Annotated in this window: 53 protein-coding genes and 1 pseudogene (2 of these 54 cut by a window edge); 36 read left to right on the forward strand and 18 right to left on the reverse strand. The window is 69.4% G+C overall.

The features are described 5' to 3' along the window. A protein-coding gene (locus tag RTL41_RS12615) for an SDR family NAD(P)-dependent oxidoreductase (RefSeq protein WP_312164900.1) crosses the window boundary here: on the forward strand, positions 1 to 73 show its final stretch. 755 nt of this gene lie to the left of the window's left edge; 73 of the gene's 828 nt are visible here — the last part of the coding sequence; its start codon lies beyond the left edge, outside the window; its stop codon occupies positions 71 to 73. A gap of 47 nt (positions 74 to 120) precedes the next feature. Here the strand turns inward: RTL41_RS12615 and RTL41_RS12620 are convergent, their stop codons facing one another. Together RTL41_RS12620 and RTL41_RS12625 are read right to left on the reverse strand one after the other, a co-directional pair. Further along, positions 121 to 1,182, reverse strand: coding sequence for a 1,9-bis(guanidino)-5-aza-nonane synthase (locus RTL41_RS12620; RefSeq protein ID WP_267233734.1), 1,062 nt, complete (start codon positions 1,180 to 1,182; stop codon positions 121 to 123). Between the two features lie 96 nt (positions 1,183 to 1,278). Beyond that, positions 1,279 to 2,532, reverse strand: coding sequence for a type III PLP-dependent enzyme (locus RTL41_RS12625; RefSeq protein WP_312164902.1), 1,254 nt, complete (start codon positions 2,530 to 2,532; stop codon positions 1,279 to 1,281). A gap of 447 nt (positions 2,533 to 2,979) precedes the next feature. Between RTL41_RS12625 and RTL41_RS12630 the strand changes: the two genes are divergently transcribed. From RTL41_RS12630 to arsB, 9 genes are all read left to right on the forward strand, one after another. Then, positions 2,980 to 3,144 (forward strand): hypothetical protein, encoded by a 165-nt coding sequence (locus RTL41_RS12630; RefSeq protein ID WP_312164905.1) that lies wholly within the window; start codon positions 2,980 to 2,982, stop codon positions 3,142 to 3,144. Between the two features lie 165 nt (positions 3,145 to 3,309). Further along, entirely contained in the window at positions 3,310 to 4,104 is a 795-nt protein-coding gene (gene phnC / locus RTL41_RS12635) for a phosphonate ABC transporter ATP-binding protein (protein WP_312164907.1), read from the forward strand. Next, complete coding sequence (phnD, locus tag RTL41_RS12640) at positions 4,101 to 5,123, forward strand: phosphate/phosphite/phosphonate ABC transporter substrate-binding protein (protein ID WP_312164908.1); 1,023 nt, start codon at positions 4,101 to 4,103, stop codon at positions 5,121 to 5,123. The genes phnC and phnD overlap by 4 nt, the downstream gene beginning before the upstream one ends. 9 nt (positions 5,124 to 5,132) lie before the next feature. After that, entirely contained in the window at positions 5,133 to 5,942 is an 810-nt protein-coding gene (phnE, locus tag RTL41_RS12645) for a phosphonate ABC transporter, permease protein PhnE (RefSeq protein ID WP_409418334.1), read from the forward strand. Positions 5,943 to 6,212: 270 nt separating this feature from the next. Beyond that, positions 6,213 to 7,430, forward strand: coding sequence for a porin (locus tag RTL41_RS12650; protein ID WP_312164910.1), 1,218 nt, complete (start codon positions 6,213 to 6,215; stop codon positions 7,428 to 7,430). 67 nt (positions 7,431 to 7,497) lie between these two features. Further along, positions 7,498 to 8,538, forward strand: a complete 1,041-nt coding sequence (locus RTL41_RS12655) for a substrate-binding domain-containing protein (protein ID WP_312164912.1) — start codon at positions 7,498 to 7,500, stop codon at positions 8,536 to 8,538. 106 nt (positions 8,539 to 8,644) lie between these two features. Next, positions 8,645 to 8,983, forward strand: coding sequence for a helix-turn-helix transcriptional regulator (locus tag RTL41_RS12660; RefSeq protein WP_312164914.1), 339 nt, complete (start codon positions 8,645 to 8,647; stop codon positions 8,981 to 8,983). A gap of 19 nt (positions 8,984 to 9,002) precedes the next feature. Beyond that, a complete protein-coding gene (locus RTL41_RS12665; protein WP_312164915.1) occupies positions 9,003 to 9,506 on the forward strand; it encodes an arsenate reductase ArsC in 504 nt (167 codons plus the stop codon). Between the two features lie 2 nt (positions 9,507 to 9,508). Further along, positions 9,509 to 10,546 (forward strand): ACR3 family arsenite efflux transporter, encoded by a 1,038-nt coding sequence (gene arsB / locus RTL41_RS12670; protein WP_312164917.1) that lies wholly within the window; start codon positions 9,509 to 9,511, stop codon positions 10,544 to 10,546. On the opposite strand, the gene RTL41_RS12675 is transcribed toward arsB, so the two are convergent. The 4 genes and pseudogenes from RTL41_RS12675 to RTL41_RS12690 form a co-directional block, all read right to left on the reverse strand. Then, a complete protein-coding gene (locus tag RTL41_RS12675) occupies positions 10,543 to 11,772 on the reverse strand; it encodes a bifunctional alpha/beta hydrolase/OsmC family protein (RefSeq protein ID WP_312164918.1) in 1,230 nt (409 codons plus the stop codon). The two genes, arsB and RTL41_RS12675, sit on opposite strands and share 4 nt — an antisense overlap. A gap of 10 nt (positions 11,773 to 11,782) precedes the next feature. Beyond that, positions 11,783 to 12,880, reverse strand: a complete 1,098-nt coding sequence (locus RTL41_RS12680; RefSeq protein ID WP_312165139.1) for a glycosyltransferase family 1 protein — start codon at positions 12,878 to 12,880, stop codon at positions 11,783 to 11,785. Between the two features lie 111 nt (positions 12,881 to 12,991). After that, a pseudogene (locus RTL41_RS12685) lies at positions 12,992 to 13,183 on the reverse strand (TetR/AcrR family transcriptional regulator); the annotation flags it as partial. A 56-nt stretch (positions 13,184 to 13,239) separates the two neighbouring features. Further along, the gene (locus tag RTL41_RS12690) at positions 13,240 to 14,073 is read right to left on the reverse strand and encodes a UDP-2,3-diacylglucosamine diphosphatase (protein WP_312164919.1); all 834 of its coding nucleotides are present in this window, start codon (positions 14,071 to 14,073) and stop codon (positions 13,240 to 13,242) included. 152 nt (positions 14,074 to 14,225) lie between these two features. Here RTL41_RS12690 and RTL41_RS12695 point away from each other — a divergent pair, with 152 nt between their 5' ends. Continuing rightward, a complete protein-coding gene (locus RTL41_RS12695) occupies positions 14,226 to 14,861 on the forward strand; it encodes a helix-turn-helix domain-containing protein (RefSeq protein ID WP_312164920.1) in 636 nt (211 codons plus the stop codon). A 130-nt stretch (positions 14,862 to 14,991) separates the two neighbouring features. On the opposite strand, the gene RTL41_RS12700 is transcribed toward RTL41_RS12695, so the two are convergent. Beyond that, the gene (locus tag RTL41_RS12700; protein WP_312164921.1) at positions 14,992 to 16,737 is read right to left on the reverse strand and encodes a DUF885 family protein; all 1,746 of its coding nucleotides are present in this window, start codon (positions 16,735 to 16,737) and stop codon (positions 14,992 to 14,994) included. Between the two features lie 170 nt (positions 16,738 to 16,907). On the opposite strand from RTL41_RS12700, the gene RTL41_RS12705 reads away from it, so the two are divergent. The 6 genes from RTL41_RS12705 to ribB all read left to right on the forward strand — a co-directional run bounded on the left by RTL41_RS12705 (position 16,908) and on the right by ribB (position 25,134). Further along, entirely contained in the window at positions 16,908 to 18,314 is a 1,407-nt protein-coding gene (locus RTL41_RS12705; RefSeq protein ID WP_312164922.1) for an amino acid permease, read from the forward strand. Positions 18,315 to 18,547: 233 nt separating this feature from the next. Then, positions 18,548 to 20,020 carry an MATE family efflux transporter gene (locus RTL41_RS12710; RefSeq protein WP_312164923.1) on the forward strand — a complete coding sequence of 491 codons (1,473 nt, stop codon included), beginning with the start codon at positions 18,548 to 18,550 and terminating at the stop codon, positions 20,018 to 20,020. Between the two features lie 189 nt (positions 20,021 to 20,209). Continuing rightward, on the forward strand, positions 20,210 to 21,538 hold the full coding sequence (locus RTL41_RS12715) for an acyl-CoA dehydrogenase family protein (protein WP_312164924.1): 1,329 nt from the start codon (positions 20,210 to 20,212) through the stop codon (positions 21,536 to 21,538). Positions 21,539 to 21,689: 151 nt separating this feature from the next. Then, the gene (locus tag RTL41_RS12720; RefSeq protein WP_312165141.1) at positions 21,690 to 23,408 is read left to right on the forward strand and encodes a class I adenylate-forming enzyme family protein; all 1,719 of its coding nucleotides are present in this window, start codon (positions 21,690 to 21,692) and stop codon (positions 23,406 to 23,408) included. Further along, complete coding sequence (locus RTL41_RS12725) at positions 23,405 to 23,980, forward strand: NADPH-dependent FMN reductase (protein WP_312164927.1); 576 nt, start codon at positions 23,405 to 23,407, stop codon at positions 23,978 to 23,980. The genes RTL41_RS12720 and RTL41_RS12725 overlap by 4 nt, the downstream gene beginning before the upstream one ends. Continuing rightward, positions 23,977 to 25,134: a 3,4-dihydroxy-2-butanone-4-phosphate synthase gene (gene ribB / locus RTL41_RS12730; RefSeq protein WP_312164929.1), complete on the forward strand. Its 1,158-nt coding sequence runs from the start codon at positions 23,977 to 23,979 to the stop codon at positions 25,132 to 25,134. Before RTL41_RS12725 ends, ribB begins: the two co-directional genes overlap by 4 nt. On the opposite strand, the gene RTL41_RS12735 is transcribed toward ribB, so the two are convergent. The 3 genes from RTL41_RS12735 to RTL41_RS12745 are packed head-to-tail and all read right to left on the reverse strand — an operon-like array spanning position 25,131 to position 27,618. Next, entirely contained in the window at positions 25,131 to 26,426 is a 1,296-nt protein-coding gene (locus RTL41_RS12735) for a lanthionine synthetase LanC family protein (protein WP_312164931.1), read from the reverse strand. The genes ribB and RTL41_RS12735 overlap by 4 nt on opposite strands. A gap of 44 nt (positions 26,427 to 26,470) precedes the next feature. Beyond that, entirely contained in the window at positions 26,471 to 27,211 is a 741-nt protein-coding gene (locus tag RTL41_RS12740; protein ID WP_312164932.1) for a TylF/MycF/NovP-related O-methyltransferase, read from the reverse strand. A 50-nt stretch (positions 27,212 to 27,261) separates the two neighbouring features. Further along, positions 27,262 to 27,618, reverse strand: coding sequence for a hypothetical protein (locus RTL41_RS12745; RefSeq protein WP_312164934.1), 357 nt, complete (start codon positions 27,616 to 27,618; stop codon positions 27,262 to 27,264). Between the two features lie 229 nt (positions 27,619 to 27,847). Between RTL41_RS12745 and RTL41_RS12750 the strand changes: the two genes are divergently transcribed. Further along, positions 27,848 to 28,519: a DUF1013 domain-containing protein gene (locus RTL41_RS12750; RefSeq protein ID WP_409418335.1), complete on the forward strand. Its 672-nt coding sequence runs from the start codon at positions 27,848 to 27,850 to the stop codon at positions 28,517 to 28,519. Between the two features lie 132 nt (positions 28,520 to 28,651). Here RTL41_RS12750 and RTL41_RS12755 read toward each other — a convergent pair whose 3' ends face one another. After that, entirely contained in the window at positions 28,652 to 28,825 is a 174-nt protein-coding gene (locus RTL41_RS12755) for a DUF465 domain-containing protein (protein ID WP_312164936.1), read from the reverse strand. A 132-nt stretch (positions 28,826 to 28,957) separates the two neighbouring features. On the opposite strand from RTL41_RS12755, the gene RTL41_RS12760 reads away from it, so the two are divergent. Genes RTL41_RS12760 through RTL41_RS12770 form a run of 3 tightly spaced genes read left to right on the forward strand, consistent with a single transcriptional unit; the run spans position 28,958 to position 30,275 of the window. Continuing rightward, positions 28,958 to 29,551 carry a UbiX family flavin prenyltransferase gene (locus RTL41_RS12760; RefSeq protein WP_312164938.1) on the forward strand — a complete coding sequence of 198 codons (594 nt, stop codon included), beginning with the start codon at positions 28,958 to 28,960 and terminating at the stop codon, positions 29,549 to 29,551. A gap of 2 nt (positions 29,552 to 29,553) precedes the next feature. Further along, complete coding sequence (locus RTL41_RS12765; protein ID WP_312164941.1) at positions 29,554 to 30,000, forward strand: TIGR02444 family protein; 447 nt, start codon at positions 29,554 to 29,556, stop codon at positions 29,998 to 30,000. A gap of 56 nt (positions 30,001 to 30,056) precedes the next feature. Continuing rightward, positions 30,057 to 30,275 (forward strand): DUF465 domain-containing protein, encoded by a 219-nt coding sequence (locus RTL41_RS12770; protein WP_312164943.1) that lies wholly within the window; start codon positions 30,057 to 30,059, stop codon positions 30,273 to 30,275. 30 nt (positions 30,276 to 30,305) lie between these two features. Here RTL41_RS12770 and RTL41_RS12775 read toward each other — a convergent pair whose 3' ends face one another. Then, positions 30,306 to 31,034 (reverse strand): GGDEF domain-containing protein, encoded by a 729-nt coding sequence (locus RTL41_RS12775; RefSeq protein ID WP_312164945.1) that lies wholly within the window; start codon positions 31,032 to 31,034, stop codon positions 30,306 to 30,308. 127 nt (positions 31,035 to 31,161) lie between these two features. On the opposite strand from RTL41_RS12775, the gene purE reads away from it, so the two are divergent. Then, a complete protein-coding gene (gene purE, locus RTL41_RS12780) occupies positions 31,162 to 31,653 on the forward strand; it encodes a 5-(carboxyamino)imidazole ribonucleotide mutase (protein WP_312164948.1) in 492 nt (163 codons plus the stop codon). Between the two features lie 10 nt (positions 31,654 to 31,663). Further along, positions 31,664 to 32,743 (forward strand): 5-(carboxyamino)imidazole ribonucleotide synthase, encoded by a 1,080-nt coding sequence (locus tag RTL41_RS12785; RefSeq protein ID WP_312164951.1) that lies wholly within the window; start codon positions 31,664 to 31,666, stop codon positions 32,741 to 32,743. Positions 32,744 to 33,015: 272 nt separating this feature from the next. On the opposite strand, the gene motA is transcribed toward RTL41_RS12785, so the two are convergent. Further along, the gene (gene motA / locus RTL41_RS12790) at positions 33,016 to 33,885 is read right to left on the reverse strand and encodes a flagellar motor stator protein MotA (protein WP_312164953.1); all 870 of its coding nucleotides are present in this window, start codon (positions 33,883 to 33,885) and stop codon (positions 33,016 to 33,018) included. A gap of 122 nt (positions 33,886 to 34,007) precedes the next feature. On the opposite strand from motA, the gene RTL41_RS12795 reads away from it, so the two are divergent. Further along, the gene (locus tag RTL41_RS12795) at positions 34,008 to 35,342 is read left to right on the forward strand and encodes an MFS transporter (RefSeq protein WP_312164956.1); all 1,335 of its coding nucleotides are present in this window, start codon (positions 34,008 to 34,010) and stop codon (positions 35,340 to 35,342) included. A gap of 247 nt (positions 35,343 to 35,589) precedes the next feature. On the opposite strand, the gene RTL41_RS12800 is transcribed toward RTL41_RS12795, so the two are convergent. Next, positions 35,590 to 36,879 carry a lytic murein transglycosylase gene (locus RTL41_RS12800; protein WP_312164958.1) on the reverse strand — a complete coding sequence of 430 codons (1,290 nt, stop codon included), beginning with the start codon at positions 36,877 to 36,879 and terminating at the stop codon, positions 35,590 to 35,592. A 166-nt stretch (positions 36,880 to 37,045) separates the two neighbouring features. On the opposite strand from RTL41_RS12800, the gene ykgO reads away from it, so the two are divergent. The 4 genes from ykgO (at position 37,046) to RTL41_RS12820 (ending at position 39,783) form a co-directional block, all read left to right on the forward strand. Next, the gene (gene ykgO / locus RTL41_RS12805; protein ID WP_056023006.1) at positions 37,046 to 37,171 is read left to right on the forward strand and encodes a type B 50S ribosomal protein L36; all 126 of its coding nucleotides are present in this window, start codon (positions 37,046 to 37,048) and stop codon (positions 37,169 to 37,171) included. Positions 37,172 to 37,181: 10 nt separating this feature from the next. Next, the gene (locus tag RTL41_RS12810; RefSeq protein WP_312164969.1) at positions 37,182 to 37,787 is read left to right on the forward strand and encodes an HAD family phosphatase; all 606 of its coding nucleotides are present in this window, start codon (positions 37,182 to 37,184) and stop codon (positions 37,785 to 37,787) included. A gap of 102 nt (positions 37,788 to 37,889) precedes the next feature. Continuing rightward, the gene (locus tag RTL41_RS12815; protein WP_312164971.1) at positions 37,890 to 39,092 is read left to right on the forward strand and encodes a serine hydrolase; all 1,203 of its coding nucleotides are present in this window, start codon (positions 37,890 to 37,892) and stop codon (positions 39,090 to 39,092) included. A gap of 31 nt (positions 39,093 to 39,123) precedes the next feature. Continuing rightward, on the forward strand, positions 39,124 to 39,783 hold the full coding sequence (locus RTL41_RS12820) for a TetR/AcrR family transcriptional regulator (RefSeq protein WP_312164974.1): 660 nt from the start codon (positions 39,124 to 39,126) through the stop codon (positions 39,781 to 39,783). Here the strand turns inward: RTL41_RS12820 and folE are convergent. Beyond that, positions 39,770 to 40,354: a GTP cyclohydrolase I FolE gene (gene folE / locus RTL41_RS12825; RefSeq protein WP_312164977.1), complete on the reverse strand. Its 585-nt coding sequence runs from the start codon at positions 40,352 to 40,354 to the stop codon at positions 39,770 to 39,772. The two genes, RTL41_RS12820 and folE, sit on opposite strands and share 14 nt — an antisense overlap. 134 nt (positions 40,355 to 40,488) lie before the next feature. On the opposite strand from folE, the gene RTL41_RS12830 reads away from it, so the two are divergent. Further along, complete coding sequence (locus tag RTL41_RS12830; protein WP_312164980.1) at positions 40,489 to 40,755, forward strand: DUF2312 domain-containing protein; 267 nt, start codon at positions 40,489 to 40,491, stop codon at positions 40,753 to 40,755. Next, positions 40,752 to 41,054, forward strand: coding sequence for a hypothetical protein (locus RTL41_RS12835; RefSeq protein WP_312164982.1), 303 nt, complete (start codon positions 40,752 to 40,754; stop codon positions 41,052 to 41,054). The genes RTL41_RS12830 and RTL41_RS12835 overlap by 4 nt, the downstream gene beginning before the upstream one ends. A gap of 493 nt (positions 41,055 to 41,547) precedes the next feature. Here RTL41_RS12835 and RTL41_RS12840 read toward each other — a convergent pair whose 3' ends face one another. Continuing rightward, positions 41,548 to 43,041, reverse strand: coding sequence for a sigma-54 dependent transcriptional regulator (locus tag RTL41_RS12840; RefSeq protein WP_312164984.1), 1,494 nt, complete (start codon positions 43,039 to 43,041; stop codon positions 41,548 to 41,550). Between the two features lie 240 nt (positions 43,042 to 43,281). Here RTL41_RS12840 and RTL41_RS12845 point away from each other — a divergent pair, with 240 nt between their 5' ends. The 5 genes from RTL41_RS12845 to RTL41_RS12865 all read left to right on the forward strand — a co-directional run bounded on the left by RTL41_RS12845 (position 43,282) and on the right by RTL41_RS12865 (position 51,293). Next, positions 43,282 to 45,477 (forward strand): tetratricopeptide repeat protein, encoded by a 2,196-nt coding sequence (locus RTL41_RS12845; protein ID WP_312164987.1) that lies wholly within the window; start codon positions 43,282 to 43,284, stop codon positions 45,475 to 45,477. Between the two features lie 121 nt (positions 45,478 to 45,598). After that, positions 45,599 to 46,243, forward strand: a complete 645-nt coding sequence (locus RTL41_RS12850; protein WP_312164990.1) for a metal-dependent hydrolase — start codon at positions 45,599 to 45,601, stop codon at positions 46,241 to 46,243. A gap of 79 nt (positions 46,244 to 46,322) precedes the next feature. Further along, on the forward strand, positions 46,323 to 48,473 hold the full coding sequence (locus RTL41_RS12855; RefSeq protein ID WP_312164993.1) for a PQQ-dependent dehydrogenase, methanol/ethanol family: 2,151 nt from the start codon (positions 46,323 to 46,325) through the stop codon (positions 48,471 to 48,473). A gap of 70 nt (positions 48,474 to 48,543) precedes the next feature. After that, positions 48,544 to 50,334 (forward strand): M3 family oligoendopeptidase, encoded by a 1,791-nt coding sequence (locus tag RTL41_RS12860; protein ID WP_312164996.1) that lies wholly within the window; start codon positions 48,544 to 48,546, stop codon positions 50,332 to 50,334. Positions 50,335 to 50,345: 11 nt separating this feature from the next. After that, a complete protein-coding gene (locus RTL41_RS12865) occupies positions 50,346 to 51,293 on the forward strand; it encodes a DUF5996 family protein (RefSeq protein WP_312164999.1) in 948 nt (315 codons plus the stop codon). Here RTL41_RS12865 and RTL41_RS12870 read toward each other — a convergent pair. Both RTL41_RS12870 and RTL41_RS12875 read right to left on the reverse strand, forming a co-directional pair. Beyond that, positions 51,290 to 51,874, reverse strand: a complete 585-nt coding sequence (locus RTL41_RS12870) for an NADPH-dependent FMN reductase (protein WP_312165001.1) — start codon at positions 51,872 to 51,874, stop codon at positions 51,290 to 51,292. The genes RTL41_RS12865 and RTL41_RS12870 overlap by 4 nt on opposite strands. Positions 51,875 to 52,048: 174 nt before the next feature. Beyond that, positions 52,049 to 53,284: an acyl-CoA dehydrogenase family protein gene (locus RTL41_RS12875; RefSeq protein ID WP_312165003.1), complete on the reverse strand. Its 1,236-nt coding sequence runs from the start codon at positions 53,282 to 53,284 to the stop codon at positions 52,049 to 52,051. 115 nt (positions 53,285 to 53,399) lie between these two features. Here RTL41_RS12875 and RTL41_RS12880 point away from each other — a divergent pair, with 115 nt between their 5' ends. Next, positions 53,400 to 54,989 carry the 5' portion of a class I adenylate-forming enzyme family protein gene (locus RTL41_RS12880; RefSeq protein WP_312165005.1) on the forward strand. Its footprint extends 105 nt past the window's final position, so the window shows 1,590 of its 1,695 coding nt (coding positions 1-1,590); the start codon lies at positions 53,400 to 53,402; its stop codon lies beyond the right edge, outside the window.

The raw sequence follows: 54,989 nt of genomic DNA on the forward strand, positions 1-54,989 counted from the left end.
GAACCGGCCGGCGCTGTCGCGCTGGCATCCCGACTGGAAGGACCGGTTCGACCGGTTCATGGCCGGCCAATAGTCCCCAAGGAAAAACGGCGCCCCGAAGGACGCCGTCTTGTCTAAGCCTCAGGCCTTCTTTTCGAAGAGCTTGTTCCAGCGCGGCTTCGTGCGGGTCTTCCACGACCCGCGGTGCCAGGCGTCGGAGGCGATCAGCGGGACGACGGTCGTGGCTTCGGCGAAGACCATCTGTTCCCAGGTCACGTCGACCTTGCCCCAGGAGCAGGCTTCCTTGAGCGTCGAGGACGAGCAGGCGCCGTCGCGCACGTCGGCCACGGTGATCTGGACCGCGTACTTGTGCATCTCGGCCTCGTGGCCGAGGATCTCGGCGCAGACCACGGTGTCCTGGGCGAAGTTCTTCGGCACGCCGCCGCCGACCATGAACAGGCCCGTCGTGCCCGCCGCCAGCTTGATGTCGGTCAGTTCGCGGAAGTCGGCGACCGCGTCGATGGTCAGGTAGGGCTTGCCCTCCTTCATCTTCTCGACCTGGTGCTTGACGAGGCCGAAGCCCGCCGACGAGTCGACGAAGGCCGGGCAGAAGATCGGCACGCCTTCGCGATAGGCGGTCTCGATCAGCGAGTCCGGCTTCTTGGCGTTGCCGGCCGCCAGCCACTTGCCCATCTCCCAGATGAACTCGCGCGACGAATAGGGGCGCGGCTCCAGCAGGTTGCAGATCTCGTAGATCGTGCCGTCGCAGTTCTGGAGCTCTTCCTCGTCGATATAGGTGTCGTAGATGCGGTCGATATAGAGGTCGCGCAGGTCGCGGTCGTCGACGTTCGACTGGGCCTGGTAGTGCTTGAAGCCGAGGGCTTCGAAGAAATCCATGTCGACGATCGAGGCGCCGGTGGCGACGATCGTGTCGATCATCCCGTACTTCACCATGTCGCGGTAGATGTGCATGCAGCCGCCGGCGCTGGTCGAACCGGCCAGGGTCAGCCAGGTCGAGCAGTCCTTGTCCTCCAGCGACATCGACCAGATGTCGGCGGCGCGCGCGGTGTCGCGGCTGGTGAAGCTCATCTTGCGCATGGCGTCGATGACCGGGCGGGCGTCGTACTGGTCGATCGCCACGTGCTCGACGGTGTTGGCCAGCAGTTCGGCCTTGCGGTTCGACTTCTGAACGTCAGCGTTCATTCTCTGAAACCTCTAGAGTTTGAGCGCCCGTCCGAAATGGAAAAGCGCGGCCGGGACGGAGCGACCGGCCGCGCCTATAACGATGCAGCCGCCGGCTTATTTCCGCCGACGCTTCTTTCCCCGCGCACGCGACAGCTTCACGACATTCTGGTTCTCCTGGCGGGGAACCGGAATGGAGCGGCGGGCCAGGCCGAACATCGAGGCCATGGGCGCGTCGGCCGCCTCGACGGTCTCGGCGTCGCCGTAGCCGTTGAAGCGGGTGTTCATCGCCACGCCATAGGCGCCGAGCATGCCGATCTCGACATAGTCGCCCTCGCGCACGTCCTCCGGCAGCCAGAACGGGCCGGGCATGTGGTCGAGGGAGTCGCAGGTCGGACCCCAGAAGCGATAGGGCTTCAGCGGCCCCTTCACCTCGTAGGCCTCGCCGTTCTCGCTGCGGAGCAGCTTGACCGGAAAGGGCCATTTGGTGTGCGCGGCGTCGAACAGCGAGCCATAGGACCCGTCGTTCAGATAGAGCGCGTCGGCCTTCTTGAGTTCGACCTTGGTGAGGATCGAGGAGCCTTCGGCCACCAGCGCCCGGCCCGGTTCGCACCACAGCTCGGTCGTCTCGTGCACCATCATCTCGGCGAAGCCGCGGTCGATGGAGTCCATGTAGTCGGCCAGGTCCGGCGGAACCATGCCGGGATAGACCGACGGGAAGCCGCCGCCCACGTCCACCACGTCGGCGAACACCCCGGCGCGGACCAGGGCGCGCGAGGCCTGGGTCATGGCGGCCTGGTAGGCCGTCGGCCGCATGCACTGGCTGCCGACGTGGAACGAGACGCCCATCAGGTCCTGGGTCGCGCGGCGGGCCGCCAGCAGCAGGCCGGGGGCCTGGTGCGGATCGACGCCGAACTTGCCGGCCAGCGAATAGGCCGCGCCCTCGGCGGAGACGCCGAGACGGACGATCAGGTTGAGGTCCTTGGCCCCCTGGGTCGCGGCGAGGATCTTCTCGAGTTCCTCGTGCGTATCCAGCGAGAAGGTCTTCACGCCATGGTCGAAATAGGCGGCGGCGATCGCCGCGCGGCTCTTGACCGGGTGCATGAAGGCCATGCGGGAGCCCGGCGCGTGCTGCGCGACCAGCTCGATCTCGGGGACCGAGGCCACATCGAAGGACGTCACGCCGCTCTCAGCGAGGGTCTTGATGACCCATGGCGAAGGATTGGCCTTCACCGCATAGAAGACGTCGCCCTTGAAATTTTCCTGGAACCAGCGCGCCGCTACCGCCACCGCGTCCGGTCGCGCAATGGCGACAGGGCGTTCCGGTGACCGCTCACGGACCAGGTCCAGGGGCGTATGGTACGTGCGCAATTCACGTAGCCCCCATTGGCAGTTGAACCCAGCCGGCGTTAGCAGCGCTTTTCAGGACATCGGGTCCGCCGGAGCGCTGCGAAATAGGGACGATGACCCCCGATGTAAAGGGGTTTGTTCCTTCGCCTAGAAATTGTCATCAAACCCTGGCCGCGCCAGGGCTTGCGAGGGGGCGGCCACGACGTGGTTTCCATCTGGTTTCCAGGGGGCCGCAACCCCTTGAGGGGCGGGCCCTGACGCTCCCTGCGCCGGGCCCCTTTTCCTCCCCTGCGTCAGCGGGGGAGGGGGACCACGCGTCAGCGTGGTGGAGGGGGCGGGCCGCAAGCTCATGGCCGGCCGCCGCCGCCTCCACCGGCTGCGCCGGTCCCCCTCCCCCATGAATGGGGGAGGAAAAATAAGGCGACCTCCGTATGCCATCGTCCTGCCTTTCCACCCCGGGGGACGGGAATGTCTGAGATCCGGTTGCGGCCGGCCTCGCCGGCGGATGCCGCGGCCATCGCCTTCTACGAGGCGCTCGGTGGGCGTCGCGCAGGCCGCTTCACCGATCCGGGGCCGCTGTGGCGATCCGACAACATCGTCTTCGTGTGGGATGAACTGGCCGATCTGATGTAGAAGAAGGCTGCATGACTGCGCTGGCGTCTCCCGGAACTTGCCGTAACGGCTGGCGTGGCATCGCAGGCTGGACCGAAAGCGTGGCGCTATGTCATGAAGCCGTCGCAGGGGTCGGCGATCACAGTCAGTCCGTGCGCGCGCCGATCCGGGGAAGCCTCGCCATCCATGTCTGAAGCCGCCGTACTGTCCGTGCGGAACGCCTCCAAGAGCTTCGGCTCGCGTCGGGCCCTCGATTCCGTGTCGCTCAATGTCCGCAAGGGCGAGATGATCGCCCTGATCGGGCCGTCGGGTTCGGGCAAGTCGACGCTGCTGCGCTCGATCAGCGGCCTGCAGACCATCGACGCCGGGGCCGGCAAGATCGAGGCCTTCGGCGGCGTGGTGCAGTCGGACGGCAGGATCAGCAGCAAGGTGCGCGACGCGCGCATCCGCATCGGCTTCATCTTCCAGCAGTTCAACCTGGTCGGGCGCCTGACCCTGTTCTCGAACGTGGCGCTGGGGTCGCTGGGCCGCATCCCGTTCCTGCGCGGGGTGTTCGGCTTCTGGCCGGCCGAGACCAAGCAGGCGACCATGGCGGCCCTGGCCCGGGTCGGGGTGGCCGAGTACGCCGGCCAGCGCGCCAACACCCTGTCCGGCGGCCAGCAGCAGCGCGGGGCCATCGCCCGCGCCCTGGTCCAGAAGGCCAAGATCATCCTGGCCGACGAACCCGTCGCCTCGCTTGACCCGGTGTCGGCGCGACGGGTGATGGAAATTTTGCGCGACCTGAACCAGCAGGACGGCCTGACCGTCGTCGTGACCCTGCACCAGGTGGACTACGCCCTGCGCTATTGCGACCGCGTGGTCGCCCTGAAAGCAGGCAAGATCGTCTACGACGGCGCGGCCTCCGGGCTCGACCGCAAACAGCTCATCGACATCTACGGCCCGGAATTCGAAGACGTGTTCTGGGAAGGAGCCCCGCAATGATCGACCGTCGCCTGCTCATCGGCAGCAGCCTGGCCGCCCTCGGTCTAACGGCCTGCGGCAAGTCCGAGACCACCACGCCGGCCGGCGGCCCGCCCAAGGTGATCAACTTCTCGATCCTGGCGACCGAGAACTCCAGCAGCATGGAGACCTTCTGGAAGCCGATCCTGGCCGACATGGAGAAGTCGATCGGCATTCCGGTGAAGCCGTTCTTCGCGTCCAACTACACCGCCCTGATCGAGGCCCTGCGCTTCAAGCAGACCGACGCCGGCTGGTTCTCCAACCAGTCGGGCCTGGAGGCCGTGCGCCGCTCCAACGGCGAGGTCTTCGCCCGCACCTTCGATCCCAGCGGCACGGACGGCTACAAGTCGCTGCTGATCGTCCCGGCCAGCTCGAAGACGACGCTGGAAGACGTGCTGAAGTGCGACAAGAGCCTGACCTTCGGGATCGGCGACGCCAAGTCGACCTCGGGCACCCTGGCGCCGATGACCTATCTGTTCGCGCCCAGGGGCATCCGGCCGGAGGCCTGCTTCAAGCAGGTGCGCACCGCCAACCACCAGGCCAACCTGTTCTCGGTGGCCAAGGGCGTGCTCGACGTGGCCACCAACAACTCCACCGCCCTGCGCCTGCAGCGCGAGCGTGGCTCGCCGGTCGCCGACCAGGTGCGGGTGATCTGGGAAAGCCCCAAGCTGCCCGAGGACCCGATCATCTGGCGCAGCGACCTGGACCCCTCGGCGAAGGAGAAGCTGCGCCAGTTCTTCCTGACCTACGCCCAGGGCGAAGGCGCCGAGGCCGAGCGCCAGCGCAAGCTGCTGGCGGCGCTGTCGATCGGCGGCTTCCGCCCGGCCGACAACTCGCACCTGCTGCCGGTGCGCGAGATGGAGGCGACCGAGCAACTGCTGTCGGCGCGCAACGCCGGCGACAAGGTCAAGGAAGGCCAGGCCCAGAAGGCGCTCGACACCATCGCCGCCGAGCGCGCGGCGCTGGAAGCCAAGACCGGCCAGCCCGTCGCGACCCAGTAGGATAGTCCCGTGACCGCCAGCGTGACCGACGCCGACCTCCTGAAACCGCCATCGCGGCCGCTGGGGCAGCAGGTGTTCGATATCGCCCTGTGGGGCGGCATCGCCATCCTGCTGGTCATCAGCTTCGGCCCGGCCGAGATGCGCAAGCTGCCGATGCTGTTCCAGAATTCCGAGAACATGCGGCAGTTCGGGCAGGAGTTCCTGCATCCGGACTTCAGCGACTGGACGTTCCTGGTCGGCCAGATGTGGCTGACGGTCCAGATCGCGCTGTGGGGCACGGCCATCGCCGTGCTGATCGCGGTGCCGCTGGGCCTGCTGGGCGCGCGCAACGTGACGCCGTCCTACATCCAGTTGCCGATCCGCCGGCTGATGGACATGCTGCGCTCGGTGCCCGACCTGGTCATCGGCACCATCTTCGTCGTGGCGGTGGGCCTGGGGCCCTTCGCCGGGGTCATGGCCCTGGCGCTGAACACCGGCGGGGTGCTGGGCAAGCTGTTCTCCGAAGCGGTCGAGTCCATCGACAAGGGCCCGGTCGAGGGCGTGCGCGCCACCGGCGCGGCCCCGTTGCAGGAGGTGGTCTGGGGGGTGATCCCGCAGGTCGCGCCGCTGTGGACCTCGTATGCGCTCTATCGGTTCGAATCGAACAGCCGCGCGGCCACGGTGCTCGGCCTGATCGGCGCGGGCGGCATCGGCCAGATCCTGTTCGACAGCCTGAACTCGTTCGCCTACTCGCGGGTCGCGGCCATCGCGATCGTCATCGTGGTCGCCGTCACACTGATCGACCTGCTGTCACAAACCATCCGTGGGCGTCTGCTTTAGGCGTGTCAAAAAGGTCGCAGGCGGGGCGCCTCGTGAGTCCCGTCCCTGAACGCCCGGCGAATGGGCGATTCCGGGGAATCCCTGGCGCATAAGGGTTTCTGAGCGCTCGGGCGCCGTTCCTGCCGGGCCCGGCGAGAGCCATCGCAAATCCGTCATCAAACTGACGACCGGCCGTCGCGGAAGCTTGGCTGAAGCGTCACGGGACCTCGTTAAGCCGCCTCCCAAGCCTCTGAAAGGGCTCACGGGGATAGCTCTACAAGGATCCGGACAATGAAGATCAACACCTCGCTTTGCGCCGGGGCGGCGCTCGGCGTGCTCGCGCTGGCGATCGCCGGCGGAGCTCAGGCTCAAGACACCACGACCTCCTGGAAGGGCGCGCCGCAGTTCCAGAACGACTCGCTGACCTTCAAGGTCCGCGGCCGGGTCTACGAAGACTTCGTGCACCAGGAAGTCGACCGCCAGACGGGCGCCGACTTCGAAGCCAACGTCACCCGCCTGCGGACGGCCCGCCTGGGCGTCGAAGGCACCTGGAACTCCAACTGGGCCTACAAGGCCGAAGTCACCCTGTCGTCGACCGGCGGGACGACCCAGTGGGAAGACCTGATCCTGGAATACAAGCCGACCGACAACATCTCGATCATGGCCGGCAACTTCAAGACCGTGTCGTTCGAGAACATCTCGTCGTCGCGCTACACGACCTTCATGGAACGCGGGCCGTTCAACGACGTGCTGGACATCGGCCGCGTCATGAACGTGCAGGTCAAGGCCAACGGCGAGAACTGGACCGTCGCCGCGGCGATCTCGGGCGACTCGCTGAACAGCGCCGATCCGACCGCCACCGCCAACGGCGGCAGCGAGGCCCTGGGCGTCAACGGCCGGGTGACCTGGGCGCCGATCAACGGCGACGCCACCAAGCTGCACGTCGGCGCCTGGGCGCGCTATCGCGATCGCCAGGACCAGGCCAACTTCACCTACCAGGCCCGGAACAACACCAACTACGGCGCGCGCTACATCACCACCGGCGCGGTCGGCGTCTCCGACAAGATGGTCGGCCTGGAAGGCGTCTTCATCCAGGGCCCGTTCTCGGTGCAGGGCGAGTGGGCGACCGCCGACGTGGATCGTCTGGCCAACGTCTCCAGCAACCTGAAGACCTACTACGTCGCGGGCTCGTGGTTCGTGACCGGCGAGATGAAGAACCTCGACGTCAAGAAGGGCGAATGGGGCCGGACCAAGATCCTGAACCCGGTGACCAGCGGCGGCTTCGGCGCGCTGGAGCTGGCGGTCCGCTACGACAACACCGACCTGACCGACTTCAACGTCCCGGCCACGGCCGGCGAGTACTCGGCCTGGACACTCGGCGCCAACTGGTACCCGCACCCCTATGTGCGGTTCATGGCGAACTACACGAAGTCCGAGAACGACAACCGCGCCGTCGGCGCCGACGTCGATGTCGAGACGCTGCAGTTCCGCGCCCAGTTCGACTTCTAAGACCTCCCCAGCGGGGCGGCCCGTCGGGCCGTCCCGCACCCCGCAATCCCTCGAGGAGAAGCCTCCCGTGAAGAAGATCCTGGCCTTCAGCGCCGCCGCCGCCTCCGTCATGGCGATTTCGGCTCCCGCCCACGCCGCCCGCGACTACGTCTGGGCCGCCGGCTCGTCGACCGTGTTCCCGTTCGCCACCCGCGTGGCCGAAAACTACGCCAAGAAGACCGGCAAGAAGGCTCCGAAAGTCGAGAGCCTGGGCACCGGCGGCGGCATCAAGCTGTTCTGCGGCGGCGTCGGCGACGCCTATCCGGACATCGCCAACGCCTCGCGCCCGATGAAGAAGTCGGAATTCGACGCCTGCGCCGCCAAGGGCGTGAAGGACATCGTCGCGATCAAGATCGGCTTCGACGGCATCGTCGTGGCCACCGACAAGGACGGCGCCGACTACAACTTCAAGACCGAGCACCTGTACCTGGGCCTGGCGGCCAACGTGCTGCGCCAGGGCAAGTTCGTGCCCAACCCCTACCAGACCTGGGACGAGATCGGCTCGGGCCTGCCGGGCAACCGCATCAACGTCTACGGCCCGCCGCCGACCTCGGGCACCCGTGACGCCTTCGTCGAACTGGCCATCGAGGCCGGCGCCCGCAAGTTCCCGACCGCCGAGGAGCTTCGCTCGAACAACGAGAAGAAGTTCAAGGAAGTGGTCGATCCGCTGCGCAAGGACGGCTGGGTCGACGCCGGCGAGAACGACAACGCCATCGTCGGCACCCTGACCAAGACCCCCGGCTCGCTGGGCGTCTTCGGCTGGTCCTACCTCGAAGAGAACATGGACAAGATCAAGGGCGCGGCGGTCAACGGCGTGAAGCCCTCGTCCAGCACCATCGCCGACGGTTCCTACCCGCTGTCGCGTTCGCTCTACATCTACGTGAAGAAGGCCCACATCGGGGTGACCCAGGGCCTGCAGGAATACCTCAACGAGTTCGTCTCCGACGCGGCGACGGGCCGGGGCGGCTACCTGCAGAGCCGCGGCCTGATCCCGCTGCCGGCCGGCCAGCACGCCGGCCAGCAGGGCGTCGCCGAGAAGCTGACCCCGATGGCGCGCCCGGCCGCCTAAGCCGAGCACCAGGAGAGCTGGCGAGCGCCGCGGACCCCAAGGTCCGCGGCGTTTTTCGTTTCAACGGCGTCTTCCATCCGTCATATATTTCGATTATTCTGGAATTATGGAAACGAAAAGCGCCGTCGCCAGCCTCGCCGCCCTTGCTCACGAGGGCCGCCTGGCCGCCTTCCGACTGCTGGTCCAGGCCGGCGGCGCCGGACTGGCGGCCGGCGAACTGGCCCGCCGCCTGGAGGTGCTGCCCAACACCCTGTCGACCAATCTCGCCATCCTGGCCCATGCCGGCCTGGTGACCTCGCAGCGGGACGGCCGCTCGATCGTCTACCGCGCCCAGTACGACGCCATGGGCGAACTGCTCGCCTACCTGGTGGAGGACTGCTGCGCCGGGTCGCCCGAGATCTGCGCGCCGCTGGCGAAGGTCGCCGGCGGCTGCTGCGCCGCCTGACGTCCAACGGAGCCTGCGCATGACCTACAACATCCTGTTCCTCTGCACGGGCAACTCGGCGCGCTCGATCATCGCCGAGGCGGTGCTCACCAAGGAGGCGGGGGGCCGGTTCAAGGCCTATTCCGCCGGCTCCACGCCCAGGGGCGAGGTCAACCTCCACGCCCTGGCCCTGGTCGAGGCGCTGGGCTTTACGGCCTCGGATTTCCGCTCGAAGTCCTGGGACGAGTTCGCCCGTCCCGGCGCGCCGGCGCTCGATTTCGTCATCACCGTCTGCGACAACGCCGCCGGCGAGGTCTGCCCGGTCTGGCCGGGCCAGCCGATGACCGCCCATTGGGGCATCCCCGATCCGGCCGCCGCCCGGGGGACCCCGGCCGAGATCGCCGCGGCCTTCGCCGAGGCGGCCCGCCAGTTGGGAACGCGCATCCGCCTGTTCCTCAGCCTGCCGCTGGAGACCATCGACCAGTTGTCGCTGCAGACCAGGCTGCGCGAGATCCACGAAAACGCCGACACGCAGGCGTCGTGACCATGTCGGTCTTCGAACGCTACCTGACCCTGTGGGTGGCGCTCTGCATCGTCGCGGGCCTGGGGTTGGGACATCTGTTTCCGGGCGTCTTCCAGGCCATCGGCTCGGCCCAGGTCGCCCAGGTCAACCTGCCGCTGGCCGGGCTGATCTGGCTGATGATCATCCCGATGCTGATCAAGGTCGACTTCGCCGCCCTGCGCGGCGTCGGCCGGCACTGGCGCGGCATCGGCGTGACCCTGTTCGTCAACTGGGCGGTGAAGCCGTTCTCGATGGCGGCGCTGGGCGCGGTCTTCATCGGCTGGCTGTTCCGGCCCTGGCTGCCGGCCGGCGAGATCGACAGCTACATCGCCGGCCTGATCATCCTGGCGGCGGCCCCCTGCACGGCGATGGTCTTCGTCTGGAGCAACCTGACCCGGGGCGAGCCGAACTTCACCCTCAGCCAGGTGGCGCTCAACGACCTGATCATGGTGGCGGCCTTCGCCCCGATCGTCGGGCTGCTGCTGGGGCTGTCGGCGATCACCGTGCCCTGGGAGACGCTGCTGCTGTCGGTGGGGCTCTACATCGTCGCGCCGGTGATCATGGCCCAGAGCCTGCGTGCGGCGCTGATCAGGCGCGGCGGCCCACCCTTGGTCGACGCCGTGCTCGCAAGGCTCTCGCCCGCGGCCCTGGCGGCGCTGCTCGCCACGCTGGTGCTGCTGTTCGCCTTCCAGGGCGAGCAGATCATCGCTCAGCCGGCCGTCATCGCCATGCTGGCGGTCCCGATCCTGATCCAGGTCTATTTCAACTCGGGCCTGGCCTATCTGCTCAACCGCGCGAGCGGCGAGGCGCACAGCGTGGCCGGGCCCTCGGCGCTGATCGGGGCCAGCAACTTCTTCGAGCTGGCGGTGGCCGCGGCGATCAGCCTGTTCGGCTTCCAGTCCGGCGCAGCGCTGGCGACCGTGGTCGGGGTGCTGATCGAGGTCCCGGTCATGCTGTCGGTGGTGGCGATCGTGAACGCCAGCAAGGGCTGGTACGAGCGCGGCGCGCGGGTGCGGTCCTAGCCCTCGGCGCGGCGCACTTCGGTGCGGACCTGGGAGCCGTTCTCCAGGGTGCGATGGACCGGGCACTTGCCCGCGATCTCGACGATCTTGGCGGCCAGGTCGTCGCTGAGCTCGCCGTCGACCGAGATGACCCGGGTGAAGCAGTCGATCTTGGCGGCGACGCCGTCGGCGCCGCCCACCCCGTCGCGGACGTGGATCTTCTGGTGGCTGACGTCGACCTGGATGCGGCCGAGGCCCAGCCCCTTGCGCGCGGCGTAGAGGCGCAGCGTCATCGAGGTGCAGGCGCCCAGGGCCACCGACAGGAAGTCGTAGGGCGAGGGGCCGGTGTCGAGCCCGCCGACGCTCTGCGGCTCGTCGGCGAACAGGCGGTGGCGGCCGGCCTGGACGGCGTTCTGGAACTGGCCGTCGCCCGTCTCCATGACCCGGACGTGCTCGATCGGGTCCTCGCCCTGCGGCGCGTCGGCGGCGATGTAGCGGCCGAGCCAGCCGGAGATCACCTCGGCGGCGAAGGCGGCGTCGGCCGGATCGCTCAGGAAGTGGTCGGCCTTGTCGAGCGAGACGAAGCTCTTGGGGTGCCTGGCGGCCAGGAAGATACGGGTGGCGTTGTCGATGCCGACCGTCTGGTCGAGCGGCGAATGCAGGATCAGCAGCGGCTTCTTCATCGCGCCGACCGCCTCACGGATGCTGCGCCGGCGCACGTCCTCGACGAACTGGCGCCTGATGGTGAAGCGGCGGCCGCCGAGCTCGACCTGCGCCTGGCCCTGGGCCTCGACCTGCTCGAGGCTGGAGCCGAGGTTCTTCAGCACGTGGGCCGGATCGGCGGGGGCGGCGATGGTGACCACCGCGCGGACCTCCGGGATGTCCTTGGCCACCGCCAGGGCGGCCGCCCCGCCCAGCGAATGGCCGATCAGCACCGACGGCGCGCGGTGATCGCGGCGCAGGTAGTCGGCGGCGGCCAGCAGGTCCTCGATGTTGGACGAGAAGTTGGTCGAGGCGAACTCGCCCTGGCTGGAGCCGAGCCCGGTGAAGTCGAAGCGCAGGACCGCCACCCCGATGCGGGCGAGGTCGGCGGCGATGCGGCGCGCGCCCAGCAGGTCCTTCGAGCAGGTGAAGCAGTGCGCGAACAGGGCGTAGGCGCGGATCGGCCCGTTGGGCCGGTCGAGGCGGGCGGCGAGCGTCGCCCCCGAATGGCCGGGGAACTCGACGCGTTCGACGCTGGCGGACATGGGATGGTCCTTATGCGGCCTCCGGACGGCGCCGGCGCACGCGGGCGAGCCGGCGCAGCTTGCGCCAGAAGCGGGTCTTCTCCGGCTCGGGATAGGGCTGGAGATTCTTCACGAAGTCCTCGGCGCAGGCCTTCCACGAGAAGCCTTCGGCGAAGGCGCGCACGGTCTTGCTGTCGAGCTTGAGCGCTTCCAGGCAGGCTTCGCGCAGGCCCTCGGTGGCGCTGTGGGCCAGGACGCCGGCGCCCGAGCCGGGGATGATGTCGATCGGGCCGGGCGCGGGATAGGCGGCCACGGGGACGCCGGCGGCCATGGCTTCGAGGATCACCAGCCCGAAGGTGTCGGTCAGCGAGGGGAAGACGAAGACGTCGGCGCAGGAGAAGTACGAGGCCAGCTCGTCGCCGAACTTGGCGCCGGTGAAGACCGCGTTCGGATAGCGCTCCTTCAGCTCTTCGCGCTGCGGCCCGTCGCCGACCACCACCTTGGTCCCGGGCAGGTCGAGGCCGAGGAAGGCTTCGATGTTCTTCTCGACCGCGACGCGGCCGACGGAGAGGAAGACCGGCCGCGGCAGGCCCGCATAGACGTCCGGCTCGTCCTCGCGCCGAGGATGGAACATCACCGTGTCGACGCCGCGCGACCAGACCGAGATGTTGCCGAAGCCGTGCCGCTCCAGCTCGTCCTTCATGGTCGGGGTGGTGACCATCATCCGGCCGGACGGCTTGTGGAACCACTTCATGTAGGCGTAGCCGGCGGCCAGCGGCAAAGGCAGGCGGGCCGAGACGTACTCCGGGAAGCGCGTGTGGTAGCTGGTCGTGAACGGCAGCTTCCATTCGACGCAGATGCGGCGCGCGGCCAGGCCCAGGGGGCCTTCGGTGGCGATGTGGATGGCCTCGGGCTCGAACGCCTTGAAGCGCTCCTGCACCGGCTCGTGGGCGGCCAGGGCGACCTTGATCTCGGGATAGGTCGGCAGCGGGAAGGTCTTGAACTGGTCGGGGCTGATCACCTCGACGGAGTGGCCCAGGTCCTTCAGCTCGCCGACCACGCGCGAGAGCGTGCGGACCACGCCGTTGACCTGCGGCTCCCAGGCGTCGGTGACCAGCAGGATGCGCATCGGCTTGTGGCCGTTCTCGCGCGGGGCGGTGATGGCGTCGCGGATGCGGGCGGCCGGCCGCGCCGGCGTCAGCGCCTGGGCCTGCAGCCAGGCCCAGAAGGCGCCCAGCAGCGCTTCCTTGGTGGGGAAATGACGATAGACGGTGCGCTCGCCGACCTCGGCCTCGGCGGCGATCTCCGCGAAGCTGAGGTCCTCCAGCGGCCCCGATTCCAGCTTGCGCGCCACGGCGTGCATGATCTGGTCGCGGGTCGCCTGTTTCTGGCGGTCGCGCAGGCTCGAAGCGTAGCGTGTCGGCGGTAACATGACAGCGGGACTGTCACCAAATCAGTGGGGCTGTCAATCAGGGCTGACCTGGGGGGTCAGGCCGCGGCTGGGGTGGGCAGGGCCTCGGGCTCCGGCGCCGGCTCGACCAGGCGGATGGTCCGGTCGATGGCCGACCACGAGCGCAGCTTGGCCCAGTGGAGGATTTCCAGGCTGCCGTCGTGATGTTCGACCAGCGCCGAGCAGCTCTCCACCCAGTCGCCGTCGTTGATATAGGCGATGCCGTCGATGTCGCGCATCTCGGCTTTGTGAATGTGGCCGCAGATGACGCCGTCGACGCCGCGGCGGCGCGCCTCGTCGGCGACGGCGGCCTCGAAGTTCTCGACGAACTGCAGGGCGTTCTTGACCTTGGTCTTCAGGAAGGCCGAGAGGCTCCAGTAGCCGAAGCCCATGCGCCGGCGGACGCGGTTGAACAGGGTGTTGGTCGCGATCAGCGCCCGGTAGGCGTAGTCGCCGACGAAGGCCAGCCACCTGGCGTGCTGCACCACCCCGTCGAACTCGTCGCCGTGCAGGACCAGGAAGCGCTTGCCGTCGGCGGTCTCGTGGATGGCGTCGCGCGCCACCACCACGCCGCCGAAGTGGACGCCGACGAACTCGCGCACGCGGTCGTCGTGGTTGCCGGGGACGTAGATCACGTTCACGCCCTTGCGGGCCATGCGCAGGATCTTCTGGACGACGTCGTTGTGGGCCTGGGGCCAGTGCCAGCCCGAGCGCAGCTTCCAGCCGTCGATGATGTCGCCGACCAGATAGAGCGTCTCGCACTCCATGTGCCGGATGAAGTCGAGCAGAAGTTCGGCCTGGCAGCCTTTCGTGCCCAGATGAATGTCCGAGATGAACACCGCGCGGTAGTTGCGGATCGCCAGATCTGTCACTCCGCGCCCCCTTGGCCGGCCAGAACTGCTCATCGGTTAGGCTGATTGCATGTCAGTCTCATGAAACCGCCTCTAGCCCTTTTGTCGCGGCGCCTTTTGAATTAAGGGTTTGGGAAGGCCGACCCTCCCCAGGTCTCCCGAAACAAGGTCCAATGGACGCCCGAACCTATCCTGCGAAGGAGACGCCGAAGTCTCGGCGTACCCGCGCGCGTATCCTTGACGCGGCCATGAGGCTGTTTGCCGAAAACGGCTATCACGCGGCGACGAACGCGATGATCGCCGACGCCGCGAACCTGACGCGCGGCGCGATGCTCTATCATTTCGCCAGCCGCGAGGAGTTGGTCGAGGCGGCGATCACCCACATCGAGGTGGAACGGGCGCGGCTGTTTGAACAAGCGGCATCCGGGCCGATGGCGCCGGGCGTGGACGCGGCCGAGCACGCCATCGACGCCTATTGGGCGCTGCTGCACGAAATTCCGTTCATCGCCTTCGCCGAGCTGGAGGCCGCGGCCCGCACCGACGCCATGCTGCGCGTGCGCCTGGCCGACGCCCAGAGCGCCTTCGACCGCAACCAGGTGGGCGACCGGTTCCTGGCCCTGGCCCAGGCCGGGGTGGACCCGCGCTTCCAGACCAGCCGCGACCTCGGCCGCTTCCTGCTGGAGGGCCTGGCCCGCGGCGCGATGACCTATGATGAGCAGGCCCGCAAGGAGCGGCTGCTGGCGGTGGTCAAGCGGGCGGTGCGGGTGCTGAACCGCAAGGGCGACGTCCAGGAACTCTGGCCCGACTGATCACCCTTCGCCGAGGTCCGCCGGCGATCCCTGGCGCGTATGGATCCCCGGCACGCCGACGCGGCCGGGGATGACGATCGGAGGCGATGGGCGACCGCGCCATCTGCGACCGCCCTCCCGACGAAGGGCCCTACCTCGCCTTTTCCGCCGCGATCCAGGCGTCCATCCGGCGTTCCAGCATGTCGAGCGGCATCGGGCCGGCCAGCAGCATGGCGTCGTGGAAACGGCGGATGTCGAACTTCTCGCCCAGCTCCGCCCTGGCCCGCTCGCGGATGGCGAGGATCTTCATCTCACCGGTCTTGTAGGCCAGGGCCTGGCCCGGCCAGGAGACGTAGCGCGCCAGCTCGATCTCGATATTGAGCGGCGAGAGGGCCGAGTTCCTGGCGAAGCACTCGCGGGCCTGGTCCAGGCTCCAGCCCTTCCAGTGCAGGCCGGTGTCGGCGACCAGCCGGCAGGCGCGCCACATCTCGTAGGACAGGCGGCCGAATCGCTCGTAGGCGTTACGGTAGACGCCCATCTCGCCGCCCAGCTTCTCGGCATAGAGGCCCCAGCCCTCGGTGAAGGCGGTGACGTTCGCCTCGCGGCGGAAGTAGGGGACGCCCTGCGCCTCCTGGCCGAGCGCGATCTGCAGGTGATGGCCGGGCACGGCCTCGTGCAGGGTCAGGGCCGGCAGCTCGTAGAGCGGCCGCTGGGGTAGGTCGTAGGTGTTGACCATGTAGCCGCCGGCGACGCCCAGGGCGGGATTGCCGGGGAAATAGCGGCCGGTGGTGTAGCTCTTCTCGATGTCGGCCGGGACCGGACGCACGCCGTAGGTCAGGCGCGGCAAGGTGGCGAACCAGGCGGGAAGCTGGTCGTCGATCCGCTTGGCGATCTCCGAGGCCTTTTCCAGCAGGGCCTCGCGGCTGGTCGCGTAGAACCGCGGGTCGCTGCGCAGGTGGGCCTGGAAGGCCGCGAAGTCGCCCGCAAAGCCGGTCTCGGCGATGACGCCGTCCATCTCCTTGCGGATGCGGGCGACTTCGGCGAGGCCGTTCTGGTGGATCTGGTCGGGGGTGAGGTCGGTGGTCGTGTGGTCCTGCACCAGCCAGGCGTAGTAGCGCTCGCCGCCCGGCAGGCTGCGGGCCGCCAGGGCCTTGCGGGCCCGGGGCAGGTACTCGGTTTCCAGGAAGGTCACGAACTGCGCCTGGGCCGGGCGCAGCCTGCCGCCGATCGCGGCGATGGCCTGCGCGCGCAGGGCCGCCCTTTCGGCCGCGGGAACCTCGGCCGGCAGGCGGTCGAGCGGCGCCAGCAGCGGGTCGTCTTCCACCGGGATCGCGATCTGCTCCCTGGCGCGGGCGATCACCTGTTCGACCGTGCCGCGCGGCTGGGTGAAGCCGGTCCTGGCGCCGCGCCGGGCGTTGGCGATCTCGGTGGCGTAGTAGGCCGGGGCGGCGTTCAGGCGGTCGATCCAGGCCCGGGCGTCGGCGGCGCTGCGCATCGGGGTCGAGGCGGCGAGATAGCCCAGCGTCCAATGGAAGCCGCCGTCCGAGGAGAACGGCATCCGCGCCTCGTCGAAGGCCAGGCTGCGGAGCTGGCGCTCGAGCGTCCAGGCCAGGAACTCCCGATTGATCCGGCCCTCGTCGGACAGGCCGGCCGGATCGAGCGCGGCGACCTGGGCGGCGAAGCCCTTCAGCGCCTTCGCCCGGGCGGCGTCGGCGGCGGGCGAGTTGTCGGGCAGGCGCGAGAGCGCGGCGCGCTCGCCCTGCTGGCCGGCCTCGATCGGGTTCTGCGACAGGCTGTAGGCCCCGTAGTCGGCGATCAGTTTCCCGATGGCGGCGTCGTCGGCCAAGGCGGGCGCGGCCCCGAGGGCGAGGATGAGGGCCAGGGCCGCCAGACGCATGATCAGTCCACCTTCACAACGAGTTCAGGAAAGCTGGCGCCTGCGGCGGCCCTGGCCAAGGTATTTTCGGCCAACCCGCCTCGCCGGACGGCGAAGAATCATCCCACTTCAAGTCTCGCCCGCGCCGCGCCATGGTCGCGGCGACAAGAAAAGCCCTCGGGGGGACCTCGATGAGTTTCGTGACGCGTCGCAAGTCGATGGGGCCGCCGCCGTCCCACGACGGGCATGGCCTGATACCGACCCTGGGCTGGCCGCACCTGGTCGCCCTGGGCGTGGGCGCGATCATCGGCACCGGCATCTACACCCTGACCGGCGTGGCCGCTGGCCTGGCGGGCCCGGCGGTGATCCTGTCCTTCGCCCTGGCCGGCGCGGTCTGCGCCTTCGCCGCGCTCTGCTATGCGGAGATGTCGACGATGATGCCGCAGGCGGGCAGCGCCTATACCTATTCCTATGTCGGCATGGGCGAGCTGGCGGCCTGGGTGGTCGGCTGGAGCCTGATCCTCGAATACACCGTCGTCTGCTCGACCGTGGCCGTGGGCTGGTCGGGCTATGCCGGCGGGCTGATGCAGCAGGCCGGCTGGGCCGTGCCCCAGGCCCTGCTGGCCGGGCCGCACGCGGGCGGGATCATCAACCTCCCGGCCATCCTGATCACCCTGGTCGTCACCGGCCTGCTGCTGGTCGGCACGCGCGAGAGCGCCACGGTCAACTTCATCCTGGTGCTGGTGAAGATCGTCGCCCTGGCGGCGTTCGTGGCCCTGACCATCCCGGCGTTCAACGCGGCCCACTTCGAGCCCTTCGCCCCGTTCGGCTTCGGCGCGACCATGGACGCCGACGGGGTCAAGCGCGGGGTGGCCGCCGCGGCGGGCATCATCTTCTTCGCCTTCTACGGCTTCGACGCCATCTCGACGGCGGCGGAAGAGACCAAGAATCCGGGCCGCGACCTGACCATCGGCATCATCGGGTCGATGTTCGCCTGCACCGCCATCTACATGATCGTCGCGGCCGCGGCCCTGGGCGCCTCGCCGTTCGACGTGTTCTCCAGGAGCCCCGAGCCCCTAGCCTTCATCCTGCGCGGCCTGGGTCATCCGCAGGTCGCCGCCGTGGTCGCCGGCGCGGCGGTGGTCGCCCTGCCGACCGTGATCATGGTCTTCATGTTCGGCCAGAGCCGCATCTTCTTCGCCATGACCCGCGACGGCCTGCTGCCGCGCGGGCTTTCGCGGGTCGGGCGGCGGGGCGTCCCGGCCCCGGTGATCATCCTGACCGGGGTGGTGGCGGCCTCCATCGCCGGCTTCCTGCCGCTGAACGAGATCGCCGCCCTGGCCAACGCCGGGACCCTGCTGGCCTTCATCGCCACGGCGATCGCGATGATGCTGATGCGCCGCCGCGCGCCCGAGCTGCCGCGGCCGTTCCGCACGCCGCTGTGGTGGTTCGTGGGGCCGGCGGCCGTGGCCGGCTGCCTCTACCTGTTCACGACCCTGCCGGTGTCGACCCTGGTCAACTTCCTGATCTGGAACGCGATCGGCGTCGTTGTCTACCTGGCCTATGGCCGGGTGCGGAGCCGCCTGGCGAGCGTATAGCGCGCCCGCCGCAGGATCTCTTCCCGCGAAAGCGCGTTTCGCGCGCTTGAGGCGGCGCAGACCCGCGCCTACAGTCCGTTCGTCTGCCGCCCGGGGCGTCAAGCAAAGCAGCGCCCTCATTTCAAGGGCGAGGTCGAGCGGCAGGCCGGCGCCTATTCTTCAGCGCCTTGGGGAGCGATGTGAATTCAGCGGTGAACAGGGGCCATGCGGCCCAAGCCGGTCGTCCGAGCGGAATGCAGGACCTGACCACGGGTCCGATCGGCAAGACCCTGATCATATTCGCCCTGCCGGTGCTGGGCTCGAACATCCTGCAGTCGCTGAACGGATCGGCCAACGCCATCTGGGTCAGCCACGTGCTGGGCGAGGCGGCCCTGACCGCCACGGTCAACGCCAACAACATCTTCTTCCTGATGCTGGGCGCGGTGTTCGGCATGACCATGGCCGCCAACCTGCTGATCTCGCAGTCGGTCGGCGGCAAGGACATCGCCATGGTCAAGCGGGTGGTGGGGTCGGCCTCGACCTTCTTCCTGCTGCTGTCGCTGTCGGTCGGGGTGGCCGGCTACATGCTGACCCCGGCGATCCTCAAGCTCATGCAGACGCCGCCGGACGCCACGCGCGATGCGATCACCTATCTGCGGGTGATCTTCGCGGCCATGCCGTTCATGTACTTCTTCTCGTTCGTGATGATGGCGCAGCGGGGGGCGGGCGACTCCAAGACCCCGTTCTGGTTCTCGGTCGCGGCGGTGGGGCTGGACGTGATCCTGAACCCGCTGCTGATCACCGGCTTCGGGCCGTTCCCGCGCCTGGGGATCGCCGGCTCGGCGACGGCCACCCTGATCAGCCAGAACATCACCCTGGTGGCGATGATCATCTATCTCTACCGCACCGATAGCGTGCTGATCCTCAAGCGCGCCGACTGGCGGCTGTTCAAGCCCGAGCTGGCGATCATCCGCACGCTGGTGGTCAAGGGCTTCCCGATGGCCCTGCAGATGCTGGTGATCTCGGGGGCGGCGGTGATGATGATCCGCTTCGTCAACGCCTACGGCTCGGCCACGGCGGCCGGCTACGGGGCGGCGATCCAGCTCTGGACCTATATCCAGATGCCGGCCATGGCGCTGGGCGCGGCGGTCTCCTCGATGGCGGCCCAGAACGTCGGCGCCGGACGCATGGACCGGGTGGGCCAGATCGCCCGCAAGGGGGTGATGATCGCCGCCTTGATGACCGGCCTGCCGGTGGCGCTGATCTATCTGGTCGAGCCCTGGGTGTTGATGGCGTTCCTGCCGGCCGGCAGCCCGTCGATGGCCATCGCCATGCATATCAACGCCTTCGCGCTGTGGGGCTTCATCCCGTTCGGCATGGCGTTCGTGCTCAACGGGATCATCCGCGCCACCGGCGCGGTGTGGCCGCCGCTGCTGGGCCTGCTGATCTCGATGTGGCTGGTGCGCATCCCGTTCGCGCAGTTCCTGCAGCCGACCCTCGGCCAGGACGCCGTCTGGTGGAGCTTCCCGCTGGGCTCGATAATCTCGCTGGTGCTGGCGGCGGCCTATTACCGCTGGGGCGGCTGGCGCAAGTCCCGGCTGATGGAGGGCATTCCGATGGGCGCGGCGCCCGACACCGGCATGAGCCCGCCGTCGGTGGCCGAGGAGACCGAGGTGGTCGACGAGGCGGCCCGTCATGCGCTTCCGGCCAAGGCCCCGGCCGAGTAGGGCCGATCCTAGAAAAACACGCCGGGGCGGCGCCGGCGCCGTTGCGTCCGGCAAACAAGCGTTTGATAATGGCCGCGGGCCCGGCGACCTAAGCGGCTGTCCGGGCGCAGGATTTCCGGACGGTCGCGCGACCGTCCATACCGATATTTTGAAAAATTCGGCTCCGTGCGAGCGTATGGGAGGCGCCAGATGGCCTGGGATTTTGAAACCGACCCGGAGTTCCAGAAGAAGCTCGACTGGATCGAGGACTTCATGCGCGAGGAGGTCGAGCCGCTCTCGCAGCTCGGCCTGGCGGTGCGCGGCTCCCTGGGGCGCGAGAAGTTCATCAAGCCGCTGCAGGAGAAGGTGAAGGCCCAGGGGCTGTGGGCCTGCCACCTCGGCCCCGAACTGGGCGGCCAGGGCTATGGCCAGCTCAAGCTCGGCCTGATGAACGAGAAGCTGGGCCGCAACAGCCTGGCCCCCACCATCTTCGGCTGCCAGGCGCCCGACACCGGCAACGCCGAGATCATCGCCCACTACGGCACCGACAAGCAGAAGGAGCAGTACCTCTGGCCGCTGCTCAACGGCGACATCCGTTCGGCCTTCTCGATGAGCGAGCCGACCGGCGGCTCCGACCCGCTGACCTTCAAGACCCGCGCGGTGCTGGACGGGAACGAGTGGGTGATCAACGGCGAGAAGTGGTTCTCGACCAACGCCCGCTATTCGAAGGTGCTGGTGCTGTACGCGGTCACCGACCCGGACGCCAAGGACCCCTACCGCCGCACCTCGATCTTCCTGGTGCCGACCGACACCCCCGGCGTCGAGATCATCCGCAATGTCGGCGTCGGCAGCGGCGAGATCGGCAACGGGACCGAGGGCTATGTCCGCTACAACAACGTCCGGGTGCCCTATGACGCCCTGCTGGGCGAGCGCGGCGCGGCCTTCGTCATCGCCCAGGTCCGCCTGGGCGGCGGGCGCGTGCACCACGCCATGCGCACGGTCGGCGCCTGCAAGCACGCCCTGGACCTGATGTGCCGCCGGGCGGTCTCGCGCACCACCCGCGACGGCAAGCTGGCCGACCTGCAGATGGTGCAGGAGCAGATCGCCGACAGTTGGATCGCGGTCGAGCAGTTCCGCCTGCTGGTGCTGCGCACCGCCTGGCTGATCGACAAGCACAAGGACTACAACCTGGTCCGCAAGGACATCGCCGCCATCAAGGTCGCGATGCCCAAGGTCTATAACGACGTGGCCACCAAGGCCGCCCACCTGCACGGCGCGCTCGGCGTCTCCAACGAGATGCCGTTCATGCACATGGTGACGTCGAGCCTGGTCATGGGCATCGCCGACGGGCCGACCGAGGTCCACAAGGTCACCCTGGCCAAGCAGGTGCTGAAGGACTACCGGCCCGACAACGACCTGTTCCCGAACTACCACATCCCGCGCCTCAAGGAGGCGGCCGAGGAGAAGTACGCCAAGGAGCTGGCCGAGCTGAAGGAAGCCTATCGGGCCGAGCGCGGCAAAAGCACGGCGAGCGCCTAACGGCTGTACCGCCGCGAGAGCATGGGACTAGTGTGTGGGGCGGCTTCTGATTGGAAGCCGCCCTGCCTATTTGAGCTATTCGATTTCGAGGATTTTCGTGACCGACGTTCAGACCGATTCCGCACCGCCGGCCGCGCCCGCCTGGCCCGTCATGACGCTGGCCGAGGCCCACGCCCGGCTCACCGCGCCGGGCCAGCGCTTCGAGATCGAGGAGAAGGTGATCCGCGGGATCGCCACCCGGACCTGGAAGAACGCGCCGCCGACCCTGCGCGACATCTTCCTGAACGGCCGCACCTTCAAGGACCGCGAGTTCCTGGTCTACGAGGACGACCGCGCCACCTTCGAGAGCTTCGCCCGGGCCACCATCGCCCTGGCCGTGCAACTGCAGGCCGACGGGGTGAAGAAAGGCGACCGCGTCGCCGTCATCATGCGCAACATCCCCGAATGGCCGGTGGCCTTCTGGGCCGGGATCCTGGCCGGGGCGATCGTCACGCCGCTGAACGCCTGGTGGACCGGGCCTGAGCTGGAGTACGGCCTGGCCGACTCCGGGACCAAGGTCGCCATCGTCGACGACGAGCGGCTGGAGCGGATCCTGGACTCGTTCCCGAACCTGCCGGCCCTGGAAAAGGTCTACGCCCCGCGCCTGGCGGCCGAGCCGACCGATCCGAAGGTGCGCCGGCTGGAGGACGTCATCGGCAAGGTCAACGACTGGGGCGCCTTGCCCGACCAGCCGCTGCCCGACGTGGCCCTGGCGCCCGACGACGACGCCACCATCCTCTACACCTCCGGCACCACCGGAAAGCCGAAGGGCGCGCTTGGCACTCACCGCAACATGACCTCGAACATCATGGCCAGCGGCATCGCGGCGACGCGCAACTTCCTGCGCGCGGGCCAGCCGCTGCCGGAGAGCGATCCGCACAAGCTGCCCCAGCGGGTCAGCCTGCTGGTGGTGCCGATGTTCCACGCCACCGGCCTGTCGGCCAACCTGTCGCCGGCCCTGAACGCGGGCGGCAAGATCGTGCTGATGCGCCGCTGGGACACCGAGCCGGCCATGGCGCTGATCGAGCGCGAGAAGGTCAACTCCACCGGCGGGGTGCCGACCATCGCCTGGCAGTTGATCGAGCATCCGGCCCGCGGCAAGTACGACCTCTCGTCCCTGCAGTCGGTGGCCTATGGCGGAGCGCCCTCGGCGCCCGAGCTGGTCCGCAAGATCGTCGAGGTGTTCCCGGCCTCGCAGCCCGGCAACGGCTGGGGCATGACCGAGACCACCGCCACCTTCACCTCGCACCTGGGCAGGGACTACGAGAACCGCCCGGCCAGCGCCGGCCCCGCCGCGCCGGTGGGCGAGATGCAGATCCGCGACCCGGCCGACGGCGTCACCATCCTGGCGCCGGGGGCCGTGGGCGAGCTGTGGGTCAAGGGGCCGCAGGTCGTGAAGGGCTACTGGAACAAGCCGGAGGCCACGGCCGAGACCTTCGTCGAGGGCTGGCTGCGCACCGGCGACCTGGCGCGGATCGACGAGGAGGGCTTCCTCTTCATCATCGACCGGGCCAAGGACATGCTGATCCGCGGCGGCGAGAACATCTACTGCGTCGAGGTCGAGAACGTGCTTTACGACCACCCGGACGTGATGGACGCCGCCCTGGTCGGCCGGCCGCACAAGACGCTGGGGGAGGAGCCGGTCGCGGTGGTCCACCTCAAGCCGGGCGGAACGGCGGACGAGGACGAACTGCGCGCCTTCGTCCGTGCGCGCCTGGCGGCGTTCAAGGTTCCGGTCGAGGTCCGCTTCTGGCCCGAGACCCTGCCGCGCAACGCCAACGGCAAGATCGTGAAGACGGAACTGAAGAAGCTGTTCGAGGCGCAGTCATGAGTTCGCGCAAGCCGCTGATCGTCGGCATCGGCGGCACCACCCGGCCGGGCTCGAGCACCGAACGCGCCCTGACCATCGCCCTGCGCGCGGTCGAGGCCGGGGGCGGGGAGACCCGCCTGCTGGGCGGCGACTTCCTCTCGCGCCTGCCGATCTACAACCCGGCCGTCCCCGAACCGACGCCCGAGCAGAGCGAACTGGCCGAAGCAGTCCGCGTCGCCGACGGGATCATCGTCGCCAGCCCCGGCTATCACGGCTCGATCTCCGGCGTGATGAAGAACGCGCTCGACACCCTGGAGCTGCTGCGCGAGGACGCGCGGCCCTACCTGACCGACCGGGCGGTGGGCTGCGTCATTACCGCCGAGGGCTGGCAGGCGGCCGGAACCACCTTGACCACCCTGCGATCGATCGTACATGCGCTGCGGGGCTGGCCGACGCCGTTCGGCGCGGCCCTGAACGCCGCCGGCGGTCTGTTCGACGCGGAGGGCGGCTGCATCGAGGCGAAGGACGCCTGGCAGCTAGCCACCGTCGGAGAGCAGGTGCTGGACTTCGCCAAGATGAAAGCTCGCCTATGACCCGCCCCCACCTCGTTTCGCCCAGCGGATCCGGCTCCGGATCCGAGGAAGCGCCCCACGAGTCGGCCATCTCGCCGATCGAGGACATCATCGAGGACGCCCGCAACGGCCGGCCCTACATCCTGGTCGACGCCGAGGATCGCGAGAACGAGGGCGACGTCATCATCCCGGCGCAGTTCGCCACGCCCGACCAGATCAACTTCATGGCCAAGCATGCGCGCGGCCTGATCTGCCTGTCGATCAGCGCCGAGCGCGCGCGGACCCTGCGCCTGCCGCCGATGGCCATCGACAACCAGTCGGGTCACGGCACCGCCTTCACCGTCTCGATCGAGGCGCGCGAGGGGGTGACCACCGGCATCTCGGCCCATGACCGCGCCCACACCATCGCCGTGGCGGTGGATCCGACCAAGGGCGCCGACGACATCGTCTCGCCCGGCCACGTCTTCCCGCTGGTCGCCAAGGACGGCGGCGTGCTGGTCCGCGCCGGCCATACCGAGGCCGCGGTCGACATCAGCCGCATGGCCGGCCTGAACCCGGCCGGGGTGATCTGCGAGATCATGAAGGACGACGGGTCGATGGCCCGGCTGCCCGACCTGGTCGCCTTCGCCCAGTTGCATGGCCTGAAGATCGGCGCCATCGCCGACCTGATCGCCTATCGCCGCCGCACCGAGCGGCAGGTGGAGCGGGTGCTGGAGACGCCGTTCGACAGCGCCTATGGCGGCCGCTTCCGGATGGTCATCTACCGCAACATCCTCGACAAGACCGAGCATGTGGTCCTGACCAAGGGCAAGATCGATCCGGACAAGGCGACCCTGGTGCGCATGCACCGCGTCGACTTCGCCGCCGACATGCTGGGCCACGCCGAGGCGCGCCGGGACTTCGTGCCCAAGGCGCTGGAGGCCATCTCCGCCTATGACGGCGCCGGGGTGGCGGTGTTCATCCGCGATTCCAATCCGGCCTGGCTGTCGGAACGCTACGGCGCCGAGCCGGGCGCCGACCACGGCGCGGCCGTGCTGCGCGACTACGGCGTCGGGGCCCAGATCCTGCTGGACCTGGGCGTGCGCGACATGGAGCTGCTGTCGAACTCGACCACGGTGCTGCCGGGCTCGGGCGGCTATGGCCTGCGGATCGTCGGCCGCCGCCCGCTGGACTAGGCCTCCATCGCCGGCCAGTCCGGCATGGCGATCTTCACCGGCTCGCCGGCCAGCACGCCGTCCAGGTGCTGCAGGAAGCTGGCGATGCCGGCGGCGCCCTGCATGTAGCCGGTCTGGGCCTGGATGAAGTCGGGCCGGTCGCGGTGCTCGGCCTGGCGCCAGCGGCGCTGGCCGTCTTCGGCCTCGCTGGCGCCCAGGATCACCTCGGCGCAGCGCCGGGCCAGGTCCAGATAGGCCGGCCCGCCCGTGCGGCGGGCCAGCAGCAGGGCGAACTCGCCCACGCCGGCATCGCCGCAGCACTGGCCATGATTGTTCCAGAAGCCGGCCGAGCGTTCTTCCGGGGCGCCGGCGCCCGCGATGCCGGCCACCAACTGGTCCAGGGCCTGCGCCCACTGCGCCTCGCCGGTCACCGCGTGCAGCTCCAGCAGCAGGCGGCCGGTCCCCGCCGGGCCGTGGCAGGCGCAGAGATAGAAGATCGGCTTGCGGGTGTCCTCGTTGTGGCAGACCAGCCGCCCGGCGCCGACCGGGTGGCTGCGGCTCATCACATAGCGCGCGGCCTCCTTGGCGGCGTCGAGATAGCGGGCCTCGCCGGTGGCGCGGTGCAGTTGCAGCAGGGCGTAGCCGACGCCCGCCCCGCCGTGGGCGAAGTTCGGCGCGGTGAACTGGAACGGCATGTCGGCCATCATCCGCCAGCGCAGGCCGTCCGGCGTCGCCTCGCCGACCTCCAGCAGCCGCTCGCCCGCCGCGACCGCCAGCGGCAGGGCGCCGGGATAGAGGTCCTGGGCGTAGAGCAGGGTCAGGATCACCCCGGCCGCGCCGACCGACTGGTCGTAGATCTCGCGATCGCCGGTGAAGCCGGTGATGTCGGAGAACGGCATCGGTTCGATCCAGCCGACCCCGGCGCCCAGCGGCGTGGCGGCCGCTTCCACGCGCGCAAGACAGGCGACCGCCCCGTCGCGATAGCGGTCCAGTCCGGTGGCCTTGGCCAGTTCGCCCAGCACGAAGACATAGCCGCCCCAGCCGGTGGACGCGTTCACCGAGAGCTCGCCCAAGGTCTCGATGTGGGCGAGGATCTCGTCGCCGGCGGCGATCGCCTTCTCCATCAAGGCGGGCTCGCCGGACTGGGCGTGCAGCTCCAGCAGCAGCAGGATGACGCCGCCGGCGCCGTGATAGAGCGTGTGGGCCGGGCGCGCCTTGGGGTGGTCGTTGCTCCGCCAGACGGCGGTTCCGGGCGCGCGCTGCGCCTCGATGAAGTTCAGCGCCTCAAGCGCCGCCTGGCCGTACCTGCCCATTTCCACCCGTCCTCTGTTTTTTCAGAGGCTAGCGGCGGGCGAGTCTAGAGGCCAGCGCGGAACACCCAATGGGGCCAGACCTGTTCGGAGTGGAGCTTGCGCTGCATCACCAGCTCTTCGACCGCCTCGGTGGCGCCGAGGCAGGAGGGGGTGTCGGCGTCGTCATAGACCACGTATCCGCCCCGCGACATCAGCGGCCAGACCTCGGCCTGGGTATATTTCACGGCCGAATAGATGTCGCAGTCGATGTGGGCCAGGCCGAAGCACGGACGTTCGCGCGCGATGGCGGGGAAGGTGTCCTGGAACAGGCCCTTGACCACCACCAGGTTGGTCAGGCCCAGCGCGTCGCGGCGCTGGACCAGCGCCTCGCAGGAGCTGTCGCCGAAATCGCCGGCGCCGTGCAGGTCGCGCCCGGCGTCGGTGGCGGGCATCCCCTCATAGGTGTCGCAGGCATAGACCTTGGCCCCCGGCGCCACGTCCCACAGCACCCGGGCCATGAACAGGGCGTTGCCGCCCCGGTAGGACCCGAACTCGATCACGTCCTGGCCGTCCAGGCCTGCGAAGAACGAGGTCAGGATCAGGAACAGGTTCATGCGCTTGGATTCGACCATCACCGACCAGCCGCCGGAAGCCTCGAGGCCGGCCTGGTAGAGCGGATGGCGGGCCACCAGGTCGGCGACCCCGGCATGCATCAGGCCCCAGCCGCGCTGATAGCCGTCATGGGCCGAGCGGCCGCCGACGATGGTCCTGGGCGTGCCGATCACCGGTAGAGCGACGGGGGTCATGCGCTCATTGCTAGGCGGCTCCGCGGCGCTCGGCAATCGCCGTTATGTGACTATGCCGTGGCGGTGTCGTAGCTGCGCCAGGCGCTGGAGCAGCGTTTCGCCCGCGAGGCGCGGCGCAGGTCGTCGAGCCTGGCCTCCAGCTTGGCCGAAGCGACCGGCGGCGCGGCGCCCAGCGAGGCCGGGAACAGATAGGCCTGGGCGCTCGCCCCTTCGCTGGCCGGGCGCTGGCGGCGCGTGGTCGACATGTAGGCGCGTTCGGTGAGGGCCAGCTCGGCGGCGAGCTCGCGACAGGACATGTGACTATAGTCCTTCTGCGGGGCCGACGCGGCCGCGGTCCGATGAGGTGTCGTGGTGGTGCAGGCCGACAGCAGCGCTGCAGCGGCGATCGGCAGGACCGCGCCTCTCATTCCTGAGCCCTCCCTGAAGGGTCGTTGTTGAGGAGACTTTGGCACGCCCGCCGCAAATGTCTTTAGGGAACATCCCTGACGCGACCATTTGCTTGTGCTACACGCACGCCGGCTTGCGCGGTGCTTGAGGATTGTCGTTTTCTTGAGCGCGGAACGGGCCTATATGACGGTCTGCTTGATTGCACCGCCCGGCCGAAAGGCCGGGCGCCGTCATTTTGGAAAGACCGTCATGACCGACATTCTGATGCCGAAGGCGACCGCCGTCTGGCTGGTCGACAACACCTCGCTGACCTTCGATCAGATCGCCGACTTCTGTGGCCTGCATCCGCTGGAAGTGAAGGGCATCGCCGACGGCGAAGTGGCGCGCGACATTCGCGGCGCCGACCCGATCGCCAACGGCCAGCTCTCGCGCGAGGAACTGGACAAGGCCCAGACCAACGACAAGTACCGGATGAAGGCCCAGAAGAGCCGCCACGCCGAACTGCTCAAGCCGGTGAAGAAGGCGCCGCGCTACACCCCGGTGTCGCGCCGCCAGGACCGCCCGGACGCCATCGCCTGGTTCATCCGCAATCACCCGGAAGTCGCCGACAGCCAGGTCGCCCGCCTGCTGGGCACCACCAAGGCGACCATCGACCAGGTCCGCAACCGCAGCCACTGGAACTCGGCCAACATCAAGCCGGTCGATCCGGTGACGCTCGGCCTGGCCTCGCAACTGGAACTGGACGCGGTGGTGAAGAAGGCGGCCGACAAGAAGGCCAAGGACGACGCCCGGCGCGGCATCGTCGACGGGCCGACCCTGGAGCCGGCCTCGGAAACCGGCGCGGTCAGCGCCGCGGCCGACGATCAGCCCCATTCGGCCGAGCCGCCGCACTTCGACGACGAGGACGGCGAGGAAGACTAGGAACCGAGGGGGCGGCTGCGCTCAAGCAGACGCGCAGACGGCCCCTCCGATCGTCTCCGGGGACCCGTGGAGGCGATCGCGGGGTCGTCTGGCGTCCGGCCCCCACCCGTCCGGACGAAGAGGAGGCGAAGCCTAGTGCGCTTGCGCGCCCAGGGCCGCGATCTCCTCCTTGAGCTTCAGCTTCTTGAGCTTCAGCGCCTTCAACTTGGTGGCGTCTGCGGCCGGTCTGTTCGTCTCCTCCTCGATCATCCGCTCCAGGTTCTGGTGGCGGGAGCCAAGTTCACGGATACGGGCTTCGACGGCCATGACGTGTCATCTCCTTGTCGAACTTACTGTCTCGAAGAGTGAACACCCGCTGGTCTGACCTGTCAGATCACATATGTTTGCAGTGGGCTGGCGGTCGCTCACGCCTTGAAACCGGCGGTGGAGATACAAGGCATGAGCAAAGCTGAACGCCTGGTGGTCGGCGTCTCCGGCGCCAGCGGCGTGGTCTATGGCCTGCGCGTGCTGGACGCCTGCCGCGAGCTGGGCGTCGAGAGCCACCTGATCCTGTCCAAGGCCGCCGCCCTGACCCTGGCCCAGGAGACCGCGCTGAGCCCGGCCGAGGTCAGCGCCCGGGCCGACGTCGCGCACAAGGCCGGCGACGTGGGCGCCTCGATCTCGTCGGGCTCGTTCCCGACGCTCGGCATGATCATCGCGCCCTGCTCGGTGCGCAGCATGAGCGAGATCGCCACCGGCGTGACCTCGTCGCTGCTGACCCGCGCGGCCGACGTCACCCTCAAGGAACGCCGCCCCCTGGTGCTGATGGTGCGCGAGACGCCGCTGCACCTGGGGCACCTGCGCACCATGGTCCGGCTGGCCGAGATGGGGGCGGTGATCGCCCCGCCGCTGCCGGCCTTCTACGCCCGGCCGGCCAGCCTCGAGGAGATGGTCGACCAGTCGGTGGGCCGGGCGCTCGATCTTTTCGGCCTGTCCTGGAAGCCGGTGAAGCGCTGGGGGCAGGATCTCGGGCCGCTGACGGGGGAGGTCTAGGCATGTCGCTGTGGGGATGGACGCTGGAGGCCTATGCGCGGCCGGGCGTGGCGGAGGCCTGCCTGGCGCTGCAGGACGATCACGGCCAGAACACCTCGTTCCTGCTCTGGGCGGTGTGGGCCGAGGGCGCGGACGAGGCGGCGCTGCGGGACGCGGCCCTGGCCGGCCGGGCCTGGGACGACCAGGTGCTCAAGCCGATCCGGGCCGTGCGCCGGACCCTGAAGGCGGCCTTTCCCAAGGTCGACGACGGCGCGCGCGAAGCGCTGCGCGAGGACGTCAAGGCCGCCGAGCTGCGGGCCGAGCGGGTGCTGATGGAGACCTTCGAGGCGCTGAGCGACCACCGCCGCGGCGGCCGGCCGGCGCTGGCCGCGCTGCAAGCGGCGTCCCGCGCCTGGGGGAGCCCCGCGCCCGACGACGCGCTGGCTCGCCTGGCAGGCGCCCTTGGCTAGGTCGTTAACCGCCGCCATGGCATATGGACGTCCCGTGAGGCGGGGCGGGTGAGCGTATGAACGACGACGACAGAAACGATCCGGAGGCCAGGCTCGCCGGGCGCCTCCATGCGCTTACCCAGGAGCACGCCGATCTCGGCGTGGCGGTGGAGGCGATCGCCCAGGCGCCGGTGCCCGACATGATGGTCATCGCCCGCCTGAAGCGGAAGAAGCTGGCGCTCAAGGACGAAATCGAGCGTCTGAAGGATCAGCAGACGCCCGACATCATCGCCTGAGCCGCGTCGCCCGGGAGAAGGGGGACTTGCTCAGCGCGGGATCGCGCCGCGCGCCTCGCGCTTGCGGATGAACATCGCCGCGTCGGCTTCGGAGACCAGCGCCTCGGCGTCGAGCTCGGGGGAGATCTCGCGCACGCCATAGGAGATGTGCAGCGGGGCGGTCCATTCGCCGAAGCGGATCGGCGTGGCCTCGACGGCTTCGGCGAGCGACCGGGCCTTGGCCTCGGCGGTCGGCCGGTCGGCCTGGACCAGGATCACCGCGAACTCGTCGCCGCCCATGCGCCCGACGACGTCGCTGTCGCGGACGTTGGCGGCCAGGCGCTCGGCCACCGCGCAGAGGCAGGCGTCGCCCGCCGCGTGCCCGTAGCGGTCGTTCACCGCCTTGAACCCGTCGAGGTCGAAATAGACCAGGCTGGCCGGCGAGCCGTAGCGCTGGGAGAAGGTGCGGATGCGGGCCAGTTCGCGGACGAAGGCGCGGCGGTTGAGCAACGGCGTCAGCGGATCGCGGTCGGCCAGGCCCTCGACCTCGCGCAGCTTGGCCTTCAGGCGCGACACCTCGCCGCGCAGGTCGTCGATCTCGGTCAGCAGGGTGGTCAGCGCGCCCTGCACCGAGGGCGTCAGGTCGCCCTCGCCCAGGCCCAGGAACGCGGTCTTGTCGGACGGGCCGGCGCTGGCCGCGACCGCCTGCGCGCCGGCATGGACCAGCGCCCGTTTGCGGATCGCCGAGAAGGGTTCGGTACGCGCGCCGGTGATCTTCATGCAGCCTCTCGCCCACCCTCAGAATCGGCAGGGAACCTTAAGCGTTGAGAATCCTGAACGTCCTTGGTTGCGGGCGCAAGGGCGGCGCCTATACTCCGCGCCTTTCCGAGATAAGGGGCACGTCGGAATGAGCGCAGCCAAGGCGCAAGTCGCCATCATCATGGGCAGCCGGTCGGACTGGCCGACCATGAAGGCGGCCGCCGACAGTCTCGACGCCCTGGGCGTGGCCTACGAGGCCAAGGTGGTCTCCGCCCACCGCACGCCCGACCGGATGTACGCGTTCGCCAAGGGCGCCAAGGCGGCCGGCTTCAAGGTGATCATCGCCGGGGCCGGCGGCGCGGCGCACCTGCCGGGCATGACGGCCTCGCTGACCGAGTTGCCGGTGCTGGGCGTGCCGGTGGAGTCCAAGGCCCTGAAGGGCATGGATTCGCTGCTGTCGATCGTGCAGATGCCCGGCGGGATTCCGGTCGCCACCCTGGCCATCGGCGAGCCCGGCGCCAAGAACGCCGGCCTTCTTGCCGCCCAGATCCTGGCGCTCTCCGATGAGGCCCTGGCCCAGCGGCTGGCCGACTTGCGCGCCCGCAACACCGCCAGCGTCGCCGAAACCGTCGAAGACTGAGAGACATCACATGACCGCCTCTCCTCTGCCCCCCGGCTCGACGATCGGGATTCTCGGCGGGGGGCAGCTTGGCCGCATGCTGGCGCTGGCCGCCGGACGGCTGGGCTTCGACGTGGCCATCCTGGACCCCGAGCCGGACGGCCCGGCCAGCCGCGTGGCCGCCCACACCATCGTCGGGGCCTATGACGACCCGGCCGCCCTGGCGCAACTGGCCGAACTGGCCGACGTGGTCACCTTCGAGTTCGAGAACGTGCCCGCCGCGGCGGTCGAGCGACTGACCGCCCAGGGGGTGCTGGTCGCCCCCGGCGCCCGCGCCCTGGCCGTGGCCCAGGACCGGGTCGAGGAGAAGACCTTCCTCAACGGCGCCGGCGCCCCGACCGTGGCCTTCGCCGCCGCCGACACCGGCGAGGCGGCCCGCGAGGCGGTCGCCGCCCTGGGCGCGCCCGCGCTCATGAAGACGCGGCGCGAGGGCTATGACGGCAAGGGCCAGCTATGGGTCGAACATGTCGCCGATGCGCCCGAGGCGTTCGGGAAGGTCGGCGCCAAGCCGGTGATCCTGGAGGCGCCCGCCGACTTCGTGCGCGAGCTGTCGGTGATCGCCGCCCGCGGCCGCGACGGCGAGATCGCCGTCTATCCGATGGCCGAGAACCATCACGAGAAGGGCGTCCTGCGCCGCTCGTTCGCGCCGGCCGAGGTCGGCCGCGAGACCGCCGGCCAGGCCGAGCGCATCGCCGCCCAGATCCTCAGCGCCCTGGACTATGTCGGGGTCATCGGCATCGAGCTGTTCGAGCTGAAGGACGGCAAGCTGCTGGTCAACGAGATCGCGCCGCGGGTGCACAACACCGGCCACTGGACCATGGACGGCTGCGAGGTCGACCAGTTCGAGCAGCATATCCGCGCGGTGGCCGGCTGGCCGCTGGGGCCGACCCACGCCCACGCCAAGGTCGAGATGCTGAACCTGCTGGGCGATGAGGCCGACGCCTGGGCCAAGCTGGCCGGCGAACCGGAAACCCGCGTGCACCTCTACGGCAAGCGCGACGCCAAGCCCGGCCGCAAGATGGGCCACGTGAACCGGCTGCGGCCGCTGTAGGTCCTGCACGCCCCCAGGCCGATCGCATATGGAGGTCGCCCTATTTTTCCTCCCCCGCTAACGCAGGGGAGGAAAGGGGGCCAAGGCGCTGTGGTTTCGCCCCGCCTCCTCCGATCGTCATCCTCGGCCGCGCATGCGTGCCGGGGATCCATACGCGCCGGGGGTTTTCGGCAAGGCTCGGCGTCTATGGATGGCCGGGACCTGCCGCCCCGGCCATGACGAACACGGGGAACGATCTCCCTCCCCCTCTGTGGGGAGGGGAAAGTCGATTCTTAAGCCTCGGCCGGGATCGCCGACAGCGCTTCTTCCAGTTCCAGGAAGCTCGGCTGCGCGCCGGAGGGGACGCTGCCGCGGCCGATCTCGACCGAGATCTGCGCGGCGTTGCCGTGCAGGTGGGCGACCAGCACCGACTGGATGATCTTGTAGAAGGAGCCTTCCTCCTCGATGATCTCCTTCAGCCGGGCGGCGAAGGGACCGACCAGGCCATAGGCGAGGAACACGCCGAGGAAGGTGCCGACCAGGGCGCCGCCGATCATGCCGCCCAGGACTTCCGGCGGCTCGGTGATCGAGCCCATGGTCTTGATGACCCCGAGCACGGCCGCGACGATGCCCAGGGCGGGCAGGGCGTCGGCCAGGTTCTGCAGCGCGCCGGCCGGGGCCAGGGCCTCGTGGTGGTGCTTCTCGAGCTGCTTTTCCATGGCGTCCTCGACCTGGTGCGGGTCCTCGAGGTTCATGGTCATCATCCGCAGGGTGTCGCAGATGAAGTCGATGGCGAAGTGGTCCTTCATGATCTTCGGGAAGCGCGAGAAGATCGTGCTCTCCTTCGGATTCTCGATGTGGCTTTCCAGGGCGATGACGCCCTTGGACTTCATGGTCTTGGTCAGCAGGAACAGCAGCGAGAGCAGGTCGCGATAGTCGCTCGCCTTCCACTTGGGCCCGGCGAACACCTTGCCGAAGCCGGCCAGCGAGGCCTTGATCACCGGAACCGAGTTCGAGATCAGGAAGGCGGCGACGCCCGCGCCGCCGATGGCCATCATTTCATGGGGCAGGGCGTGCATGATCACGCCCATGTTGCCGCCCGAGATGATGTAGCTGCCGAACACCAGCGCGAAGAGCAGCACGATGCCGATGATCTGAAACATTGGAAGTGGCCGTCCCCGCGGAATTCGGCGCCGAGCATGGCGATTAATGCTTAATGCCCCGTGTGCGTCTGCGTGCAGGTATGGGTTTGCGCATTGCGACGGCACGGCTTAACAGCGTCCGCATGCCTAGGTTCGTGTCCGCCCCGGACGGTCTGCCGAAGGGGACTTTTGCGATCATCTTCGGCGTGTCCCTGGTCACGGCCATGGGCAATACCGGGATGATTTCCGTACTTCCGGCCATCGGCCGGTCGATCGGCATTCCCGACCCGATGGTCGCGGCGATCTTCTCGCTGTCGGCGCTGCTCTGGGCCTTCTCCTCGCCGTTCTGGGCGCGCGCCTCGGACAGGCACGGCCGCAAGCCGCTGATGCTGATCGGCCTGGCCGGCTTCATGGCCTCGATGGTCGCCTGCGGACTGGTGGTCAGCGCCGGCCTGCTGCACCTGGCCGCGCCGATGGTGATCTTCGGGCTGTTCCTGCTGGCCCGGGCGCTGTTCGGGTTGTTCGGGGCGGCTTCGAACCCGGCGACCCAGGCCTATGTGGCCGAGCACACCGCGCCCGAGAACCGCACCCAGTCGATGTCGGCCCTGGCCGGGGCCTTCGGCCTGGGCACCGTCATCGGCCCGTTCATCGCGCCGCTGTTCGTGCTGCACGGGCTGAAGGTCGACCTGGCCGGCCCGATGTTCGGCTTCGCGGTGGTGGCGGGCGTCATGCTGTTCGTGGTCTGGAAGTACCTGCCCGAGAGCGCGCACATGCCCCAGGCGCCGGTGAAGGCGGCGCCCGCCAAGGGGGCCTCCGGGGCCGAGGCGGTGATCAAGGAGCGCCCGATGTGGCGCGATCCGCGCGTCCAACCCTTCCTGATCTACGGCTTCATCGTCGCGGTCTGCCAGACCGCCCAGGCCCAGACCCTGGGCTTCCTGATCATCGACAAGCTGCAGGTCACCCCGATCCAGGCCCAAGGCTTCATCGCCATCGCCATGATGTTCGGGGCGGTGGCCGGGCTGCTGGCCCAGTGGGGCATCATCCGCATGTTCGAGATGACCCCGCGCCAGTTGCTGCGCTGGGGCGTGGCGGTGGCCGCGCTCGGCAACGTCATCGTGGCGCTGCAGCCCAGCTATGCGGCGGTGGTGGCGGGCTATGCGATCTCCAGCCTGGGCTTTGGCCTGGCGCGCCCCGGCTTCACCGCCGGCTCGTCGCTGGCCGTGGACATGCACGAGCAGGCCCGCGTCGCCGGCGCCATCGCGGCGGTCAACGGCGTCAACGTCGTGCTCGCCCCGGCCTTCGTCTGGCTCTACCAGCAGGTCGCCCCCGCGCCGTTCGTGATCTGCGGGGCCCTGATGCTGGTCATGCTGTTCTACGCCTTCAAGAACGAACAGCTCCGCAACGCCCATCCCCAGCCCGCCACCCGCGCCGACGCGGCCATGGCGACCCTGGAGAAGAGCGACGAGGGCGGGGTCTGAGGACGATCCCCCTTTCGGGCGGGCTATCGCGCTTGCCGTAGACCACCCCGGGAAGACGGCGCGCCAGCGACGTCAGTTATCCAACCACCAAGCACACCAAGAGCACCAAGGCGCCTGCGCTTATCGCCGGAGCGCCCCTTTGTGTTCTTGGTGTGCTTGGTGGTGAAACTTCAGCGTTCAGGCCAGGCTCGGCAAAACGGCCGCTTCGCGGCGCTGGAGCGCCTCAAGAGCCCCGTTCCAGCAGGGCCTAGTTCGCCAACGCCCCGGCCTCGACGTTCAGGCGGCGGACCATCTCCATCGACAGATAGCCGTCGGCGACCAGGCCGCGCGACTTCTGCCAGGCGCGCAGGGCGGTGCGGGTGTTGACCCCGACCACCCCGTCCGGCGAGCCCGGATCGAAGCCCAGCCTGGCCAGGGCGGTCTGGGCCCCGATGCGGTCGCTGATCGCCAGCGGCGTCTCGACGGGCCAGGCCTTCACCAGCGGCGCGCCGCCGGCGAAGGCGTCGGCCAGCAGCCCGATGCCCAGGGCGTAGGCGGTGGAGTTGTTGTACTTGCGGATCGCGAAGTGGTTCGGGAACAGCAGGAAGATCGGCCCGCCCGCGCCCGCCGGGGCGACCAGTTGGGCCGGGGCCTGCTCGGCGGCGGTCCAGGGGCGGCCGTCGGCGGCCTTCACGCCCAGGGCCTGCCAATAGGCCGGCAGTTCCTTGGGGCCCTCGGTCAGGCTGTAGTCGAACCCCGCCGGGACGCTGACCTCGCGGGCCCAGGCCTGGCCCCGCGTCCAGCCGCCCTTGGCCAGCAGGTTGGCGGCCGAGGCCAGGGCGTCGTTCGAGGAGCCCCAGATGTCGCGGCGGCCGTCGCCGTCGCCGTCCACGGCGGTCGAGATGTAGTTGGAGGGCAGGAACTGGGTCTGGCCCATGGCGCCGGCCCAGGAGCCCTTGAGCTGGGCGCGGTTGGCCTCGCCCGACTGGATGATCTTCAGGGCGGCGATCAGCTCGCCCTCGGCCCAGGCGCGGCGGCGGCCGTGATAGGCCAGGCTGGACATCGAGCGGACGACGTCGAAGTCGCCCTGCACCGCGCCGAACGCGCTCTCCATGGCCCAGACGGCGATCAGGATCTCGCGCGGCACGCCGAAGCGCTGCTCGACGCCGCCCCAGAACGGCAGGTCGTTGCGATAGCGCTGGCCGCGGGCGATGCGGTCGGCGCTGATCACGCCCTTCACATAGTCGCCGATCGGCTTGGAGAACTCCGGCTGGGCGGAATCGAGGCTGATGATGCGCGGGTTGGGCGTCACCCCGGCCAGCTCGCGGTCGACCAGGGCGGCGGGCAGGCCGGCGGCCACGGCCCGGCCGCGGAAGTCCATGCGCCAGGCGTCGAAACCGGCGTCGGCCGAGGGGGTCGGCGGCGCCGGCGCCGCGGGCGCGGCGGGGGGCTGGGGGACCGGCGCCAGCGGCGGCGGGTTCGCGCCGTTCACCTGGGGGGGCGGGGCGGGACCGGCGCAGCCGGCGAGGAGCAAGACGAGAAACAGGCGACGGTCCATGCAGGCAACCTAGCCGTGCCCCGAGCGCCCCTCAATCACAAGGCCGCGAGGCGGGCGCGGCCAACTCGCTGCGGCTGCGGCGTTGACTCTTTGGGCCTGCGCCCGTATACGCGCCCGCTCTGTAGATAACCCCGCCGGACCCGGTCCGGAGCCTTGAGATAGGTCCATGAAGGTCAGAAGCTCGCTTAAGTCGCTCAAGACTCGCCACCGCGACTGCAAGCTCGTGCGTCGCAAGGGCGTGGTCTACGTCATCAACAAGACCGACCCCCGCTTCAAAGCCAAGCAAGGCTGAGGCGACGAGGATGGCTCCCAAGGCCGTCCTCTGGGACATCGGTAATGTGATCGTGCGCTGGAGCCCGCGCACGCTTTACCAAGAGTTCTTCAAGGAACCGGCCGAAGTCGACCGGTTCCTTTCTCATGTCTGCACCATGACATGGCACGTCGCCCACGACCTGGGCGTGACCTTCGCGGACAACCGTGCGCCGCTGATCGAGCGCTTCCCCGAATACGCCGAGGCGATCCATGCCTGGGAGACCCGCTGGTGGGACATGTTCTCGGGGCCGATCCCCGAGACCGAGGCCGCCATCGAGGCGCTGCACGCGCGCGGCGTGCCGCAGTTCGGCGTGACCAACATGTCCCATGAGACCTTTCCCGGCACGATCGCCATGAGCCCGGCCTTCGCGCGGCTGTCGGACTATCTGGTCTCGGCCGAGGTCGGCCTGATCAAGCCCGACCCGGCCTTCTACGCCCTGGCCTGCGAGCGCTTCGGCCTGCAGCCCTCGCAGGTGCTGTTCTTCGACGACTCGGCGGCGAACATCGAAAGCGCCCGCAGCTTCGGCTTCGACGTCCATCACTTCACCGACCCGGCCGGCGTCCGCCCGGCCCTGGAGGCCCGCGGCCTGCTCTGATCGCGGCGGCGCGCAAATCGGCGCTTGCCAAATATACGAATGTTACTTCACATTTGTATAAATCGAGCGAGCCGGACAGGCTCCAGGCTGAAGGGGAAGGCGATGAAACAGGCATTCGCAGCGGGCGTGATGACGCTGGCCATGCTGGGCGCGGGCGGAACGGCGGCGCAGGAAAGCGTCGGGGCGCGCGGGACCTGGGGCGCCCCCGCCCACGCGCCGGGCGCGTTCCACAACATGGAGGAGCTGTTCCCCTCGCGGCGCATCGCGCCGGCGGCCGCGCCCCTGGCGCTGAAGGCGCCGGCCGGGCCGCTGGCCTTCACCTACGAATATCAGGGCAAGACCAAGACCCTGGAGGACTTCGCCGCCGACACCCGCACCAGCGGCCTGCTGATCCTGCACGGCGACCAGATCCTGCACGAGCGCTACTATATGGGCGCGGCCCCCGACAGCCGGTTCATCTCGTTCTCGGTCGGCAAGTCGTTCGTCTCGACCCTGATCGGCATCGCCCTGGCCGAGGGCAAGATCGGCAGCCTCGACGACCGCATGATCGACTACCTGCCCGACCTGAAGGGCGGCGCCTACGAGACGACGACCATCAAGGACGTGCTGGAGATGTCCTCCGGCACGGCGTTCGACGAGGAGTACACCGACGCCAGGTCGGGGATCGCCGGCTTCCTTGGCCTGTTCGACGCCAACCAGGGCGGCCTCTACGACTATTCGCGCCAGTTCAGGTCGGCCCGGGCGCCGGGTTCCAGGTTCAACTACGCCAGCGCCGACACCGAGATCCTCGGCGCCCTGCTGGCCAAGGCCACCGGCGCGCGGCCGGCCGACTACATGGCCGAGAAGCTCTGGCAGCCGATGGGCGCCGAGGCCGAGGCCCGCTGGATCCTCGACCAGCCGGGCGACGCGGGCCGCGAGGTCGCCGCCGGCGGCCTGCTGATCCGGCTGCGCGACTACGCCCGCTTCGGCTATCTCGCCGCCCACGACGGCGCGGTCGGCGACCGCCAGGTGCTGCCCACGGGCTGGATCGCGCTGGCCACCCAGCCCCAGCGGCCGCAGGTCCAGTACGGCAAGCTCGGCGACGGGCCGCTGGGCTACGGCTACCAGTGGTGGCTGATCCCCGGCCCCGACCGCGCCTTCACCGGCGAGGGCATCTACGGCCAGTTCCTGATGGTCAATCCCGAGCTCGACCTGGTGGTGGTCAAAACCAGCGCCTGGACCGCGGCCTGGGACGATCCGATGGCGCTGGAGACCTTCGCCATGTTCGACGCCCTCGGCGCCCAGGTCCGCGCCGGCAAGCGGTGAAGCGCGGCGACTCCGTGTTAGGAGAGGGGTGATGAGCGCGCCCCTCACCCCTCGCAAGCTGCCGACCCAGGCGCGGGCCAAGGCCCGCATCCAGCGGGTGCTGGACGCCACCCAGGCGATCCTCAACCGCGACGGCCCGGCCGCCCTGACCACCCCCGCCATCGCCGCGGAGTCGGGGGTGTCGGTCGGCTCGATCTACCAGTACTTCCCGAACAAGGAAGCCATCGTCCTGGCGCTCTACGAGGCCCGCCTCGCCGAGATCCGGGACGTGGCGGCCGACGCTCGGGATGACGGCGAGAGCGACTGGCGCGCCTTCTTCCGCAAGTGGATCCTGGCGATCAAGGCGCGCGAGGAGGCGGTCGGCTACGGCCTTTCGATGAGCGCGGCCTTCGAACAGTTCCCGCGGCTGGCCGAGGTCGAGCCGATCCACGCCGAACAGATGGCCGAGCGCGTGGTCGCCCAGCTCAAGCGCTTCGGCTCCCCCTGGCCGGACGAGGCGCTCTTCGACCTGGCGATCTACGCCTACTATCTCGACGCGGCGGCCTGGCGGTACTGGACGTTGGCCCAGGCGCGGCTGCCGCAGGGCGTCGAGCGGCTGGCCGAGACCGTGATCGCCCTGCTGGCCCCGGCGCTGGAGGGCGGCGCCCCGCCGCCGCCGCCCTACGCGCCGCGCCGCCTTAGCCGTTCCTGACGAACTCCAGGAACTCCTGGCGGGTGCGCGGGTCGTCGCGGATCACCCCGGTCAGGCTGCTGGTGGTCAGGCGCGAGCCGGGCGTGTTCACCCCGCGCATGGTCATGCAGCTATGCTCGGAGACGATCACCACCCCCACGCCCTTGGGCCGCAGGATGTCGTGGATGGCCCCGGCGATCTCGGAGGTCAGCTTCTCCTGGATCTGCAGCCGCCGGGCGAAGCCCTGCACCACCCTGGCCAGCTTGGAGATCCCGACCACGCGGTTGGACGGCAGGTAGCCGACATGCGCCTTGCCCAGGAACGGCAGCATGTGGTGCTCGCAGAAGCTGACCACCCGGATGTCGCGCAGCACGACCAGCTCGTCATAGCCGCCGACCTCCTCGAAGGTGCGTTCGAGATATTCGCGCGGGTCGCTCTCATAGCCGGCGAACAGCTCCTCATAGGCGCGGACCACGCGGCCGGGCGTGTCCAGCAGGCCCTCGCGGTCGGGGTCGTCGCCGGCCCACTGGATCAGGGTGCGGACCGCCGCTTCGGCCTCGCTCCGGCTGGGTCGGCTCTTGGAATGGGCCATGGCGATATCTCCGCGTCGATCCGTCTCAACGGTCGGCCAAGGCGAAGGTTCAGCTCGACGGATGACAGAGGCCGGTCTCGCCGCTAGTTTCCGCCGCCTTTCCGCAACCCTCGAGCTGTGAGACGCTTAACGCCATGTCCGACGACAATTCCCACGGCGACATCCTGAACCAGGCCGCCCAGGGCCAGCTCAAGAGCATCATCGAACGCATCGAACGCCTCGAGCAGGAGAAGTCGGAGATCGCCGAGCAGATCAAGGAAGTCTTCGCCGAAGCCAAGGGCAACGGCTTCGACGTCAAGGTGCTGCGCAAGGTGGTCCGCATCCGCAAGCAGGACCGCGCCAAGCGCCTGGAGGAAGAGGCGATCCTTGACCTCTATCTCTCCGCCATCGGAGAGATTTGAAGCGGTCCCCGCCAGATCGGAAGGCGCAGGCCAAGCGGGCCGCGCTGAACGCACTGAAGCGCGTCCGCCGCCAGGCGGAGCGCGCCGAGGTGAAGTTTTCCGACTGGGAGGGGGAGTTCCTCGGCTCGGTCGAGGACCGCGTGAAGACCTACGGCCGCGCCTTCGGCGACCCCGAGAAGGGCGCCGCGGGCGAGGCGCTCTCGGTCATGCAGGCCGTGAAGCTGAAAGAGATCGCCGCCAAGGCCAAGGGCGAGAAAAAGCCCTTCCGCCGGCGCCCGAAGCCCTATTCGGAAGATTGAGCCCGGACCAGGGTGTCATCAAGTCAGTTGAGCTTTTGGGGCGGGGCGGCGCCTCATTCGTCAGGCCCCGGCGCGAATGGGTCCCGGACAAGCCCTGCGGGCTTTCCGGGATGACGCGGGGAGCACGCCCGCAACAAATGCGCCAAAGGCGCGCTCCACCCCTCGCACCACGCCAGCCGCCCCATGGCGCCTTCGTGCTCTTAGTGTCCTTCGTGGTCTTGGTGTTTCAAAATCCGCCAAGCAGCTTGCGCCAGCCGCTGCCGGAGAAAAACCAGGTGTCATCCCGGTTTGCGCAGCAAGACCGGGACCCATGAACACCGCGAAGGCGGCATGAGGCGAGGCTGGGCCGATCCTGAAGCCTCCGGTGTTCATGGGTCCCGGACAGCCGCTGCGCGGCTTCCGGGATGACAGCTTTTTCTCTCCCCCCATCCATAGACGCGGAGGTCCCGGCATGCCTGCGCGGCCGGGGATGACGATCGGGAGGGGCTGGCCCTTAAGCCACCGCGCTGGCGTCGCCCTCGCCGCCGGCGCCCTTGACGGCGTCTTCCAGGCCCTGTTCGCGGACCTTGCGGTAGAGGGTCGAGCGGCCGATGCCGAGGCGGCGGGCCACCTCGCTCATGTGGCCGGCATAGATCTCGATGGCCAGGGCGATCAGGTCGCGCTCGATCTCTTCCAGGGTCCGCAGGTGGCCGCGGTGGTCGAGGATGCGCACCGGCGCGTCGGCCGGCATCTCGGCGACCAGTTCCTCGGCCGTCGGCAGGCTGGCCGGGCGCTGGCTGGCCACCGGCTCGACCGCTTCGGGCGGCGGGGCGGCGACGCCGGAAATGGCCGGGAAGTCGAACGGCTGCAGATAGGGGGCGTCGGCCAGGACGATGGCGCGATAGACCGCGTTCTCCAACTGGCGCACGTTGCCGGGCCAGTCGTAGCGGGTCAGGAAGGCCAGGGTCTCGGCCGAGGCGCCGACCACGGTCTTGCCCTCTTCGACGTTGAAGCGGCGGATGAAGTGGTCGACCAGGGCCGGGATGTCCTCGCGCCGCTCGCGCAGGGGCGGGGCCTCGATCGGGAAGACGTTGAGGCGATAGAACAGGTCCTCGCGGAACAGCCCTTCCTTCACGGCCTGGGCCGGGTCGCGGTTGGTGGCCGAGACGATCCGCACGTCCACCTTCACCGAGCGCTTGGAGCCGACCGGGTCGATCTCGCTCTCCTGCAGGGCGCGCAGCAGCTTGACCTGCATGTCCAGCGGCAGCTCGCCGACCTCGTCGAGGAACAGGGTGCCGCCATTGGCCTCCTGGAACTTGCCCAGGTGCTTGTCGGTGGCGCCGGTGAAGCTGCCCTTCTCGTGGCCGAACAGGATCGACTCCACCAGGTTCTCGGGCAGGGCGCCGCAGTTGACGGCCACGAACGGCTTGCCGGCGCGCTCGGACGAGCCGTGCACCGCGCGCGCGATCACTTCCTTGCCGACCCCGCTCTCGCCGGTGATCAGGATGGGGATCGAGGATTTGGCCGCCCGCTCGCCCATGCGCTTGACCATGGTCATGGCCGGCGAGTTTCCGACCATGTCGGCGAAGCTGGTGCGCCCGGCGGCGTGCTTCTTCAGCCGGTCCACCTCGCCCTTCAGCGCGCCCATCGACAGGGCGTTGCGGATCGAGACGATGATCCGCTCGGGACTGGCCGGCTTGATGAAGAAGTCGCTGGCCCCGGCCTGCATGGCCTGGACGACGGTGTCGATCCCGCCGGTGGCGGTCAGCACGATGACCGGCTGGGCGAAGTTGCGCGCGCGCATCTCCTTCAGCGTATCCTGGCCCGACATGCCGGGCATGACGAGGTCGAGCAGCACGATGTCGGTCGACGCGCCCGATTGCAGGCGCGTGATCGCGGCGTCGCCGTTCTCGGCGTGGGCGACGGCGAAGCCTTCGCGCTCGAGCACGGCCTGGATGAGCCGACGCTGCGTCGGGTCGTCGTCGACGACTAGGACCGTCTTGGTCATTTGAAACACCCACACCTGGAATCGGACGCTCGTTTCGCCGATGGCTTGGTCGAACGAGGCTCTTGTTGGCCCGGATTGATACATGGGCGGGGTAAAGGCGGGGTTTCGGACTCCTGAGTCGGGGGTTAACGGCGCGGCGGCCGCTGTCGAGCCGCGCACTTTCGTATAACGTGGTTCTTCATTCGGGCTCGTCGCCGGGCGCGTCCGACGCATACTCGCGAGCGCTGGGAGCGGGCCGCCTTGAACCTTCGGCACTTCCTCAACGAGCTGAAGACCCGCAACGTCGTCCGCGTGGCGGGCGTCTACACGGTCACCGCCTGGGGCGTGTTCCAGGTCGCCAAGACGGTGTTCGAGACGCTCGACCTGCCCAAGTGGCTGTCGGTGACGACCCTGATGCTGCTGGCGGCCGGCCTGCCCCTGACCCTGCTGCTGACCTGGGCCTTCGAGCTGGGTCCCGACGGGACGATCCGCCGGACGCGCCCGGCGGAGGAGGACGCGCCCAAGCGCATGAACTGGATGGACTGGAGCGCCCTGGCGGCGATCGGCGCGGGCGTGGTGATCTTCATCGCCACCGCCGTCGGCCTGGCCGGGTCGCTGCGGAGCCCGAGCCTGATGTCGGCGCCCAACAAGTCGGTGGCCGTCCTGCCGTTCGCCAATTTCAGCGCCGCCAAGGATTCCGAGTATTTCGCCGACGGCCTGACCGAGGAGGTCACCAACAGCCTGGCCCAGGTGCCCGACCTCAAGGTCGCGGGCCGCACCTCGGCCTTCTATTTCAAGGGCAGGAACGAGGACGTCCGCGAGATCGGCAAGAAGCTGAACGTCGCCCACGTGGTCGAGGGCAGCGTCCGCCGCTCGGGCGATCGGCTGCGGGTCACCTGCCAGCTCGTCAGCGTCAGGAACGGCTTCCACCTCTGGTCGGAGACCTACGACCGGCACATGGACGACGCCTTCGCCATCCAGACCGAGATCGCCGACGGCGTGGCCAGCGCGTTGAAGGCGGAGCTGCGGGCCGGCGGCGGCCCCGATCCGCGCCAGGCGGCGCGCGACCCGCAGGCCTACCGCCTGGAAGTGGTCGCCAAGGGCCAACTGCGGCGCAAGGGCAAGGAGCACGTGCTGGCCGCCCAGGCGATCTATCGCCGGCTGATCGACATGGAGCCTGACAACGCCGAGGTCCGCGCGGCCTACGCCTATGCGACCGCCTATCTCGCCCAGAACCATCTGGAGGGCGACTTCACCCCGGCCGTGCGCAGCGCCGAGGCGCAGATCGCCAAGGCGCTCGAGCTCGATCCGAAGTCCTCGGCCGCCTACATCGCCAAGGGCATGGTCGCGGCGATCCGCTTCATCCGCGAGGGCTCGGCCCAGGCCGAGGGCGAGGCCGAGAGCGCCTACAGGCGGGCCGTCGAACTGGCGCCGCGCAGTCCCGAGGCGCTCAGCCTCTATGGCGACTACATCGCCGCGCGGCGGCCGGCGGAGGCGGCGACCTATCTGCGCCGGGCGCTGGAGATCGATCCCCTCGACCGCATCGCCAACAACGCCCTGGCTGGCTCGCTGGCGGCGACCGGCCACCTGGACGAGGCCGCCCAGCGCCTGCGCGCCAACATCGAGCTGTTCCCCGAGTTCATCGATTCCAAGGAGCAGCTCGGCGACGTGATGATCGAGCAGGGCCGGCTGGACCAGGCGGTGATCTGGTATCGCATGGCCGCCGAGCCGCAGACCGACCCCGCCGCCTCGATCCAGCTCGCCAACCTCTATTACAACCTCGGCCTTCCGGGCGACGCCGAACGGGTGCTGGAGCCCTGGGCCGCGCACCCCATCGTCGGCCCGATCGCCAACGCCGTGCGGATGATCGTGGCGCGCGACTTCGACGGCCTGGCGAGGCTTTCGCGGGTCAAGCTCGCCGAGGCCGAACCCGATCCCCTGTGGCACAGCGGCCTGGCGCTGGCCGCGACGGAGCTGGGCCAGTACGACCTGGCGCGCGGCGAGTGGCTGGTGATGTCGCCCGAACTGTTCCAGCCCTCGCCGCAGGTCTCCACCCGCCTGGCCCACGAGGCGGTCGACGCCGCCTATGTGATCGACCAGACCGGCGACAAGGGCCAGGCGCGGCGCATCCTGCTGGCCGTGCTGGCGGCGAGCGAACCCAAGCCGGGACTGCGCCAGCCGAACGGGCGGCGGATCGCCCGGGTGAAGGCCTACGCCATGCTGGGGGATCACGAGCGCGCCCTGGCCGAGCTGCGCGCGGCCATCGATGGCGGCTATCGCATGCTCTACGACCTCGACCTGTTCACCCGCCTCGACGCCTATCCGACCATGGCCGCGATGCGCGCCGATCCCCGCTTCCGGGCGATGATCCAGGAGGTCGAGGCCGACAACCGGGCGATGCGCGAGGCGCTGCTGTCCAGCGCCACGCCGGCCGGGCCCGCGCCGCGCAGCTCATAAGAGACGGCCTGGCCCAGGCCGTCGCTAGCCATTTCCGAATAGCTGGGGTTCGAAATCGGATGCTTGCGCCGGCGGCGGACAAGCTGGACCTTGGTCGCGCGATCCACCGGAGCCCCGCGCCATGTTCGTCGGCCACTACGCCGCTTCCCTCGCCGCCAAGGCCATCGAGCCGCGCGCGCCGCTCTGGAGCTATGTGATCGCCGCCCAGGCCATCGACATCGGCTGGGGCGCGCTGGTCATGGCCGGGGTGGAGAAGGTGCGCATCGATCCCAGCCTGCCGGGCAGCGCGCTCGACCTCTACCACATGCCCTTCACCCACAGCCTGCCGGCGGTGGCGCTGTGGTCGCTGGCGGGGCTGCTGCTGGCGCGGGCGGCGCGGCTGCCCTGGGGCGCGGCGGTCGCCATCGCCCTGGTGGTGTTCTCGCACTGGCTGACCGACCTGCTGGTGCACCGGCCCGACCTGGAACTGTGGTTCGGCGGGACCAAGGTCGGTTTCGGCCTCTGGAACTATCCCGTGCCCGAGCAGGCGGTGGAGATCGGCCTGCTGGCCCTGGGCGCGGCGGCCTGGGCCTTCGTGCGCGGGCGCCAGGGGCGCTCGCTGTGGCCGGTGCTGGTGTTCGTCACCGTGTTGCTGGCCGTGCAGATCGTCGCGATGGTCATGCCCGGCGACGGCAACGCGGCGGGATTGGGCGGCACGGCCCTGGCCGTCTACCTGGTCCTGGGGCTGATCGCCCTGGTCCTGGACCGGCCGCGCAAGGTGACCTAGCGGCGCCCTTGCCCCAGGCCGGCAACGGCGCATAGTTCGCCCAAAGGCCGCGTGATGACGGCTGCTGGGAGGCGCAAGTATGAAGAGCTGGAAGCTGGCGGCGGTTCTCGCCGTGGCGGCGGTCTTGGCCGCATGCGGTCAGAAGGCCGGGACGACCAAGGCGGGCGATGTCGACGGCGACCGCATCGCCGCGGCGGCCGGCAACGGCGAATGGCTCTCCTACGGCCGGACCTATGACGAGCAGCGCCACAGCCCGCTCGACAAGATCAACGCCGGCAATGTCGCCCAGCTCGGCCTGGCCTGGATGTACGAGTTCGACACCGACCGCGGCCAGGAGGCGACGCCGGTCATGGTCGACGGCGTGCTCTACACCACCACCGCCTGGTCCAAGGTCTTCGCCTTCGATGCCAGGACCGGCGCGCCGAAGTGGTCGTTCGACCCCAAGGTCGACGGCAAGAAGGGCTTCGACGCCTGCTGCGACGTGGTCAACCGCGGCGTCGCGGTCTGGAAGGGCAAGGTCTATGTCGGCGCGCTCGACGGCCGGCTGATCGCGCTCGACGCGGCCACCGGCAAGGAGCTGTGGTCGGTGCAGACCACCGACACCGCGCGCCCCTACACGATCACCGGCGCCCCGCGGGTCATCAAGGGCAAGGTGCTGATCGGCAACGGCGGCGGCGAGTACGGCGTGCGCGGCTACCTGTCGGCCTATGACGCCAATGACGGCAAGCTGGTCTGGCGCTTCTACACCACCCCCAACCCGAACGGTCAGCCCGACAACGCCGCCTCCGACAAGGTCATGAAGGAGAAGGGCGCGGCCACCTGGTTCGGCGAGGGCTGGAAGGCCACCGGCGGCGGCGGCACGGTCTGGGACGCCATGGCCTATGACCCGCAGCTCGACATCCTCTATGCCGGGGTCGGCAACGGCACGCCCTGGAACCACGTGAAGCGCTCGGACGGCAAGGGCGACAACCTCTTCCTGTCCTCGATCCTGGCGCTGAAGCCCGACACCGGCGAGTACGTCTGGCACTACCAGACCACGCCGGGCGAGAGCTGGGACTACACCGCCACCCAGCACATCATCCTGGCCGACATGAATGTGGGAGGCACGCCGCGAAAGGTGCTGATGCAAGCGCCCAAGAACGGCTTCTTCTACGTCCTCGACCGCACCAACGGCCAACTGATCTCGGCCAAGCCCTACGTGCCGATCACCTGGGCCAAGGGGGTCGACCCCGCCACCGGCCGCCCGATCGAGAACCCGGGCGTGCGCTATGAGAACGCGCCCTCGCTGCAGGTGCCCGCGCCCTTCGGCGCCCACAACTGGCACCCGATGGCCTTCAACCCCAAGGAAAACCTGGTCTACATCCCGGCCCAGGTGATCCCCTTCGCCTACACGCCGGACCAAGGCTACACCTACCGGGCCGGCGGCTGGAACGTCGGCACCGACTTCCTGGCCAACGCCCTGCCCGACGACAAGGCCCAGATCGCCGCCCTCAAGGCGATGGTGAAGGGCGAGCTGATCGCCTGGGACCCGGTGGCCCAGAAGGCCCGCTTCACGATCGAGCACCCCTATTTCTGGAACGCCGGCGTGCTCTCGACCGGCGGCGGGCTGATCTTCCAGGGCGCGGCCCAGGGCGAGTTCGCCGCCTACAGCGCGGCCGACGGCAAGAAGCTCTGGTCCTACAAGACCGACAACGGCGTCATCGCCGCGCCGATGACCTACGAGCTGGACGGCGAGCAGTACGTCGCCCAGATGGTCGGCTACGGCGGGGCCGGGGCGCTGTCGGCGCCGTTCGTCCTGCCCGACCGTCCGCGGCTGCCGGGCCGGCTGCTGGTCTTCAAGCTGGGCGGCACGGCCACGGCGCCGGCCTATGTCCGGCCCGAGACGTTCGAGATCGACCTGACCGGCGTGACCTCGACCGGCGACGCCAAGCGCGGCTTCGCCCTGTTCCACCAGAACTGCCAGGTCTGCCACGGCCCCAACGCCACCGGGACCTACCTGCCCGACCTGCGCCGCTCGCAGATGCTGCTGTCGGCCGAGAGCTGGAAGTCGGTGCTGATCGACGGGGCGCTGGCCGAACGCGGCATGGCCAGCTTCAGCCGCTTCCTCGACGCCCAGGGCGCGGAGGACCTGCGCGCCTACGTGCTCACCGAGGCGCGGGCCGTGCAGGGAACCGCCGCCGCGCCGCCGGCCGCGCCCCCGGCCAAGGGCGGGCCGCCGCCCAAGAGCTAGGATGCTGGCGGGGCGCATCCCGGGTGCGCCCCGCTAGCGACCGCGCCGCCAAGGGTCTATCTGTGCGCCCATGAACGCTCCCGTGAAACTGGACACCCTGCCCGAGTGGAACCTCGCCGACCTCTATTCGGGGCGCGAGGACCCGCAGATCGAGGTCGACCTGGCCGCCGCCAAGGCCGCCAATGACGAGCTGGTCAAGCTGAAGGGCCGCTTCACCGCCCTGCGCACCGACCCGCAGCGCCTGGGGGAGGTGCTCGACCACGGGATCCAGCTCTACGAGCGCGCCACCAATGGCCTGTGGGGCGTGGGCGCCTATGCCGCGCTGTCGGCCTCGGTGGCGCGCGACGACCCGGCCTGGGCCAAGTTCGAGGCCGACCTGCGGGCGCGCTCCTCGCAGATCGCCGCCGACAGCCTGTTCTTCACCCTGGAGCTCAACCAGCTCGAGGACAGCGAGATCGAGATGGCCTTCAAGGCCCATCCGCCCGCCGCCCGCTGGCGGCCCTGGATGCGCCGGGTGCGGCTCTCGCGCCCGCACGAGCTGACCCCCGACCTGGAGCGGCTGCTGATCGACCGCGGCCCGGCGGTGGCCAACTGGACGCGGCTGTTCGACGAGACCCTGGCCCGCCTGACCGCCAAGGTCGGGCGCGAGACCCTGACCCTGCCCGAGGCGCTGAACCGGCTGTCCGATCCCGACGGCGCGCGCCGCAAGCAGGCCGCCCAGGGCCTGGCCAGGGCGCTGGAGGAGCGCACGCCGATCCTGGCGCTGTCGATGAACACCCTGGCCTTCGAGAAGCAGGTCGAGGACCGCTGGCGCAAGTACCCCGATCCGGCCGCCTCGCGGCACCTGGCCAACGAGGTCGACGCCGACGCCGTGCAGGCGCTGGAGGCGGCGGTGGTCGAGGCCTATCCCTGCGTCAGCCACCGCTACTATGCGCTGAAGGCCAAGGTCATGGGCCGCAAGAGCCTGGACTACTGGGACCGCAACGCTCCGCTCGACACCGCCGCGCCGCGCACCTACGGCTGGGACGAGGCCAAGGGCATGGTGCTGGAGAGCTTCGCCGACCTGGCCCCCAAGTTCGCCGACACCGCCCAGACCTTCTTCACCCATCCCTGGATCGACGCGCGCCCGCGGACCGGCAAGCAGTCGGGCGCCTATTCGCACCCGGTCACCGCCGACCGGCACCCCTATGTGTTCATGAACTATATGGGCGAGCGCCGGGACGTGCTGACCCTGGCCCACGAGCTGGGCCATGCGGTGCACCAGACCCTGTGCGCGCCGCTGGGCACGCTGCTGGCCGACACGCCGCTGACCCTGGCCGAGACCGCCTCGATCTTCGGCGAGGGGCTGGTGTTCGAGCGGCTGCTGGCCGGGGCCTCCAAGCAGGAACGCCTGGGCCTGCTGGCCGGCAAGATCGAGGACGGCCTCAACACCGTCGTCCGCCAGATCGCCTTCCACCGCTTCGAGACCCGGTTCCACGCCATGCGCCAGGAGGGCGAGCTGGCGCCCGAGGACATCAGCGCCCTGTGGCTGGAGGTCATGGCCGAGAGCCTCGGCCCGGCGGTGAAACTGAACTCCGGCTACGAGCACTACTGGGCCTATGTCAGCCATTTCGTGCACGCGCCCTTCTATGTCTACGCCTACGCCTTCGGCGACCTGCTGGTGCGCGGGCTGATGGAGAAGCGCCGCGAGGATCCGGCCGCCTTCGCGCCGCTCTACGAGGACCTGCTCGCGGCCGGCGGAACCCGGACCTATGTCGAGGCGCTAAAGCCATTCGGGCTGAACCCGCGCGAGAAGGCCTTCTGGGCCGCGGGCATGAGCCAACTGGAACGGTTGGTCGACGAGTTCGACGACCTGGTGTGAGGGAGCGGGCCATGGCCGAGGCGATTTCCAACCCTTGGCCGGCCCTCGACTACGCGCAGGACCGCGGGACCTTCGAGACCCTGCACCTGATGAGCCAGGTCGTCGGCAAGGCGCGCACCGCATGCGCGCCCTGGGTCAACCACGGCTGGCAGGTGGCGCTCTACGTCACGCCGCGCGGCTTCACGACCTCGCCCGTGCCCAACGCGCACGGCCTGTTCGACCTGGAGTTCGACTTCGTCGAGCACCTGCTGCGCTGCCGGGCCAGCAACGGCTTCCTCGGCGAGATCCCGCTGGCCGGCCAGACGATCGCCGGCTTCTACGGGGCGGTGGAGGAACTGCTCACGCTGACCGGCGCGCCGGTCCGCATCAACGGCGTTCCCAACGAGATCGCCGACCCGGTCCCGTTCGCGCAGGACACCGCGCCCCGCGCCTATGACCGCGACGCCGCCTGGCGGCTGTGGCAGGCGCTGATCCAGATCGCGCGGGTGTTCCAGGAATTCCGCACCGGCTGGCTGGGCAAGGTCAGCCCCGTGCACCTGTTCTGGGGCAGCTTCGACCTGGCGGTGACCCGGTTCTCGGGACGCACGGCGCCGCGCCATCCCGGCGGGATCCCGCACCTGCCCGACGCCGTGACGCGCGAGGCCTATTCGCACGAGGTCTCCAGCGCCGGGTTCTGGCCGGGCGGCGGCCTGGTCGACTATCCGGCCTTCTACGCCTACGCCTATCCCGAGCCGAAGGGCTTCCGCACCGCCGCGGTGCGGCCGGAGGCGGCGGCCTTCCACGAGGGGCTGGGCGAGTTCGTGCTGCCCTACGAGGCGGTCCGCTCGGCGCCCGACCCGGACGCGGCGCTCGCGGCGTTTCTGCTCTCGACCTACGAGGCGGCGGCCGACGCCGGGAACTGGCCGCGCGCCGAACTGGAGTGCGACTTCGGCGTGCCCGACGTGCCGCGGCGGTGCTAGGCGCGCGCCGCCTTCACCTCGCGCACGAACTCCCCGAAGCCGGCGACATAGCCCGTCAGCGCCTGCTCGATCGCCGGGTCGAGGATCGCGCCCGCCTCGTCGAACACCTTGTGGGCGCGTGAGACCAGCAGCCGGCCGCCGAACCAGGGCCGGGTTCCGAGCGTGCGCAGCACCGGCAGCCAGGCGTCCTGGCTGAGAATGGTCCCGAAGCCGCCGGGCGAGGCGCCGATCAGGGCCACCGGCTTGCCGCCGAACACCCGCGGGATGTCGCCGGACGGCCGGGTCAGCCAGTCGACGGCGTTCTTGAACACCCCGGGGATCGAGTTGTTGTACTCGGGCGTCACCAGGAAGAGGCCGTCGGCGGCGGCGATCTTGTCCTTGAGCTCTGCGACCCTGGCCGGGATCCCCTCGGCCGCCTCGACGTCGCCGTCATAGAGCGGGACGCCGCGGATCGTCTCGACCTCGATCGCCACGCCCTCCGGCGCAAGCCGCGCCGCCGCCCGCAACAGGTGAGCGTTGAACGATCCTGTCCGAAGGCTTCCGGAAAGGCCGACGATGCGGAGCCGAGCGGCGTCGGTCATGGGGTCTCCAATCTTGATGTCATCGCGGATGGAGCGGCGCAGCCGCGGAAGTCCGGGCCCCATGAACACCTGATCTTGCCGTCGGCGGCAAGGCGTCGCCACATCCTTGGGCTCGGCGCGAATGGGTCCCGGACAAGCGCTGCGCGCTTTCCGGGATGACACTCGGGAACGCCGTTACAACAGATCGCCGCCGGCCGCCGAGGCGGTGGTGCCGAACTGCTGGTAGGCCTTGATCACGTTGCGGCCCACGGTCCAGCGGTGCACCTCGTCGGGCCCGTCGACCAGGCGCTGGGAGCGGATGTGGGTGTACCAGGCCGCCAGCGGCGTATCCTGGCTGTAGCCGAGCGCGCCGTGAAGCTGGATCGCGGTGTCGACCACCTTGTGCACCATGTGGGCCAGGAAGACCTTGGCGATGGAGTTCTCCTGGCGCAGGTCCATGCCGTGCTCGGCCTTGTAGGCGATGTGCAGCAGCATCAGGCGGGCCATGTAGAGTTCGCTGGCGCACTCGGCGAGCAAGAACTGGACGCCCTGGCGTTCATGCAGCGGCTTGCCGAAGGTGCTGCGCTGGGTGACGTGGGCGGTGGCCATGTCGAGCGCGCGCTGGGCCATGGCGACGTTGTGCATGCCGTGGCGCAGGCGGCCGTAGGCCAGGCGGTGCTGGCCCATGTTGAAGCCCTGGCCCTCGCCGCCCAGCAGGTTCTCGGCCGGGACCACCAGGTCCTTGATCTCGATCTCGGAGTGGCCGCCGCCCATGATGTGCGACAGCGGCCCCTCGACGGCCATGGTGGCGATGTCGCGCTTGATGACGTAGCCGGGATCGGGCAGCTCGACGATGAAGGTCGAGAACTGCTGGTGGCGCGGGGCGTCGGGGTCGGTGCGGGCCATGACCACGGCCAGGTCGGCGGCGCTGGCGGCCGACGAGAACCACTTCTCGCCGTTGAGCACGTAGTTCTCGTTGCCGTCCTTGACCGCGGTGGTGCGCATGCCGGTGGCGTCGGCGCCGGCGGCCTTCTCGGTCATCGAGTAGCAGACCCGTTTGTCGCCGTTCAGCAGCGGCTTGAGGAATTTCTCCTTCTGGTGCTCGGTGCCGTGCGCCAGCAGGGTCAGCATGGTGGCGTCGTCGGGGCCCTGGCTGTTCATCGACAGCGCGCCCAGGTGGCTGCGGCCCAGCTCCATCTGCACCAGGGCGTTGGCCAGCGGGCCCAGGCCCATGCCGCCGTACTCCTTGGGGATGAAGGGCAGCCACAGGCCCTGGGCGCGGGCCTTGGCGCGCAGCTCGGCCAGGACGGTCTTGAAGGACTCCTTGTCCTTCAGCCGCGCCTCGGCAGGAATGCATTCCTGCTCGACCCACTCGCGGACGCGAGCACGGACGGCCTTCGCGTCCTCCGGAATCTCGAAATCGATCGCCACGGCGCCTATCTCCCTTTTTGTCTCTTGCGTTCCGCAGCGTCGGCGCTTGTCGTGTCGTAAGGCAAGTCCCGCCGTCCGCCTCGACGCGGCCGGCGATCAAACAATTGGGGAGTCCATGCACTATCGAGAGCTGAAGCAGGCCTGGTCTGAGCTGACGGCGCCGGGCGCCCCGTTCGAGATCACCGAGATCCCGGTGCGCGGGAACATGATCCGGATGTTCAAGTATGCGCCGCCGTCGGTGCGCGAACTCTGGCTCTCGACCGCCGCCTATGGCGATCGCGACTACCTGGTCTACGAGGACGACCGGCTGACCTACGCCCAGGCCCACGCCCAGGTGAACGCCATCGCCGCCTGGCTGTTCGCGCAAGGGGTGCAGCCGGGCGACCGCGTCGCCATCGCCATGCGCAACTATCCCGAATGGATGCTGATCTACTGGGCCTGCCTGTCGGTCGGGGTCGCCGCCGTCGGCGTCAACGCCTGGTGGGTCACCGACGAGCTGGAGTACGCGCTCAAGGACTCCGCCCCCAAGGTGGTGTTCGCCGACGCCGAACGGCTGGCCCGCATCCAGGAGCGGCCGGCCATGGCCGAGGGGATCAAGCTGGTCGCCGTGCGCACGCCGGCGCCGGCCGGCGTTACGCCCTATGCCGAGGTGATCGCCGGCGGCGGGGAGATGCCGCAGGTCAGCGTCGACCCGGACGCCGACGCCTGCATCTTCTACACCTCGGGCACCACGGGCTTTCCGAAGGGCGCGCAGCTCACCCATCGCGGCTGCATCGCCAATCTGATGAACATGGGCTTCTCGGCCCAGGTGCAGGGCCTGGCCGTGGCCAAGGCGACCGGGATCGTCCCAAGCCCCGAGGACGCGCCGATCCCGGCGGCGCTGCTGACCACGCCGCTGTTCCACGTCACCGCCAACAACTGCGGCGCCTACGCGGTCACCGCCGGGGGCGGCAAGCTGGTGCTCATGTACCGCTGGGACGCGGGCGAGGCGCTGCGCCTGATCGAGAAGGAGAAGATCACCGCCATGAGCGGCGTGCCGACCATGGCGCGCGAAGTGATCAACCATCCCGACTTCGAAAAGACCGACACCTCCAGCCTGATGACCCTGGGCGGCGGCGGGGCGCAGTTGCCGCCCGACCTGGTGGCCAAGATCGACGGCGCGGTGAAGACCGCGCGGCCGAACACCGGCTATGGCATGACCGAGACCTGCGGGATCATCACCGCGGTCTCGGCCGACTTCTTCGTCGACAAGCCCGAGAGCTGCGGCCCGGCCATGCCCTCGTTCGAGGCCAAGTGCGTGGACGACGACGGCAACGCGGTCCCCACCGGCCAGGTCGGCGAGCTGTGGGTCAAGGGCGCGCCGGTCATCAAGGGCTATATCAACCGGCCCGACGCCACCGCCGAGGCGATCACCGACGGCTGGCTGCACACCGGCGACGTGGCGCGGATCGACGAGGACGGCTTCATCTTCATCGTCGACCGCAAGAAGGACATGGTCCTGCGCGGCGGCGAGAATGTCTATTGCGCCGAGGTCGAGGCCGGCATCTTCCGCCATCCGGCCGTGGCCGAGGCGACGGTGTTCGGGGTGCCGGACGAGCGGCTGGGCGAGGAGGTCGGGGCCGCGGTGCTGCTGCGGCCCGGCGCGATGGTCTCGCCCGAGGAACTGCGCGAGCACCTGGCCGGCCTGATGGCCAAGCACAAGATC

Origin of the sequence: Phenylobacterium sp. (assembly GCF_031984885.1) — a bacterium.
Classification (GTDB): Bacteria; Pseudomonadota; Alphaproteobacteria; order Caulobacterales; family Caulobacteraceae; genus Phenylobacterium.

What these genes read in the sequence shown, in the direction of transcription:
- RTL41_RS12760 (WP_312164938.1), top strand. Translation starts at nt 28,958, where the DNA reads ATGAGCAAAGCTGAACGCCTGGTGGTCGGCGTCTCCGGCGCCAGCGGC.
- RTL41_RS12705 (WP_312164922.1), top strand. Translation starts at nt 16,908, where the DNA reads ATGAGTTTCGTGACGCGTCGCAAGTCGATGGGGCCGCCGCCGTCCCAC.
- folE (WP_312164977.1), bottom strand. Translation starts at nt 40,354, where the DNA reads ATGGCCCATTCCAAGAGCCGACCCAGCCGGAGCGAGGCCGAAGCGGCG.
- RTL41_RS12800 (WP_312164958.1), bottom strand. Translation starts at nt 36,879, where the DNA reads ATGGACCGTCGCCTGTTTCTCGTCTTGCTCCTCGCCGGCTGCGCCGGT.
- RTL41_RS12665 (WP_312164915.1), top strand. Translation starts at nt 9,003, where the DNA reads ATGACCTACAACATCCTGTTCCTCTGCACGGGCAACTCGGCGCGCTCG.
- motA (WP_312164953.1), bottom strand. Translation starts at nt 33,885, where the DNA reads ATGTTTCAGATCATCGGCATCGTGCTGCTCTTCGCGCTGGTGTTCGGC.
- RTL41_RS12765 (WP_312164941.1), top strand. Translation starts at nt 29,554, where the DNA reads ATGTCGCTGTGGGGATGGACGCTGGAGGCCTATGCGCGGCCGGGCGTG.
- RTL41_RS12830 (WP_312164980.1), top strand. Translation starts at nt 40,489, where the DNA reads ATGTCCGACGACAATTCCCACGGCGACATCCTGAACCAGGCCGCCCAG.
- RTL41_RS12855 (WP_312164993.1), top strand. Translation starts at nt 46,323, where the DNA reads ATGAAGAGCTGGAAGCTGGCGGCGGTTCTCGCCGTGGCGGCGGTCTTG.
- RTL41_RS12770 (WP_312164943.1), top strand. Translation starts at nt 30,057, where the DNA reads ATGAACGACGACGACAGAAACGATCCGGAGGCCAGGCTCGCCGGGCGC.
- RTL41_RS12815 (WP_312164971.1), top strand. Translation starts at nt 37,890, where the DNA reads ATGAAACAGGCATTCGCAGCGGGCGTGATGACGCTGGCCATGCTGGGC.
- RTL41_RS12630 (WP_312164905.1), top strand. Translation starts at nt 2,980, where the DNA reads ATGTCTGAGATCCGGTTGCGGCCGGCCTCGCCGGCGGATGCCGCGGCC.
- RTL41_RS12700 (WP_312164921.1), bottom strand. Translation starts at nt 16,737, where the DNA reads ATGCGTCTGGCGGCCCTGGCCCTCATCCTCGCCCTCGGGGCCGCGCCC.
- RTL41_RS12775 (WP_312164945.1), bottom strand. Translation starts at nt 31,034, where the DNA reads ATGAAGATCACCGGCGCGCGTACCGAACCCTTCTCGGCGATCCGCAAA.
- RTL41_RS12660 (WP_312164914.1), top strand. Translation starts at nt 8,645, where the DNA reads ATGGAAACGAAAAGCGCCGTCGCCAGCCTCGCCGCCCTTGCTCACGAG.
- RTL41_RS12725 (WP_312164927.1), top strand. Translation starts at nt 23,405, where the DNA reads ATGAGTTCGCGCAAGCCGCTGATCGTCGGCATCGGCGGCACCACCCGG.
- RTL41_RS12750 (WP_409418335.1), top strand. Translation starts at nt 27,848, where the DNA reads ATGACCGACATTCTGATGCCGAAGGCGACCGCCGTCTGGCTGGTCGAC.
- RTL41_RS12755 (WP_312164936.1), bottom strand. Translation starts at nt 28,825, where the DNA reads ATGGCCGTCGAAGCCCGTATCCGTGAACTTGGCTCCCGCCACCAGAAC.
- RTL41_RS12710 (WP_312164923.1), top strand. Translation starts at nt 18,548, where the DNA reads ATGCAGGACCTGACCACGGGTCCGATCGGCAAGACCCTGATCATATTC.
- RTL41_RS12720 (WP_312165141.1), top strand. Translation starts at nt 21,690, where the DNA reads ATGACGCTGGCCGAGGCCCACGCCCGGCTCACCGCGCCGGGCCAGCGC.
- phnD (WP_312164908.1), top strand. Translation starts at nt 4,101, where the DNA reads ATGATCGACCGTCGCCTGCTCATCGGCAGCAGCCTGGCCGCCCTCGGT.
- RTL41_RS12785 (WP_312164951.1), top strand. Translation starts at nt 31,664, where the DNA reads ATGACCGCCTCTCCTCTGCCCCCCGGCTCGACGATCGGGATTCTCGGC.
- ribB (WP_312164929.1), top strand. Translation starts at nt 23,977, where the DNA reads ATGACCCGCCCCCACCTCGTTTCGCCCAGCGGATCCGGCTCCGGATCC.
- RTL41_RS12870 (WP_312165001.1), bottom strand. Translation starts at nt 51,874, where the DNA reads ATGACCGACGCCGCTCGGCTCCGCATCGTCGGCCTTTCCGGAAGCCTT.
- ykgO (WP_056023006.1), top strand. Translation starts at nt 37,046, where the DNA reads ATGAAGGTCAGAAGCTCGCTTAAGTCGCTCAAGACTCGCCACCGCGAC.
- RTL41_RS12680 (WP_312165139.1), bottom strand. Translation starts at nt 12,880, where the DNA reads ATGCGCATCCTGCTGGTCACCGACGCCTGGGAGCCGCAGGTCAACGGC.
- RTL41_RS12840 (WP_312164984.1), bottom strand. Translation starts at nt 43,041, where the DNA reads ATGACCAAGACGGTCCTAGTCGTCGACGACGACCCGACGCAGCGTCGG.
- arsB (WP_312164917.1), top strand. Translation starts at nt 9,509, where the DNA reads ATGTCGGTCTTCGAACGCTACCTGACCCTGTGGGTGGCGCTCTGCATC.
- RTL41_RS12695 (WP_312164920.1), top strand. Translation starts at nt 14,226, where the DNA reads ATGGACGCCCGAACCTATCCTGCGAAGGAGACGCCGAAGTCTCGGCGT.
- RTL41_RS12860 (WP_312164996.1), top strand. Translation starts at nt 48,544, where the DNA reads ATGAACGCTCCCGTGAAACTGGACACCCTGCCCGAGTGGAACCTCGCC.
- RTL41_RS12735 (WP_312164931.1), bottom strand. Translation starts at nt 26,426, where the DNA reads ATGGGCAGGTACGGCCAGGCGGCGCTTGAGGCGCTGAACTTCATCGAG.
- RTL41_RS12850 (WP_312164990.1), top strand. Translation starts at nt 45,599, where the DNA reads ATGTTCGTCGGCCACTACGCCGCTTCCCTCGCCGCCAAGGCCATCGAG.
- purE (WP_312164948.1), top strand. Translation starts at nt 31,162, where the DNA reads ATGAGCGCAGCCAAGGCGCAAGTCGCCATCATCATGGGCAGCCGGTCG.
- RTL41_RS12745 (WP_312164934.1), bottom strand. Translation starts at nt 27,618, where the DNA reads ATGAGAGGCGCGGTCCTGCCGATCGCCGCTGCAGCGCTGCTGTCGGCC.
- RTL41_RS12795 (WP_312164956.1), top strand. Translation starts at nt 34,008, where the DNA reads ATGCCTAGGTTCGTGTCCGCCCCGGACGGTCTGCCGAAGGGGACTTTT.
- RTL41_RS12820 (WP_312164974.1), top strand. Translation starts at nt 39,124, where the DNA reads ATGAGCGCGCCCCTCACCCCTCGCAAGCTGCCGACCCAGGCGCGGGCC.
- RTL41_RS12740 (WP_312164932.1), bottom strand. Translation starts at nt 27,211, where the DNA reads ATGACCCCCGTCGCTCTACCGGTGATCGGCACGCCCAGGACCATCGTC.
- RTL41_RS12650 (WP_312164910.1), top strand. Translation starts at nt 6,213, where the DNA reads ATGAAGATCAACACCTCGCTTTGCGCCGGGGCGGCGCTCGGCGTGCTC.
- RTL41_RS12865 (WP_312164999.1), top strand. Translation starts at nt 50,346, where the DNA reads ATGGCCGAGGCGATTTCCAACCCTTGGCCGGCCCTCGACTACGCGCAG.
- RTL41_RS12715 (WP_312164924.1), top strand. Translation starts at nt 20,210, where the DNA reads ATGGCCTGGGATTTTGAAACCGACCCGGAGTTCCAGAAGAAGCTCGAC.
- RTL41_RS12810 (WP_312164969.1), top strand. Translation starts at nt 37,182, where the DNA reads ATGGCTCCCAAGGCCGTCCTCTGGGACATCGGTAATGTGATCGTGCGC.
- RTL41_RS12675 (WP_312164918.1), bottom strand. Translation starts at nt 11,772, where the DNA reads ATGTCCGCCAGCGTCGAACGCGTCGAGTTCCCCGGCCATTCGGGGGCG.
- RTL41_RS12620 (WP_267233734.1), bottom strand. Translation starts at nt 1,182, where the DNA reads ATGAACGCTGACGTTCAGAAGTCGAACCGCAAGGCCGAACTGCTGGCC.
- phnC (WP_312164907.1), top strand. Translation starts at nt 3,310, where the DNA reads ATGTCTGAAGCCGCCGTACTGTCCGTGCGGAACGCCTCCAAGAGCTTC.